Source organism: Oceanobacillus alkalisoli (genome assembly GCF_021556485.1).
In the GTDB taxonomy this organism is placed as follows: domain Bacteria; phylum Bacillota; class Bacilli; order Bacillales; family Amphibacillaceae; genus Oceanobacillus; species Oceanobacillus alkalisoli.
The window spans coordinates 1-56,794 of record NZ_JAKGBW010000020.1 but is presented as its reverse complement, the minus strand read 5'-3'; the positions used below and the strand labels follow the sequence as shown (position 1 = coordinate 56,794).

The window sequence follows — 56,794 nt, the reverse complement described above, 5'->3', positions numbered from 1 at the left end:
TACTTGGACGGCTGTTGGAAAGAATGTTTTCTTATCAAAAAGAATCTGCTGGTATGGCAAGTTCGTGTTATTTTGATAATTCGTCTTCGTTTTAAATGCATAATGGGTTTCCGTCGCCTCAAAACTTGCTTCCTCGTCATTTAATATATCTTGAACGAGGGATTGATAAAGATAAGGCTGACTGCTGTTTTGCGGCCATTCCGACTGGAACTTGAAGCTTCTCTCTAAGGCTGGTGTTAGTACAAACACCCCGTCATCATTTTTCAATATGATTTGGCTGTCTTTATCATCTTCTGCATGACCCAATTTCACACGGTAATAATCGTCTTTCTGATGCCAAATATCAATTGTAAACCGCTGCTCTTCCTGTCCTGTCTTCATCGCCATTTCCGCTTCTGCCTTATAACCATCCATTTCTTCCAATGTTTCGGACAGCTTTTCGACAACATCTTCCTCCGATTTCTCTCCACAAGCTGAAAGGACAACCATACTGATGACGATGAGGAATATTCCAAGATAGCGCTTCTTCATACACATATCTCCCTTGTCTCAATTAACAAAGGGAACCAATCACGTTTATCAGGAAATCATACGATATACTTCACGAATCCAAGCAATAATATCTGTTGCCGTTAAATCATAGACACTACGCTTATGCTCTACAGCCAAATCAGCGCTGGTACCGTGGAGGTAGCAAGCATTACAGATGGCAGGAAATATGACTTGGTCTTGTAAAATCATGGCGAGCATCATCCCTGTGAGCACGTCACTGCTGCCACCTGTTGCAAGACCGGGATTTCCGGTTGCATCGACCACCTGCAAATCGTCCGGGCTCGTAATAATGGTGTACTTTCCTTTTAACACGACATAGGCGCCATATTCTTCTGCAAAATTCTTCGCATGCTGGAAAGGAGCTTTTAACATTTCTTCTACCGGAAGATCAAGAAGCCTGGCCATTTCAACTGCATGAGGAGTTATAACCGTCACGGCATCTCGCGCCTTCAGTACAGTGAGGAGACTGCTTAAATGATATAATCCGTCGGCATCACTAAAACCGGACAAAGTCGCTTCTTCCAGCACATGTTCGATTAATTTCTCGCCCTGTTTATTACGTCCCATCCCGACTCCAACCGCAATCGCATCATACACGGACATCTCCAAGCTATCATCCCATGCCAACTCTCCGTCTTGTTCCTTTAGGGACTTAAACATCGCTTCAGGAATTCGGGTGGCGATGACCGGGATGATTTCTTTCAGTGTTCCCGCGGTTACTAAGCCTACTCCAGCGACGAGCGCTGCCACTGTAGCCATTGTAATCGCTCCAGGCATCAAAGTGTACTCCCCCCGATGATCAGGCCCCTGCCATGGTCTCCTTTATGCGCATGTGTCAGTCTTTGCGGAAGAGTTGCTTGAAAATCATCGAAATGATACAAACGGCAGTTCCCGGCAAACAAGCCGTGATTTTCAAAACTCCGACAACGAACATGTAATCCGCTTTTACAGCCAAAGAAAAAGGTACCGCTTCGTCGGCCGGCAAGCCGGACGGAATAGCGACGGAGACAATCCGAGCGTAGGTGGCGCTCATCAGTTCCACCACACCCCGATATGGTTCACGTAATTCACCCTTTGTCCCAATCCCAAGTAAGGAATCAATAATGACGTCCGAATTTTTTATGATTCCTTTCCAATCGTGTTCCAGAAGATTTAATAGTTCTCCATTGCTGTTTAAATAAATTTCCTTATGCAGCAATGCATCTCCACCGATCTTCTCGTCGGGAACAATCTGAACTACCCGCACATGCTCAAGCAAATATCTCGCAATCACAAACCCATCTCCACCATTATTTCCTGCTCCAACGAATACCGCTATCCGTTCTGACTGCTCTACAAGAGAGATGACATTGCGAAAAATCTCCCTTCCGGCATTTTCCATCAGCAAGTGGCCTGGCAAACCGATTTTCTCCATCGTGTACTTATCGATATCATACATTTCCTTTGCGGTGACAATAAACATGAAGTTCCCTCCTGCCCGCATTAAAATACTATGAGACAACCATCTCGTTTATGCAGATTCTCTTCTATGCTTTCTCACAGATAACGACTTGCGCCACGGCATATTCCTTACTATGGCTAATGGATAATAGATAAATATAATGGTCATAACCTTGCACCGTTAGTTTCGGCGCACCTTTTTCATCATTCGTTACTTCTATATCCCGAAAACTCAATTTCCCTATCCCAGTACCAAGTGCTTTTGCACATGCCTCTTTTGCAGCAAATCTTCCTGCCAAATATTCTATCCGACGTCTCCAATTTGTTAATTCCTCGTATTTTCCCAACTCCGAAGCAGTCAATACCCGAGCTGCAAGGCGGTCACTCTTTCCAAGACTCGCCTCTATCCGGTCGAGTTCAATAATATCTATTCCAATTCCTTTAATCATCGGCTTATGTTTTCTCTCCTTGAATGATAATAGCTAATATTGGTCATAACGCTTATTATTAATTATTATAATAGTACCTGAACATTATAGGAAATTAAACTTATTTAGGAGGCTTCTTCCATTGTTTATCCGAAACGAAAGAAGTTTGAAAGAATTTATACAGCTTTACCCGATCGTTTCAACCCTTATCATTATTCACATTGTCCTTTGGTTTGTGATGGAATTTTTCCAATCCGGGATTGGTTGGATTGTCTATGTATTTGGAGTCGGCAACAATCTATACGTTGCAATGGGAGAATACTGGCGCTTAGTGAGCCCAATCTTTCTTCACCGAGAAATAACCCATATGTTGTTTAATTCCTTTGCTCTTGTCCTCTTCGGACCAGCACTTGAGCTGATGCTTGGGAAATTTAAATTCATCCTTGCTTACTTAGCAGCTGGTATTATCGCAAATATCGCAACGTTTCTGATCGAGCCGCTAAACTATACCCATCTAGGAGCTTCTGGTTCAATCTACGGGTTATTTGGCATTTATATTTTCATGGTCACTTTCCGCAAACATCTAATGGACTACGGAAGTTCACAAATGATTAAAACAATCCTTATTATTGGAATACTCATGTCTTTTGTCGGGGCACGAATTAACATTGTTGCCCACTTGGCCGGGTTTGCTGGCGGCTTTGCTATCGCTCCACTCGTCTTACGAAATGTGCGGGCCTTTTCACCGTGGCGTATGTACGAGCGAAATTATCCCGATAATGACGGGGAAATTAGATTTAATCCAAACCGCTGGAGAAAAAGAAGGGTAATACCTGATAGTATCCGCAAAAATTGGCTTTGGATTGTCATTGGCATCCTTGCAGTCATTGGCTTTTTTAGCCGATATATACAGTGAAGCTTCAATCGGTGAGGTTTTTTCCCCATTCCCCACTGATTGTTAGTTGAACAAACCTTAGGTGTTAGCTCACATTTCTTCCCACCTAAACTTTCCCGAAGACCCTAAAGTTTTGACGGGGGAGTTTTACGGACGGTTACACCGGATAAATTAGCTCCCTTCGCATTTGAAACTTAATCAGTGTTTAATCGTACTACTAGTAATCGTCGTTATGGAAGGATGTTCGAATATGAGACAACCACCGAAACATACAATTGATCCTCGCGCTGTTAATGTTTGGAAAATCAGCGCCTCCATCTATCTTGGTATTCTATGGCTGATTCTTATCACGCTAGCAGTATTTGCGGTTCGCTGGGATTGGTCGTTCACTTATATTATTGGAGCTATGTTGATCACTATTTTGTTAAGCTATCTTTTCATCTTTTTATTTCCTAAGCTCAGATACCGGCGTTGGCGCTATGAAATCTTTGAGCAAGAAATCTACATCCAGCACGGCATCTTCATTCAGACGCGAACACTAATCCCGATGATTCGGGTGCAGCATGTTGATACAGAGCAAGGTCCAATCATGAAAAGATTTCATGTTGCGAGTGTGTCGATTTCCACGGCTGCGACGACTCATATGATTCCCGCATTATCCGAGGAGGATGCTTCCGATTTGCGGGACCGGATTTCGCAACTAGCTAGGGTGGATGAAGATGATGTTTGAATTGAGACGACTGCATCCCGCAGCAATTATATTCAATATATTAAAATCAGTTAAGGACCTGTTTTTCTCATTGCTAATCATTTTAGTCGCCACGGACTTTACAGTATTTATAATTGCACTTGGTGCCTTTACAGTGCTCGCTTCGATTTACGGTTTCCTTTCTTGGTATCATTTCTCTTATTATGTTACCGATGAGGATCTTTGGATTCAGTATGGAATCTTCAAGCGGACGAAGCGCTCCATTGCGAAAAACCGAATCCAATCGATTGATTTAACGGAAAGTGTCATTCACCGAATCTTTAAACTGACCCGGGTCCAAATCGAAACCGCAAGTGGTGGGAAACAAGCAGAGGCCGCGCTTTCAGCTGTTTCCTTTCAAGATGCGTTGGGGCTCCGGAATGCATTAAAAAACAGTGGTGAAAGTGATGTAGAAATTCCCGAAGAAACGTATCTCGCCAAAAAAGAGATTACGTTTTCCCGCTTGTTATTAACAGGGATTACTTCAGGAGGACTTGGAATCATTATCGGCTTCATCGTTGTCGGACTTTCAGAACTTGAAGAACTCATCCCTGAAACGGTCTATGATTATACCTATGAATGGCTCATCACAGCAAGTATTATTTTAATCGTTCTCATCATCATTAGTATTCTTGCTATTATATGGTTACTAAGCATTCTTTGGACCCTGATCCGCTACGGGAAATTCACAATCCAAAGAACGGAAAATGAATTATTTATAACGAGGGGATTACTCGAGAAAAAACAACTGACGATTCCATTGCACCGAATTCAAGCTATTGGAATTGAAGAGAATATTTTACGGCAGCCGCTTGGATATGCATTTATTTTTGCTGAAATTGCGGGAGGGAATACAGATGGGAAATTAGCAGATTCAACTATTTTATTTCCTTTGTTGCATAAACGGGAAATTAATGCCTTTCTTAATGAATTTGTTCCCGACTTCAGTTGGAAGGAAGAAGATGTCGAATGGACAAAGCCACCAACTGCTGCATTACCATTTTATTATGTACGTTCAAGTTTATTATTTTTAGTGGCAAGCATCGCCGTCTTTATCTTCTACCCGACGTTCGCTTGGATTCCGCTTGTATTATTTCTGCTCTCTCTTGGCTTAGGATGGCTCCATTACAAAGATGCGGGCTTTCATCTGACTTCCGACAGGTTACTGCTCCGATACCGGTTTATAAAGCGGATAACCGTTCTCGTTTATCAAAAACGAATACAGGCCTTCGGGAAGAAAAATCATGCGCTGGAAAGAAAACGGGGTCTTGCTTCCATGAGTATATCCATTCTCAGCAATTCCGGCGGTAAGCATTATCATGTGAAAAATTTAGAAGAGAAAAAAATAGATCAACTAAGCGACAAAATAGCTTATCGAACAAAGTTGGAATGAATACGAGGATATAATAAAACGGCTTGAGGCAGTAGTACTGCTTCAAGCCGTTTTATTTTCATTATGGATTAATCTCTTTTACGACGTTTTTGGAAGTTTCCTTTGCGGTTGCGTCCACCGTAGAAACGTTTATTTTTCGAGCGGTGTCCGCCTCCTTTTCCTTTTGAATGGAGTGCCTTTTTCACACTAACTGGCGCAACAGAAGAAATTCGAACTGGCGTATCTCTTCTTTCCTTCGTTAGCAGGCTAATTGCAGCCGCAATAACGGTGACCGAATCATGATCCTCCAATAAGTCCTTCGCAGCGTCTTGATATGTCGTTAAATCTTTCTTATCAATTGTTTTCTGGATTCTTTCGATTGTAAGTTGCTGTTGTCCGCGTCTTGCATCTTGAATGGTTGGTGGAGCGAGACGCTTCATTTTACTCTTCGTTGTCTTTTCAATCAAATGTAGGTGCGCCATTTCTCGAGGTGTAACAAAGGAAATTGCCTCACCTGTCTTACCTGCACGTCCCGTACGGCCGATTCGGTGTACATAGCTTTCCGGGTCTTGCGGGATATCAAAGTTATAAACGTGAGTCACACCGGAAATGTCTAATCCACGAGCAGCTACGTCCGTTGCAACAAGCACATCGACACGACCATTTTTAAACTTGTTCAATACAGACATCCGCTTTCCTTGCGTCAAGTCGCCATGGATTCCTTCTGCACGGTATCCTCTCGCCTGCAAGCCTTCTGTAATTTCATCAACTCGCTTCTTCGTTCTCGCAAACACAATCGCAAGTTCCGGAGAGTGAATATCGACATGGTTGTTCAACGTATCAAACTTGAATTTTTCCGGAATTTCGATGAAGTACTGATCAATGTTTTCAACCGTCATTTCTTTCGCTTTAATCTTTACTTCTTTTGGATTTTTCATCAAGGTTGTTGCGATATTACGGATTTCTTTTGGCATTGTAGCGGAGAATAGCAACGTTTGACGCTCTTCCGGAATGCCTTTTAAAATATCACGAATATCATCGATGAATCCCATGTTTAACATTTCATCTGCTTCATCAAGGACAGCAACTTGCACTTGATCCGTCCGAATGGTTCTTCTTCGCATATGGTCGAGCAATCTTCCTGGTGTTGCTACAACGATTTGCGGACCATCTTTCAGTGCGCGAATTTGCCTGTCCATATGTTGGCCACCATATACTGCTAAAGCACGAATACCAACAAATCTCGCAATCCGGTTAATTTCTTCTGCAACTTGGATAGCTAGCTCACGCGTCGGGGCTACGACTAGCCCTTGTACTTTCCGAAGTTTAGAATCAATCCTTTGAATCATCGGGATACCGAATGCTGCAGTTTTCCCCGTTCCTGTCTGAGCTTGACCAATCACATCGTTACCTTCATTGGCAAGCGGGATGGTTTCTGCTTGTATTGGCGTCGCTTCTTCAAAACCCATTCTTTCTAACGCCTTCATAATTGGGGCTGAGATATTTAATTCATTAAATTTTGCCACTTAATGTCTACTCCTTCTGTAAATAAATATTTAGTTATAAGAGGCCACTAGTCCTTTGCTTTGTATTTATAAATCCTATTTATACATATACCCTTTGTCCTTATCTGTTATGCACGACTAATGTGCAAGGGTTTATCGTTCAACCGGGAATAGATTTATCACGTACCAATTATTGTTTCTTTAAAAAAGAACAATCAGGCTTCCCTTTCCATCTTCGGGGCCTCAAATTACTGCTTGTCTTATAATACCACATCTTTGTCATCATTTTCCACAATGCCCCGTCACAAATACTTTTTTTAAATGACAGAGGAAAAGTACAAGACTATGACTTAAGTTCGGGAGGATTCCGATATCGCAAGTGTCAAACGGTCAATGATAATCGCAATAAAGACAATACTAATTCCTGCCTCAGAGCCTCGCGCCACATCAATTGTGTTCAGTGCGGACAACACTTCCAGCCCAAGTCCTTCTACTCCTACCATCGAAGCGACGACAACCATAGCAAGTGCCATCATCGTCGTCTGGTTCACTCCGGTCATCATCGTTGGCAATGCTTGAGGGATCTGCACCTTTGTGAACAATTGCCATTTTGTCGGCCCGAAAGATCTGCCAGCCTCCACCATTTCTTCTGGTACCTCACGAATCGCTAAATTCGTAAGCCGGATAATTGGCGGAAGCGCGTATATAATCGTAGCTAACACACCTGGTACAAGTCCTAAACCAAAGAAGAAAATTCCCGGGATTAAGTAAACGAAAGACGGCAATGTCTGCATCGCATCAAGAAATGGTTTAATAACTGTCTCAACCCGATTACTTGAAGCCATCCATATCCCAAGCGGGACTCCGATCATAAGCGTAACTACCACGCTGGCAATCACAATGGTTAGTGTATACATTGTCGCTTCCCATAATCCAAAAATGCCGATAAGAAATAAAAATGCACTATAAAGCAGGCCGGAAGCGATTGATTTATACTGCCATGCAAGCAGGAAGATAACTAAAATAAAATACCACCATGGAATCCACAAAAGAAAATCATTCAAATTCACAAATACCCATAATAACCCCGACTTGACGCCATCAAAAATATTGCTCCAATGGATCGTGAGCCAATTGACAAGTAATTCGATGTAATAACCAAGATGGAAAGTCAGTTTTTCCGGAAATTCAAACATACTTCACTTCCCCTTCGCTTTCTGTAAAAAATCATAATGCTTGTTTCACTCTTGCAGCAATGTCCTCTGGAATCCACTCCGTCCAAACTTCTTCATAATTTTCGAGGAACCATAAAGCAGCTTCCTGCGGGGTTGCATCATTTTCTTCCATATAAAGTAGAGCATCACCTGCAATTTCTGTAGAAGTCTCATAATTGCTTAACATCTCGGCAATATCTGGCGCTTTTTCCAAGAAATCAGCATGTACGGTTATGTAAGCCGGATTATCAGGAAATTTCGTGCCAAAGTTTTCGTTAAAGGTTTCCTCATCATATTCCGGTTCTTCAAGTAAAGTCATGTCATACCTGGCCATTGACCATGTCGGTGACCATTGATAACCGACCCATGGTTCATGATTCATATATGCCCGTGCAAGAGAAGCGCCGATTGCCCCCGCCGTACCAGGGGTGAAGTAATTGAATGTCTCATCCAGCCCATATGTTTTCACTTTTTCTTCCAAAATATCGTGAATGACCGTTCCAGTTTGGGTTCCGATAATAACACCTTTTGTCGGGTCTTCCGGATCTTGGAATAATTCCGGGTATTTCTTTAAATCTTCTACCGTTTTAAGATCTGGTGCCATCGGTTCAATTCCTAGTTCAGAATCACCTTCAATCACATATGTCGGTACATGGAAGCCTTGGTCATCTGTTACCATATTTGTGGATAGTTCAATAATTTCGCCAGCATCAATTGCTTCCAGATAAGGTTCTTGCATATTCACATACCAAAGTTCCATATAGACATCGATTTCACCTGTCCGGAGTCCAGTAAAAGTTGCGATTGATGAGCCATTGATGAAATCAACCGGATATCCATAACCTTCTTCGATAATGAAGGCCGCGATATAATTATGTAATTGCATGCTGTCCCAGCCGCCGTCAGCGATTGTAATTGTTTCCTTTCGGGCGTCAGCTGTGTCATGGTCTGAATAATTGCTGTAAATGCCTAGTCCAATTAACAACACGAGCATGAAAGACCAGGCATATTTCCACTTTTTCTCCAAATTATCTCCCCCTCTCCACCATTTATTATAATGATGTCAGATTCTTATTACCAATTTTATACATCAAGAACCCATCTTTCACTCCTTCAAACACTGCTGTCGTTTTCATTCAGCGTAAGTGATTTGCACGTTCTCATGGCTTGCTCTCTAATCGCCGCTCAGCAGGTGCGAGAGGTGTCTGGACTGCGGACCTCCGGAGGTGAGTTTCGGACACTGACGCTGAATGAATGCAATAAAGCAGACTATAGATTGCATGAAATAAATGAAATTTCTCATGAATCATGGTAGTATAAGGTGATAATATATTGAAATTGGAGATGTCCACCGTGCCTGGTTATCTTCTCTGGAAAAGGTGTCTGTTAAAGGAGTTTTTCTATGCGTCTTCCTGCATTTAATCCGAAAGCAGCTCTCTTTATTGGGGTAATTGCTGTATCCACTTCTGCTATTTTCGTTCGACTTGCTGAAGATGCACCTGCAGCTATGACTGCTTTCTATCGTTTATTCTTCGCCGTTATCATCATGGCGCCATTTATCATAATTAACTATCGACATGAGTTTAAACAAATCTCAAAAAGAAACTGGCTCTTATCCATACTCGCCGGTATATTTCTCGCAGCACACTTCATTTTTTGGTTTGAATCATTAAATTACACTTCCGTTGCAAGTTCTGTAGTATTTGTTTCCATCCAACCGTTATTTGCCTTCCTCGGAACATATTTATTGTTTCAGGAACGCTTTTCCTATGGCGCCATCATCAGTATGGTCATTGCCTTGTTTGGAAGTCTGATTATTGGCTGGGGAGATTTGCAGCTTGGCGGAACTGCTTTACTCGGTGATGTCCTCTCCATCCTAGGTGCAGTTGGCATCACGGGTTATTTCCTGATTGGACAATCTGCGCGGAAGAGTTTGTCTTTAATGACATATACATTCATCGTATATAGCGTTAGTTCCATTACGTTATTTATTTATAATCTCGGGTTACAACACTCGTTTACCGGTTATAGTGCAACGAACTGGTATGCATTTCTTGCTCTGGCTATTATACCAACATTTTTCGGCCACTCGATTTTCAACTGGTGCCTACGCTGGTTAAGCACAACAACAGTGTCCATGGCCGGATTGTTAGAACCGGTTGGAGCAGCAATTTTGGCATATATTTTCTTGGATGAAGCTGTTACATGGTCACAATTTTTAGGTGGAACAATCGTCATCTTTGGCTTGTATTTATTCATCCTCAGCACATCGAAAAAAACGAGAGTTACCATTTCTCAAAGGAAAAATTAATTAGTTAGGCGGTAATGAAAATGCGAATTCAGCTTATGACAGATGGTGGAGCAGATATTCCACAGCAGCTAATCGAACAATTGCAAGTAGAAATCGTCCCCCTTTATTTAAATTTTAGTGATGGCGAGTATAAAACAGGGACCACATTAAAACTTGCGGATTTCCATCAGAAAGTAAAAGAATTGAATGAAGTGCCGCGTTCTGCTGCACCAAGCCCGAATGACTTTTACGAAGCATATAAAAAGGTGCCACAGGATAAACCAATCATTATGCTGAGCCTTTCCAAGGAATTGAGCAGTACGTATCAGAATGCTGTTGCTGCGAAAAACATGATACTCGAAGCAGAACCGGAGCGTAGGATTGCTGTTATCAATACGAAAACTGCTTCAGGCGGGATTGCCTTGCTGCTTCATGACTTGTACGGTAAAATCCAAGCTGGAGATACATTTGAACAAGTCGTACAGCATACAAAGGACCGGGTTGGGGATACGGTTACTTTATTTGTTCTGCAAACATTAGATAATCTTGTCCGTGGCGGTCGAATTTCAAAAGTTACCGGTAAAATTGCAAAAACACTTAGTATTAAATTGTTAATGCGTGGCAGTGAGCAAGGGGAGATTGAGGTAACCGAACGTGTACGTGGTGAAAAACGCGCACTCAAGCGGTTTATCCAGCAAATCGGTGAGTATACGAAAAGTGCGGAAAATAAAAGTTTATTCATGACCCACTGCAACAGTGAATCCCGAGCCATTAAGTTACTGAACGATATTAAAGATAAATATTCCTTTAAAGAAACATTCCTGACCGATATCGGCCCAATTATCGCCACTCACGGCGGGGACGGGGCCATCGTGATTGCTTTCTTTCAGGATAGGAATAAATAAGCAAACAAAATGGTTGGACATCAAGTTTTTGTCCAACCATTTTATTTTTTCTTTTATCCCGGTGTAACCGTCCGTAAAACTCCCACTGATTGAAGTTTTACTTTATTAAAAAGTCATGAACCATCAGATTGATTGTATCTTTATCATCGCCTAAACAAAGTAAATGCTTCGATTGGTCTAAAAGCACAAGCTCCTTATGTTCTGAATCAATTTCTTTATCCAAATAATAAGCAGTCTTATACGGTACCATCCCATCAAGCTGCCCGTGTGCAATCAATACTGGCGTATCGACCTCTTTTAAATAACGTCTCGTAAAGTTGACGAGCTTGATGAATTCGAAATTCGCCTTTATTGGCACTTGCCCAAATTTGCGTTTATAGTGATTGTACATTTTATTATTTTCCAACCCGCCTTTTAAACCATCACGGATTACCTCATGAACATCTATCCCGATCTGTTTGAAATCCAAGTACTTCCCGGCGGTCGCAAGTAATACTAACTTTTTCACATTGTACTTTGCTGCAAGATAAGCAGCAATCATCCCACCCATCGAAAAGCCGATCAAATAAATCTCATTATACTTTTTCGTCAATTGCTCCAATGTTTCTTCCGCTGCCAAAATCCAATCTTTATAAGTGATGTTCTCTAAATCCAATTCCATCCCATGTCCCGGCAATGTAGGTATTTCCACATGCCAATCTGTATGTTCCCGCAAATACGACGCTAACGGTCCAAGTTCATAAGGACCACCTGTAAATCCGTGAATCAATAAACATCCAATCATCTGCATCTCCTCATTCCAGAAAGCCTTCTTTTTCTACTATTATCTGCTTATCGTTCACCAATTATCCGACGTAAGCTTATCTAAACATTTTTATCAAGGCACTAACCTGCCTAACAATCGGGGACACTTGATGGTATGTGCTCGCTAGCTGATTAATCGTTGTCATCGTTTTATCGAAGTCCACTTGTCCATTTGCATCGGTAAAAGCACGAAGTAAACCTGCCTGTGTCTGTCCCTGCGGATTCTCATAAGCTTCTTGGTTCGGACTCATCAGATCCAGCGGTTGCGGAGGTTTAGCATAACGTTCATAAGGTGTTAGGTGTAAATTCGGATAGTTTGGTGTTTGGTATGCTTGGGTGTGGGTGAATGATGGCGGCTTTCGATTGGCAAAAAAGTGTGGATTCCTTGCTCTATTGTCCATTTGGAACACCTCTCTATACAAACATTGAGTCATACTATAAATTATGCAACCAAAAAGGTTTTTGTTATTCGAATCGATTTAATGTTCTACTTTAGAGAGCGCATGGCGAATCCGTTCCTTTTGATAACCCAATATGGAATGCTTCTCCCCTTTTACAAACATTGCTGGTGTGCCGTATATTCCAATATCTTGCATTTCTTTCATATAATCTCTATCTTGTGTTACATTTTTTATCTTGTACGTAACATCATATTTTTTTACGAGATCGATGACCTGTGTGCAATAATGGTTATTATCGCTCACATAAATGATTACATCATGGTTGTCCATCTAAAATTCCTCCAAAAGCTCCTTCTATTTTCTTTCCCTTTATCTCTTGGATACCCGATTGATGATAATTAAAACGTTTTTCGACAATATGTAGATTTTTGTCGAAACATAGAATTTTGCAGATTAATACACAATGCCTTACCTGTTTAAATAGAAGGGTGGGTTATATTTACCTGAAGAACTTATTCAAACAATTTTTGAAAAGATAAAAGACTGTCGATGCTTATATATTAATGAATTTCATAATACGTATTTAATGTCTCACCATCACCATATGTAGTTGAGTTGGCAACTACATATGGTGATGGAAAAGCCGACTTTGGTAATTATGAAATTCATTCATATTGTAAATAATTTCAGATAAAATGGTAAACAAAAAAACACGGTACGCAAGTTACTGCACCGTGCTTTTAAATTTAATCGTCTTCCAAATCAATATCCACAACGAGCACCTCTCCCGTATAAGCATCAATTTCAATCTCGGCCTCGCCCCGCGAACTTTCCATTTCTATTTCATAGATTAACCGGCCATCATCTCGATCTAATTCAATGCTATCAATCGTACCAGAAAATTGCTTCTGCGCAATGTCAATCGCTTTATTTTTACTGATTGTTGATTTTCGCTCATTGGATTTATTGTTAGATTCTTTCGTTGCTTGCTCTTGTTTTTCCTCTTGCTTTGTTTCTTCCTGTTTTGGTGCAATTACCGTTTTACGTTCGGAATCATCTTTTTCTTCATTTGCCTTTTCGTTCATTTCTAGATCTGATTCTTTTTTTTCTTTAGTGGCAGTTGAGTCTTCTTTGTCAGCTTTCTCTTTTTGTTTATCCGTTTCCCGCTCATTTTTTTTAGCTGTTTTCGTGGCACGTTTTTCCTCAAGCTTTAATACTTTTCCTGAGTTCCCGTCAATTTGTAACTCATATTCTTTTTCTTCCATAACAACTTCCACTTCATAAACAGGATTTTTCCCTTGATTATCTAACTCGAGTTCGGTGATCTCACCAGGATATTGAGCTTTCACTTTATCCTCCACCTCGGCTTTCGTTAAATCAGGCCCTGCAGAAACGGATAAATTCTGACTGAAGATGAGACCTAACACAGCAGCGATTGCCATGGCACCAATTGCCATCATCATTTTTTTATTCATCATGACCCCCTCTAGCTTCCTAATTAATCATCCCAGCGATCATCGTCTTCTTCGATATCCAACTCGATAATATCGCCTGTCCTTGCATCAAGTTCTATTTCTGCTTCATGTGTTTCATTCTTTAATTCGACTTCATACATTAATCTGCCGTCATCTTCGTCAAGTTCAATTTCCGTTACTTTACCTTCGAATTCTGTTAATGCAATTTGTTTCGCTTCTTCAATGGATAGCACACCATCAAATCGATCCTGTTTTTCCACTGTTTCTTCCTTCGTTTCACTCGCCGCCACAATCGGCTCTGTCGGTGCAGCATTCGACTGATAAGCAGTAAAACCAATAACCGAGCAAATAGCCAATAACCCAATTCCTAAACCTGTTTTCTTATTCATTATTAATTCCTCCTCATTTAATTTCTACCCTTATCATAGCCACTACGAATGATAGGAGAATGTGAGGAAGATTAGAAATTGATGAGAAAGAGATTAATACTGGAAAAGATCATTCGAAACATGTTTATTTTTCATTTTCCCTATCCGCTTTTTTCATAGCCGGAAGTACCAGTGTAAACATAGACCCTTCTCCAGCCGCGCTTTCAACCGTTAATTTTCCGTGATGACTTTCAGCAATTTCCTTGGCAATGGATAAACCAAGCCCGCTGCCGCCAGTCTCTCTGCTTCTTGCTTTATCGACCCGGTAAAACCGCTCAAATATCCGTTCCTGATCTTCTGGAGATATTCCACTTCCATAATCTTTCACAGAATAAATAACATCACCATTATAAGTGAACAAACTTACCGCAATTTTATCTTCACTGTATTTCAATGCATTTTCAATTAAAATATAAATGATTTGCTCAAGCTGTCCAGCATTTCCTAAGACATTCAGTTTTTCGATATTTTTATGAAATTCAATCTCCCTATTATAGGCCTGCTTGAATGTCGTAATGGAATGGTCCACTAATTGGACAAGCTCGATTGGTTCATGAACAACATTTTCTTTATTCTTCGCTAAAGAGAGGAGCTGCTCCACAAGTCTTTTCATCCGGTCGGCCTCTGAATCAATCGCTGCAATCGATTCCTCCAGCAATTCAGGATTATCCTTCCCCCTTCTTTCAAGCAACTGAGCATAACTCTTCACAATTTGTATCGGTGTCTTCAATTCATGGGAGGCGTTCGAGACAAAGTCTTCCTGTCTTTCATAGTTATCCCTTAGCTGGTCAATCATTTCGTTGAAGGTAACTTCCATTTCATAGAGCTCGTCCTTGGAACGATTGGAATGGTCGATCTTCTTCCATTTCCGCTCTTTAATGTTCGTTTTCATCGTTCGTGTCAGTTCTTCAATTGGATTCAAGAGCAAGCGGTTCAAGATATTACTTCCAATAATTGTCGGAATGAGAATAATGAGCGATACAATGATGAGGACGTAAAACAAAATCCGTAATGTATCGGTTAAAGCAACTAAATGGTCAGACATCTGAAGCGTCACTACACTGCCGTCATGCCAAATGATTGGCTTGGTCACAACCGCAACATGAACGCCGCGCTCCGGCCGGATGATTTCCTGGGACTCTGCAGTCTGGAAAGCACCTTCAAGCGTCCTGTAAGCTTCTCCTTTCAGCTTAAACTCAAGCGCCTGCTCATCACTAGAGAAAACCTTCACCATTCCATTTGCCGGAAGAAAAGCATTGATCACTTCACTGGTCTCTTCTGCGGCTGTCGCGCTCGCAAGTTGTTCAATCAGATTATCTGTCTGCAAGGAAAGTTCGACTAGCTGACTATCCGTTGCATTTTTGTAAAAGAGAAAATAAACGAATGTATTGACGAGGATTAGCATACTTAGAATAAGAATACTGGAAAACAGCCGTATTTTCGTTCTTAATTTCATTGCTCAAGATCCTTTATTGTATAACCGATACCGCGTACGGTTTGAATAAAGGCGACATCAAAGCCTTTATCCACCTTTTGCCGCAAATAACGGATATAGACGTCAACTACATTCGTATCTCCGAAATAGTCGAACCCCCATACTTGATTGATCAACTGCTCCCTTGTGAGGACAATATTTTTATTTTGCAATAAACAGACGAGCAGATCAAATTCTCTTGGGGTAAGTTCAATTTGCACTTCGCCCCGTGTTACTTCACGGGCACTTGGATTTACTTTCAGATCTCCAACAGAAAGCTCATCACTATTTTCTCTCTTCGCTTTCGGACGTCTTAATAGAACACGAATCCGTGCTAATAACTCCTCAATCTGGAAAGGCTTCGTAATATAATCATCCGCTCCAAGATCAAGTCCGCTCACCTTATCATGAATTTCATCCCGCGCAGTAAGGAGAACAATCGCTGTCTCCTCATCAAAGCGGCGTACTCGGCGCAATACTTCAAGACCGCTTAATTCGGGTATCATAATATCTAACAGGACAAGATCCCAGTCTTCATCTTCTATCAGCTGAAGTGCATCTTTCCCATTATCCGCTACACCGGTTTCATAATTTTCATATTCAAGCTCGAGTTGGAGCACTCGACTCAATTTCTGTTCATCTTCAATAATTAAAATTCTAGGTTTTTCCATGTTCACACCCGCCAGTTTTAAGATTAATTACTTTCTATTATACGCACAAATGTTTATGATGACGATAAGAAGAAATCTCCATTTTAACAAAGGAGGAAGAGCATGCTAGCAATTGACCATCTTGTAGTCGTGTCGGAGGATCCGGAGAAGGATGCCCAGCAGTTTGTAGAACAACACAATGTAATTGCAATCGAAGGAGGGAGACATGAGAAATGGGGAACGTATAACTTTCTCGCCTATTTCCAGAACGATAGTTACATTGAATGGCTCGGTGTTTTTGATGAAGCACTTGCTAGGAAAAGCAATCTTCCGCTTGTAAAAAAAGCAGTCGAGTTTCTTGACCAGGGAAAGAGAGGACCCCTCACTTTTGCATTACGTACCGAGCATTTGGACAAGTATCTGAACAATTTTGAAGAAAAAAACATCCCATATGGCGGGCCATATCCAGGCATGCGAAAAAGGCTCGATGGTTCTACACTTTCCTGGAGAATGCTTTTTCCAGAGAAGTCAGCTAATCTGCCCTTCCTGATTGAATGGGGCAGTGTAGCAAATAAGCCCGATGATGCGGCAAAAATTAATCCGCGCAACTTAGGTGAAATTACAATTCCTGGCGACTCGGCCATCTACAAAGATGTTTTCCAACTGACCGAAAAAGACTATACCGTCCAGCTGGAAAATGGGAAGTTACGATTTACGAACGACCAGCTCGATTTTAAATTAAGTGAGTGATGAAGTAAAAAAAGAAGCTAGTAATCAACAGGAGAGTTGATCGCTAGCTTCTTGTATGTTCTAATTTAGCCTAACTGTTGCTCTAGAAATTCGGTTACTTCTTCCGGTGTCTTCGTGTAAGCACTATGCTGGTGCGCAAGCTTTTCTCCATTTTGGAAAATGAGTACGCTTGGAATCCCCATTACTTCATACTTCTGGGCAATTCCTTCAATTTCATCAATATTCACTTCATACCAGCTGTAATTGCTGAACGCTTCCATCACCTGACCTGAAAACATATCAAAACGTCTGCAGTCCGGGCACCAGCCAGCAAAAAACTTAATAATAACCGGATCTGCACTCTGAATAATTTCATCGAATCTTGCTTGTGTTTCAATTAACTCCATCTGAATTCTCCTTTATACCCTCTTTAAATTATTTTCCCACGCATGAACGGTCTGTAATACCCCCACTGCTAAACATGAGGGAAGATCAAAATGTATTGGTGGTGGATATACAATCCGTAAATCCCTGATTCTGTTCAACTAGCAATGAAGTTTCACTTTACTATATTGTAACTATTTATACTCTATTCGTCCAAGGATATACGCTGTTAAGAGTCCAGCAAAAAATGTAAGGACACTTACGAAAAACATGCCAACCGTTTGTGGTATTCCCGGAAAAACGACGAAGACGGAGCCGCCAACAAGTCCAATCGCAGCGGCAAATGTAATGGTGAAATGATTTCTTAAAAAATAACCGACGACTCTGCTCATAATAATAAAGCCGATTGCTATACCAAGTCCTGTGACAATAATAATGTCAAAATGCAAGTTACTGACAGCAGCAATGACGGTCGGGTATACACCAAGCACCAGAAGCATGAAGGAACCACTAATACCGGGGAGAATCATCGCTGAGCTCCCAATCATCCCTGATAAAAACAGAAAAGCATACGTCTTAGGAGTAATATTTGTAATAATCACTCCTTCGCCGACACTGAGGAGTCCTAATGTTGCTATAATGATAACGCCAAGCAGCATCATGCCAACGTGTTTTAATCGAAATGAATTCTTTGCACCTGCTTTATAAAGTAAATAGGGTAAGACACCAAGGATCAGTCCAAGGAAGAAAAATAATGTCGGCATCGGATGATGGTTAAACAACCATTCAATCACTTTCGCGAAGGCAAAGACAGCTGCTACCATCCCAATTCCCAGCGGGATGAGAAAACCCAGATGCTTCCTCCAATCCTTGCTGAAGAAACCGTTAATTGCTTCAATCAATCGTTCATAAATTCCAAGTAAAAGGGCAATGGTACCACTACTAATCCCCGGGATTACTTCCGTAGCCCCCATCAAGATGCCCCGATATATATTTTTCCATTCCATGCGATGAATCTCCTTAATGTATGTAAATTTAAGTCTATTTTACATCATACCAAAAAAGGCCTGTTATGCCTATCTTAAAATAGTAAAAAAGTGTGAACTCCTTTAGTGAAATCACACTTATTCTATTCTTCTATGTACCGGAGTTCCGGGAGCCACTGAGACATATGCTCTTTTATTTCCGCATAATGTTGAGCCGCATCTTTCAATTCTTTATTTGTTAATGTATACATCGGTACAACTTGATAATCCTCCCACTCCGGGTGGAAGGTGACATAGGTAGGTAAAAGGGTCGGGGAATGGATTTCAACACTTTCTTTCTCTCCCTCCGTTGTTTTCGTTACAGTAAACGTAAACACCCCACCAATTCGTTGATAAAGTTCCTGCTGGTTCGATAAGAAATTGCCAAGACTGTAGATGACAAGCGTTTCAGAGCCGTCCTCCCCTTCTACCCAAGCGGCCGGCTGCAAAACGTGGGGATGGTGACCGATGACGGCATGCACCCCTTGGTCTGCGGCAAATTGCACGAGATCTTTCTGTTCTTCGTTCGGCATCCGTTCATACTCATTTCCAAAATGGAGATTCAACACAATTAGATCCGCTTTTCGTTTTGCCTCGGCAATATCTTCTTTCATCTGTTTCTTATCGATTAAATTGACCAAATACGGCTTCCCTTCTGGTACTGGGATTCCATTCGTTCCGTACGTATAATTGAGAAAAGCAGCAGAGATTCCTTCATCGGTTTCAACAACACGCACTTTTTCCCGATCTGCTTCATTCTTATAGGAACCAACATACATCATGTCTAAACGATCCCAATGGCTGATCGCTTGTTCAATTGCAGCTTCCCCGCGGTCTAGTGTATGATTATTGGCAAGCATGACAACATCAACACCAGCATCTTTCAATGCATCACCGGCTTCTTTGGGACTATTAAATGCCGGGTACGTTGACAAGCCAAGTTCCGCTCCGCCAATCATCGATTCTTGATTTGCTGTTGTAATCGTTGCTTCGCTTAAAAAAGGCTTCACTTTTTCAAGCATCGGGGAAAAATTAAATTTACTCCCTGTCCAAGCATCCACATATACCGGTTCATGCAATAATACATCTCCAATGGAAGATATCGTAATCTCTTCTATAATCACATCCGGAATTGTTTCTTTTAACGTCACAAGGCGCTCCATACCTGTTAGCTCTTGCCCGGAACTCGTGACTTTCACGGTCATATTGCAAGCGGCGAGCAGACTGAACAGACACATAAAAAGCCCTGCTATCATACAATCTTTTATTCTCAAAACGATCTTCTCCAATCATCTTCTATCCAGCATCTATCTGAACATCTATTATTTTACTGTTTACGGGCGAAATGCTCAATAGTACGCTATAAGGAAATATGAAAAAAACTTTAGATTCATAATGATAAGCTGGATGGAGTTGGTTATAGTATAATAAGAGCAGATAGATGGAATCATGTACGGGCGGATTTTTTAACAATGGGATTAAGTAATGGGGGAATCGTGGTGAAACGTTATTTATCTGGAATTCTAATCGGATTAAGTGGTATCATCATTATTGTTGGCAACATGCTCGACCTATACTGGAGCGGTATTGCAGCATGGGGAGTTTCTATCATCTTACTGATATGCGCCGCTTATTTCACAAAATACATCCCGAATGATAGAAAGAATAAACCGAAAGAACGTTAATGATGCTGGGCATGTCCTCCAAAAGGGATGCCCAGCTTTTTACGTTCATTTTTCCCGTACCATTCCTTCTGCCGGAACAATTGCGATCCCATTATTTTTTCAGAAAATGTCGGACCGGGTACATCCCCTAGTTGAACAAGTCTTTCCGTCAACGGTGCGTACACTTTTTCTTCCATAGCAAGTTTTATTCCTCCTTTTGCGCAATTCGTACAACGAAATAGATTAAACGCCCATGATGTTAAAGATGATACACTACCTAACCTTACCTTCATTCCAGCTAGACGAAACGCACGAAAAAAAAGAGACCATATGAAGAACAACTTCATCCAGTCTCTAGAACGTACCTTTCATAATTCGCTATATTTTAAGAAGATGCAGTGCACCTACTTTATTTTTTCGCCGCTTTTTCTCTTTCTGATTTGTTTAAGATTTTTTTCCGCAGGCGGATGGATTCTGGTGTAACTTCGCAATATTCATCATCGTTCAAGTATTGCAATGCCTCCTCTAAGGACATCTTTCTCGCCTTCCGAATATTTGTTGTCTGATCTTTTACCGATGCACGCATATTCGTCAAATGTTTTTCTTTTGTAATATTTACGGTTAAATCATTATCTCGATTATGCTCGCCGATAATCATACCAGCATACACTTCTTGCCCGGGCTCAGCAAAAATCGTTCCACGATCTTCTAAATGTAAAATACTGTAAGTGGAAACTTTACCGTTTTCCAGTGCAACAAGTACACCTTCACGTCTTCCGCCAACATTGCCTTTAACGACTGGCTCAAAGGCTTCAAATGTATGATTCAAAATTCCATAACCGCTCGTCTGGGACATGAATTCAGTCGTATATCCGAGGAGACCACGGGAAGGCACTTTAAATTCAATACGAACTTGACCGTCTCCATAGTTCACCATATCAAGCATTTCACCTTTACGCTCTCCAAGGGACTCCATCACCGCTCCAGTGTAAGATTCCGGAACATCAATCTGGACACGTTCCATCGGCTCACACTCAACACCATCAATTTCTTTAATGATTACTTCTGGTTTCGATAATTGGAGTTCAAAACCTTCTCTTCGCATGTTTTCAATCAGAATGGACAGATGTAGCTCCCCGCGTCCAGAAACAACCCAAGCGTCCGGAGTATCAGTCGGATCTATCCGTAAACTTACATCTGTTTCCAGTTCCTTCATAAGCCGTTCTTCAATCTTTCTAGCAGTAATATACTTTCCTTCTTTACCAGCAAACGGGCTATTATTCACACGAAACGTCATTTGCAGTGTCGGTTCATCAATCCGTAACCATGGCAGAGCTTCCGGATGATCTTTTGGACAGACCGTTTCACCAATATTAATATCTTCTAATCCAGAAACAGCTACAATTTCACCGGCACTTGCTTCTTCAATTTCAATCCGTTTTAAGCCAAGGAAACCGAACAGCTTCGTAATGCGATATGACTTATTCGTTCCGTCCTGTTTCATCAGAACGACTTGCTGGCCGACATGAATTTTACCTCTTGCTACCCGCCCGACTCCAATTCTTCCGACATAATCATTGTAATCAAGCAATGTCACTTGGAATTGTAGTGGCTCATCGGAGTTATCAACAGGGGCAGGGATATGTTTCATAATCGTTTCGAATATTGGGTCCATCGTTTCTTCTTGTTCTTCCGGTTTAAGACCTGATGTACCATTTAAAGCTGATGCATAGACGACAGGAAATTCAAGCTGGTCATCATCTGCTCCAAGCTCAATGAACAAGTCGAGTACTTCATCGATTACCTCTTCTGGTCTAGCGTTCGGTCTGTCCACTTTGTTTACAACAACCATCGGGCGCAGTTTTTGTTCGAGCGCTTTTTTAAGTACGAAACGTGTCTGAGGCATCGTACCTTCATAGGCATCGACAACAAGTGCAACTCCGTCCACCATCTTCATAATCCGCTCCACTTCACCACCGAAGTCCGCGTGACCTGGTGTGTCGAGAATATTTATCGTTGTATCCTGATATTTAACAGCAGTATTCTTCGCTAAAATCGTAATACCACGTTCTCGTTCAATATCACCTGAGTCCATTGCGCGATCATCGACCTGCTCATTTTCCCGGAATGTTCCAGAGTATTTTAACAGCTGATCAACAAGAGTCGTTTTCCCGTGATCAACGTGGGCAATAATCGCAATATTACGTATATCTTTTCTTTGCATAAACGTCCGCTCCTCTTTTTTAAGGGATGAATCAAGCCCTTATTATAGCATAATATCGGCTGGGCGTATATTTATCGGAATTATGGCGCATTTTGGAGGGAAGTTAGGGCAAGTTCTCTGATCAGTGACCTAGATTTGTCGACGGTTTGACAATAGGGCTTTGATATTGTCTTCAGTGACTTACCAAGAGAGATTCGTAACTACAGGTCACAGATAAGCTTGATCATTGACCTGCATGAATAAATTACTTCGTATGAGGTTTTTGATCATCGGTGTCAATGCCTTTCCGATTCGTAGCCCTTTTGGAGGTTGTAGTGCGTGGATGTTTCTCTCCGATTAAACTTTTCCCGCTTACTTAACGATTCAACAATCAATAGCTTCTTTGGTGGAATAGAAGACATTTTTCCATTTTCCACATCCTTTCTGATATTTGTTCGCACAAGCTTAACACGAGTCACATTACTGTGTCACACATACAAAATGCAAAACCCCGGTCTTTTTACCCGAGGTTTTGTGTATTCCTTAGCCATGTTTCTCTCTTTTACCTTTGACGAAAGGTAGCGTAATTGTAAATTTCGCTCCTCCTAATGCCGCGGAACGGTCGACGGATATTTTCCCGTCTGATTGTTCGATAATTGCCCGGGCGATAGCTAGGCCAAGGCCGCTCTCGCCACTTTTCCCTTTAATGAAACGGTGAAATATATGCGGGATAAGATCTTCCGCGACTCCCTCCCCGTCATCCTCCACCGTGATCACTAACTTTTTATGCGCCGTGTACGCATGAATTTCGATCTGGCTCTCTGCGTGGCGAATCGCATTAACAACAATATTGGATAGAGCTCGCAGCATTTTCTCTTCATCCGCATAAATCAGGATATTTTCTTCTACTTGCTGCTTCACTTCGACATCATTTTCATTCAACATGGGGAGCAGTCGGTCCATTACTCCATTGATTAATGCATTGCCGGATAAGGTGATAGGCTCATACGTCTTCTCTGTATCGAGCTTCGCCAAAAGAATCATCTCGTTAATGATAATTTTTAAGCGATTTACTTCATCAACCATCAGTTCAAGACCCTTATCTCTTTCTTCCCCTTGAAACACGCCATCCTTAATCCCTTCCGCATAACCTTGAATCGTCATAAGCGGTGTCTTCAGTTCATGGCTCGCATTTTGGAAAAACACTTGCTGGGAACTCATATACCGCTGCAGTTCGTTCGCCATTTCGAACACGCTTTGTTCTACTTCTTTAATCTCTCCTGTTGCTTTAATTCGCTCGACATCATCAAACTGGCGCTTCTCAATCTTCTTCAATTGCCGCTGGAGAAGGGTAAGCGGTGTTACCAGTTTATTTGTTAAATAATAACTCAACCAAATTGCCAGCAGTGCACCAATCAGAAAGATGAGAAACAACCGAGTGAAGAAGTTTTGCTGTATTGCATGTAAATCGGTCATCGGCGTGAGTAAAATCAATTCTAACCCGAGTGCATCCGGACTAAAGAGGATGCGGGATGTGACAAAGCGATCATTACCAAGCTGCCACATCGTTTCTTTTGTATTGGCGAAATTATTTTCTTGGAAAAATCCGGCCACGACTGAGTTTGGCATCGTGGAGAATAGTACGGTATCAAGATTCCGGTCATAAAGAAATAATTGAAGCTCTTGTTCATTTAAAAACTGATTAAACTCCTGCATATCCTGCGTCGTTCCGTATTGCTCCGTCAGGAACCCGGCTAGGAGTTCTCCTGTTTCTTCAAGCTGTCTCCGCTCATCTTGGACAAGGATGTCTAATATTAAGGAATAGATCAGGTAACCGGTCACCGTTAAGACGACAATGAGCAGCCCGGTAAATGCTAATGTTAATTGTGATCGTAATCTCATCGCCTATTCCTCATCTTTTCGCAAGCGGTAACCGAATCCCCAAACAGTTTCAAGCGGGATATCCGGTATTTTTTTTCGTATTCGTTTCACAAGATCATCCACCGCCCGGTCACTTCCGAAGTAATCATTGCCCCAAATGTTTAAGAGCAGTTCTTCCCTCGAAAATGCCCGATTCGGATTTTGCGCAAACAAAAGCAACATATCATACTCTTTCGTCGTCACTTCAAATTCGTCACCAGACCAGAATATCCGGCGCTCATCAAGATAAATCAATAGTTCTCCAACCTTCATTCGCTCTAGGTTCTGTTGTTTCGTTTGTCTTCCAAAACTCGTTCGTTTAAATAGCCGCTTCACACGAGCAACGAGCTCCCGTGGACTAAACGGTTTCGTGAGATAATCATCCCCGCCCAGCTCAAGGCCAAGAATCTTATCGATTTCATCATCTTTTGCAGAGATAATGATGATTGGCACTTCACTTTCCATCCGGATTCGTTTACAAAATTCATAACCATCCATTCCTGGAAGCATAATGTCAAGGATCCACATATCAGGCGGATTCGTTCGCCATACTTCCCAGCCCTCTTCTCCAGTTGACATGATGATGACATCATAGCCTTCTTTCTCAAGGTAAGCACGAACAATATTTTGGATATTTTTATCATCTTCTACTACACCAATTGTGTAACTCATTTTTCGTCACCTTTTCATTCGTTTTGCTATCTCCATTTTCACATAGAAAGTATAATTATTATACTAAAAAGCTGCAAAAAAACATCTCCCACAGTTTTTCCACAATTACGCCTAACCTTTCCCTTTTCTAATGGGTATAATAAGAAATGTAAGGAAGTGGTTGACACCATCTACTCCTTAGAACTTCCCCTTTTATTTGATATATTTGGAAGCAAAGCAAAGTCATCCCTATTTGCAGTCTTCCTAACTAGAGCAGCTGCTGACAGTTTACATTTGCAGCAGCTCCTCTATTTTTTCTTTTACTTATAACCATGATAATTGATAGAATACTTAATAGAAAGGGTGATTTTGATGGATTATGAAGACAAAAGATCAAATCATTCACAGGAAAGTGATGAACAGCACTCTAATACTGTACCGGAGAATGAGGACGTGCAAGAAAATAGAGCGCTGAGTGAGAATACTAGTGAAGAAATAAGCGATCTTACTTATCACTCGCCACACGGGAACGTTCAGGAGGAACAACCATCTCAAGAGCAGATGCCCTTAGCAAAAAACAGTGGTAAAACGACTAAAAAATGGAGCGGGTGGAGCGTACTCGTCGGCGGAATTGTTGGTGGTGTGGTCGCCGCAGCTGTTGTAGCTGTGCTTTTTGTCACGAATATCATACCGCTTGATGGAATCACAGAAACAAGCCCAGTCACGCAAAATCAAAGTAGTGAGACACCAGCCATTATCGATACTTTTTCTTCGGAGGACGCAACAAGCTCAACAAGCATCCAAGAAGTCTCTGAAGCAGTAGTTGGAGTCGTCAATTTACAACAACGGAATATCTGGGCAGGTAGTGAGGAAGCCGGCACCGGTTCAGGCATCATTTATAAAAAAGAAGATGGAAAAGCATATGTTGTAACGAACCAGCATGTCGTTGATGGAGCGGAAAATGTAGAAATCGTGCTTAACGACGAAGAGCGTGTGCCAGCAACTGTACTTGGTGAAGATACCTTGATGGACCTCGCTGTACTTGAAGTAGATGGTGAGCTGATTGATACCGTTGCAACTTTCGGAACGTCAGAAAACCTTGCTATTGGTGAGACAGTGCTTGCAATCGGAAACCCGCTCGGGCTTGAATTTGCGAACACGGTAACGAAAGGGATTATTAGCGGCTTAAATCGCTCCGTGCCAGTAGACACAAATAGCGACGGACAACCAGATTGGGTAACAGAAGTATTGCAAACCGATGCAGCTATCAACCCGGGTAATAGTGGCGGTGCTTTAGTCAATACAGATGGTGAAGTAATTGGAATTAATTCAATGAAGATTGCTCAAAGTGCCGTTGAAGGAATTGGTTTCGCCATTCCTACTGATACTGCTTTACCGATAATAGAACAACTGGAAACGGAAGGAGGCGTCACCCGCCCTCTTATTGGAATCAGTACGGCCGCCTTATATCAAGTCCCACCAGAGTACCGCAATCAAATCGAGCTTCCAGACGATATTGAAGGCGGAATGGTCATCGCTAATGTCGAGCCTCGCTCTCCCGCTGACGAAGCAGGCTTAGAACAATACGATGTCATTACGAAGATCAATGATGAGCCAGTGACTTCGATTCTTGAACTTCGGAAATATTTATATTCCGATACCGCTGTAGGAGAAGCAATAAAAATTGAATATATCCGCGATGGTAAAGTAGAAACAACCGAACTTGTGTTAGAGCAGCTTGATGATCATGCAGCTTAACTTCGTGTCAAAGACCACCTCGACTAGAGGCGGTCTTTTTTTAGGCATTATAGGATTGAAATCTCACTCCGACTTCTGATTTCTGTAATGATCCAATGCATGGTCGTCATACTGCCCGTCCTCTGCTGCTGAAACATAGCTTTCAATATCTTCAGGTCCTGATGTATTTTCATCACTATTCGGATACATCTCATTATAACTATCCTGTTCACCATATAAATCAGATGGAGCATCCGAGGAACCATACCTGCTCACTTCCTGCCAGGCGTCCTCTCTATCGTAAGCAGTATTATCAACATCTCTTGCTGTTTCTTCAGAACGTATCGTGCTGGACATCACTTCTTCTTCAACTGGACGTTCCCGGGTAAATGTTTGCTCACCCGCATGCTCCATACATCTGTCGGCGGTAGGAACAGCCTCCAGCCGTTCATACGGTATATCCACTCCACAAACGGCACAAATTCCGTACGTCCCCTCTTCCATCGCATGAAATGCTTTATTAATATCCTCCAGCTCTTTTTCCGCATGTTCATTTAAGGCAAGATCCTTACTGCGCTCAAATAATTCGGTTCCTTGGTCGCCTGGATGATTATCATAATTAGACAATTCCCCGCTTACCTCTTGGGAAAATTCATATTTCAAGCCCAACTGATCTTTCAATTGATGAATTAATTCATGTTCTCGTTCATGTAAGACATCAAACATTCGCGAAAGTTGTTTGTCGGTCAGCATAAGCAAAGCTCCCATCTTTCTCATTTTTTTCGGAAAATTACCATCTATTTAGTGAATTCCACAAAATTACTCGCTTTTTTGCTATAATGAGCTACATATACTTTATGTAAAATGACCAGAATGATTCGGGTCAGCAACTGTCCAAATGATGGAAAGGGGAAAATGTAAATGACTCAGAGACCACTTAAAAATATTGGTTTTATCGGAACTGGCGTTATGGGGAAGAGCATGGCGTCACATGTCTTAAAAGCCGGCTATAATGTATCCGTCTACACACGAACGAAGCATAAAGCAGAAGCGTTACTTACAGAAGGAGCAACTTGGGTTGACACGGTGAAAGAACTTGCAGAAACCGTTGATCTAATCATTACGATGGTCGGTTATCCAAGTGACGTTGAAGAAATTTATTTTGGTGAAAATGGCATCATAGAAAATGCACGTGAACATTCATATGTCGTGGATATGACAACATCAAAGCCGTCGCTTGCAATAAAAATTGATGAAGAAGCAAAGAAACGGAACATCCATGCGCTTGATGCCCCTGTTTCAGGCGGTGATATCGGGGCAAAAAACGCAAAATTAGCAATTATGGTCGGTGGAGACAAAGCGGCGTTCAACAACGTACTGCCAATTTTCCAGATGATGGGTGAGAATATTATTCACCAAGGGGAGGCTGGAGCAGGCCAGCATACGAAGCTTGCCAACCAAATTACAATTGCGACGAATATGATTGGTGTAGCTGAAGCACTCGTTTACTCGAAAAAAGCTGGACTTAATCCTGGGCGTGTCCTTGATAGTATTAGTACCGGGGCAGCAGCAAGCTTCTCCCTGTCCCAACTTGGACCGCGTATGTTAAAGGGTGATTTCGCACCAGGTTTTTATGTGAAACACTTTATTAAAGATATGACGATTGCGCTTGAAGCCGCAGAAGAAATGGGGTTATCCACACCAGGTCTTAAGCTTTCCCTTGAGCTGTACAAAGAACTTGCGGAAAAAGGGGAAGAAGATAGCGGCACCCAGGCCTTGATCAAGTTATTTGAATGAACATGTATCGAGCGGGTGAGTCAGCCGAGTGCTGGATTCACCCGTTTTTTGCGATTGTATCAATCATCCAGCTTTTCCACTTCCTCTTGAACAACAAATGCTAAATCATCATTGCCAAATAGTTGAAGGACTTGAAGAACCGTTGCAGTCGGGATTTCGTCTGCTTCATTTTTTGGAACGGTCTCCTCAATCACTTCATCCAGAATCGTGTTATTCAGCTGATTCGGATACGCCTTTTTATATAATTCCTTCGCATCCAACTTATTATTCACGCACCACTGAGCGAAAATAAGGATCATCATTCGCTCATCATTTTGGTAATTTTCAATAACACGTTTTTCAATTTCTTTTGCTTTTGCATCTTTAGCATCCATTTCATTCACCTGCTTTTCAAGATATGAAACAAAGGCGCGAGCGCCCGTTTAACAACGTACAAACTGTGCATCCCAGGATGGGAGGTAGCTCGATGTTGCCCCAGGAAGGGGCGAACTTAATCGAACCTCCTTTTTACCGGAAGGGAGATAAAAGAAACTCAGGCGACGACAGTGAGTTGATGTTGACTTTCACCACAAGGGTATAAGTGCGACTAAGCCTCACATAGACCGAACGGCCGAGTTTTCTTTATCGATTGGAGGAGGGTGAAGTTTGATAGTTGCTGGGCGCTTGCGCCGGACGTGACCAGTGTTAGTAATTTTAGTTATCCACAACATTTTTAATTTTATAGTTTAATGAATTTTATAATACGTAATTAATGCATCACCATCACCAATGTAGTTGAGTTGGTTCGTTCCCAACTACATATGGTGATGGAATAGCCGACTTTGGTAATGATGAAATTCATTCAGTTTCCTATTAAAAAAGCTTACCTCCAATGGAAGTAAGCTTTTGTATTTGAATTATAAACGAGTTACGTTAGCCGCTTGTGGGCCACGATCGCCTTCAACGATTTCGAACTCAACTTCTTGACCTTCTTCTAGCGTCTTGAAGCCTTCCGCTTGGATAGCTGAGAAGTGTACGAATACATCATCGCCATCTTCACGCTCGATGAAACCGAAACCTTTTTCTGCATTAAACCATTTTACTTTACCAGTCATTTAAATGACCTCCTTTTCGATATCGTGCAAAGTAATTGAATCTGTAATACTTTTACACCACTTGAAAAAGAGATCGTAAAGTATTGCTAATCAATTTCCATTTGCACATTCTACTTTACATGGTAGCACGGAAAAATGCAAGTATTTTTTATTACAATTCCCAAAAGAATCCGTTAACATTTCAGATTTTTTTGTATTTAATTATGGATTTTGTTACCATTGAGCATAAAAAGGAGAACTTCCACCCATCAGGAAGTTCTCCTTTTTATTAAGCATGCTGTTTTTCTTCTTCAAGTGCCTGCAGGCGTTCTGCGACTTCTTCTTCAGACAGGTTCTGCTCTTTCACATAAAGGTTGCGCGGAGTGACGCGGCACTCATGGGAGCAGCCCCGAAGATACTTATGTTCATTCTCTTCTGAAGTGAGCATTTGTCTGTTACATTCCGGATTCGCACAATTGACGTAGCGTTCGCACGGCTCGCCGTCAAAGTAATCTTTTCCGACGATGACATGTTCTCTTTGATTGACTGGAACAGATATTCGTTCATCAAATACATACATTTTCCCGTCCCAAAGGTCACCTTGTACTTCCGGGTCTTTCCCGTATACAGCAATTCCGCCATGAAGCTGAGCGACATCTTCAAAGCCTTCACGAACGAGCCAGCCTGAGAATTTCTCACAACGGATCCCGCCTGTACAATACGTCAAAATTTTCTTTCCTTCAAACATGTCGCGGTTCTCGCGGACCCAGTCCGGGAGTTCACGGAACGTTTCGATGTCTGGACGAATGGCACCACGAAAATGACCGAGATCATATTCATAATCATTACGAGCATCCAAAATGACCACGTCATCACGTTCCATCGCCGCACGGAAATCTTTTGGCTCTAAATATTTCCCAGTAAGCTCAAGCGGATCAATATCATCCTCAAGACGTAATGTCACGAGTTCTTTACGTGGACGCACATGCATTTTCTTAAACGCATGCCCCTCATGCTCATCAATTTTGAATACTATGTCCTTGAAACGCTCGTCTGCATGCATCATATCCATATATTGTTGAGTTTGTTCAATTGTACCGGATACTGTTCCGTTGATTCCTTCTTCAGCAACTAAAATCCGGCCTTTCAATCCTGCTTCTTTACAGAACTTCAAATGTTCTGCTGCGAAGGCTTCAGGGTCTTCAATGTGTACATAGTTATAGTACAGCAAGACCTGATACTTTTCTTTCTCCATTTTGTGTTACCACCTATCATTTATATTTGCAAGATACAAATGTTTGGTGTTTTTGCTATTTATCATCTTGCATAAAGTCTAGTATAACAAAAATAAGAAAAAATAAAAAGCGTGTCAGCACTGCTAATTGATACCAATCAGCAAGCTTACAATACCAGTTGTTCATTCATGTGTTCTGGCGATACCATCTTCAAGAATTCCTTTACCTTTTTGACAGCTGTTATGGTGCTTGCTATACTTCGAACTAAGAAATATTTCGCTTTATCCATATTCAGCACAAGATAAGTTCAAAAAGTTCTGTTAATTGTTGTTGGGTGTTTAAACAACATGAGTGAACTGCTACTCTGAATCCAGCCTTACTGGATTATCCAGATAAAATCGAGGAAGCGTTATTTGAAAGTTTATTAGAAGGGGAGATAACGCCAGGAGAAGAAATAACTGGCGTTCACGTTTTCGATATTAAGAAAAATGAGTATTATGTACTTGCGTTTGGCGGAAGTGGTGCCCAAATTATAACCTATGTACAAATAGCAGATAGCGAAATTGAATCATAAACTGTTTCGACTTATACAGTTACACCGTCAACCTTAGGCATGGTTTTCCTTAAATAAAGGAGAACCGCATTCAGTGGGGTATTACAGACCGTTAATGCGTGATAAAGGAGGCTGATGTTCGTGAGTATTTATAGTTACCATGCAAAAACAATTCATGGCGAGGACAAGTCCCTTAGAGACTTTGAGGGAAAAGTGCTGCTTATCGTAAATACAGCAAGTGAGTGTGGATTCACACCGCAATTCCAAGGGTTACAGAAGCTGTATGATGAGGTTGGCAATGATAATTTCGAAATCTTAGGTTTCCCATGTAACCAATTCGGTGGCCAGGATCCTGGATCAGACGGCGAAATTGCTGCATTCTGCTCCGCCAATTATGGTGTTTCCTTCCCGATGTTCAGTAAGGTTGAGGTAAAAGGGGATAATGCTCATCCTTTGTTCAAGTATTTAACGAGTGAACAGAAAGGGATATTAACCGAGGATATCAAATGGAATTTCACAAAATTTCTCGTTGATAAGAATGGTGACGTAGTAGATCGTTTCGCACCTCAGAAAGAACCAGCGAAATTGAAAAAGGAAATTGAAAATTTAATTGGCGCTTAAGTTTTATACAGCGCTCGTAATAGCTCCTGCAAAAGCGCTCTGTATTGAATTCGAGCGCTTTTGTCAATAGCTTTTTACATATACCGTCTCATTAAATTTCATTCCGAAATGACTATATTCTAAATGAACATTTGCTATTTCCCCAGTATGAATAATACTAATCCCATAAATTTCATCATCTTCTGTAACAGTTCCCTCGTCTAATTTTTCAAAATTAGAAGCAGGTGACGTTCCTGTTTTATCACTACGTCAGCGATATTAGTGAAATGATATTCTTGTGCTTCTTCCCTAGTAAAATCCTCTAATAAGATAAAGCCTTGCAAACTGTCACTAACTTGTACTTTGTTTCTAAAGGGTTCTCCTCATTGTTTACGGTAACTTCTAGAATTTTCACATCTCCAAAACCTCGATTGCCTACACCAACGATAACTGATTTATGATCCTCCGTAAAAGCAATTGTTCCAACATCTAATGGGGGATTGAATTTCAATAACAAGTAGGCACCAACAAGAATGAGATTAAGAATAAGAATTCGAGTACCCTTTCACCCCAGAAAAACCAAATGCTTTAATATTTAGAAGCAATTTCCCTTGCTCATTCAATAAGTTTCCTTTGATATGGAATAAAGTTTTGAATTCTTCTTGTAGGTATTTTCCGATTTCCTTATTGTCTTTGTCAAAAATTGTTAGCCTCACTCGCTTTAACCAACCTTGCTTCCGATAAGTAAACTTTACTTCCTCATTATAAGCAATGAATCCGTAAGTTAACGGAAAAAGCTCGAGCATCGATTCATTCAATAGCCGGAACGGGAACATCCACCACGGAATATGTAATGTAATAAAGTAGCTCCAAGAAAACCATAACCAAACTTTTCTCGTCGCTTATACATCTCTGCAATCAAAAATATTTGCCTCCCTATCCAGTTATCCGTCAGCCTTATCACTTAAGTTTCAAAATCCAGCATCTACAGCAAAAAACACACCCTATTTTAGCTAAGGTGTGTTCTTATCTTCAATCACTTAAATTATTATTCCGCTTCAAACGAACTCTCTAGTCCTGCGTCACGCTCATGGCGCTCTATCGCCAGCTCAATCACCCGGTCGATAAGCTCGCTGTACGGAATACCGGAGAGTTCCCATAATTTAGGGTACATACTGATTTTAGTAAATCCAGGAATCGTATTGATCTCATTAATAATAATTTCATTTGCTTCCGTTAGAAATACATCAACCCGTGCCATTCCTTCACAATTCAATGCTTGGAAAGCCTTAACTGCAACCTCCTGGATTACTTTCATCTGGCTGTCATCTAATTTCGCCGGGATTTCGAGTGTTGCTCCACTCTCATCGATATACTTCGCTTCATAGGAATAGAAGTCATTGGTTGCCACGATTTCACCGGGAATGGATGCTTCCGGATACTCATTTCCTAAGATAGAGCATTCGATTTCTCTTCCTTGGATTGCTTCCTCAATGAGAATCTTGTGATCATATTTAAAAGCTTCAGCAATTGCCTCTTCAAATTCTTCCGCTGACTCGACCTTACTGACACCAACCGAAGACCCCTGATTCGCTGGTTTAATAAATAATGGCAGTCCAAGGTTTCTTTCTATCTCTGCAAAAGAGATATTTCCTTTCGTTGCACGGGTGAACGTGTAAGATCCGGCAACCTTGAGACCTGCATCTTTTAGAAGGCGTTTCGCAACATCCTTATCCATACTGATTGCAGAACCAAGTACGTTGGAACCAACGAAGGGAATATTTGCAACACGCAGCATTCCTTGGATACTGCCATCTTCCCCAAGTGTTCCATGCAGGATTGGAAAAATAACATCGAGCTGATCAAGTGCCGCCGAGTCATTAGCTTTCTTTAACTTTTTATCCGTTTCGCCCGGTACAAAGGCAATCCCTTCATTTGTTTTATTCAAGGCAATCAACTTCGGATCATTGGCATTTAACAGAAACTGTGATGAATCATGCAAATGCCATCTTCCCTCTTTATCAATCCCGATTAATGTCACATCATATTTATCTTTATCCATCGCTTCTAATACATTTTTTGCCGATTGCAACGAAACTTCATGTTCCGCCGATTTCCCGCCAAAAATCAAGCCAACTCTTTTTTTCATGCTCCAATCCTCCAAAATGATTTCATTAGCTATATTTATTCTCTAGCCCAGTTATACGTGCATGCATCTTTTAACACAATTATACTTTTATATTTTATCATTGAGAAGCCTGCGAGACAAAATATAACAAAAATAACCACTCCGTATGAAGCGTGTGGTTATTTGATTACCTTGATTCTGTATGCTTTTCTATCCAATCTGCAATATCCTCAATTTCCGGCTTTTCAACTACTAAATAAACAGTATAATCTTCAGCTTCTTTTTGACTTGCTTTAAACTGGTATCCATTTACCCATAAAAACTGTTTCATGCATGCGAAACTCGTTCGTTTATTACCATTATGGAAAGCATGGTTTTGCGAAATTCTAGCATACAAAGCCGCAGCTTTTAACCATATTGTAGGGTATGCATCTTTACCAAACACTGTTTGTTTCGGTCTTTCTATTGCACTAAATAGCATGTTTGTATCTTTAACACCTATCTGTTCTTCAGGGGTATAACGTTTTATCACGGCAGCATTTATAAAAATAACTTCCCTGTCATTTAGATATCGGACCATTTATCTGTCTGAAAGGTTCCTCAGCGTATCATCATAGTTTTCAAAAAGGTCTTCTAACCCTTCTAAAAACTCCTGGTCTAAAAAGTCCATATTTACAGGTTTTTTTATAGATACACTGCCGTCTTTCTCCAATATAAATTTGACGGCATCACCTTGCTTTACTTTTAAGTGATTCAATACTTCCTGTGGAATTGTTACCCCAACGCTATTACCAATTTTAGTAATTTTCCTTTCCACTTCTTTCACCGCCATTTCTTCTCCTCCCATTCTTCTCGAAAATGGCAAAGTTTAAACGATAAATCGTATTACAGTTAGTACAGTAATAACATCTTGAGTATATTATAATTTAAAAGTGTAAAAAACACAATTTTTTTATTAAAAATAGGCAAATATTTTAAGTGGTAATTTTATTCCGTAAACTCAAATTTCGATTATACTCCTTTAATTCCTCCATATATACTAAAAGCGGGTCAAACAGGTTCAAAACCTGATTGTCCCGCTTTTATATACTCTAATTAATAAGCTTTCGCCCAAATAACCATCTCTTTCGCTGGTTTACCGCAGCACACACAAGTTTCCGCTAACTTCTCTTGTTCAAATGGGATACAACGTGAAGTTGCTGTCGTTTCTTCTTGGATCTTCTCTTCACACGCTTCGTCTCCACACCACATTGCTTTCAAGAAACCGCCTTTTTCTTCGAGCACTTTTGCAAATTCTTCCATCGTTGTAACGGAATTCGTCTTCTCGTTACGGTGAGCAAGTGCCTTATCGTAAAGATTCTGTTGAACTTCATCAAGTAATTCCGGTAGACGCTTCTCCAGATCGCTAAGCGCGACAAATTCCTTCTCACCGGTATCCCTGCGGACAAGAACAACTTGCTCCTTCTCTATATCTTTCGGTCCTAGTTCAATACGAACCGGGATTCCCTTCATCTCATATTCGTTAAATTTCCAGCCCGGCATCTTGTCACTTGCATCAATATCGACACGAACAAGATTTTTAAGCTGGCCACGCAAGTCATACGCTTTATCAAGTACGCCTTCCTTATGTTGTGCAATCGGAATAATCATCGCTTGTGTTGGAGCAATCTTCGGTGGTACAACCAAGCCGCGGTTATCCCCGTGAACCATAATCAGCGCACCCATAATTCTTGTAGAAAGTCCCCAAGATGACTGGTGGACGTATTGGCTGTCCCCATTTTCATCCAGATACGTAATATCAAATGCTTCCGCGAAACCGGAACCGAAATGGTGGCTCGTTCCAGACTGCAATGCTTTCCCGTCGTGCATTAACGCTTCAATCGTTAGCGTATATTTTGCTCCAGCAAACTTTTCACTATCTGTCTTCTGTCCCTTATATAGTGGAATCGCCATATAGTTCTCGACTAAGTCTGCGTAAACATCAAGCATTTTCGCTGTTTCGATTTCTGCATCTTTGTCAGTCGCATGTGCCGTATGACCTTCCTGCCAGTGGAATTCGGAAGAACGCAGGAATGGACGAGTTGTCTTCTCCCAGCGCACCACGTTCGCCCATTGGTTATACAGCTTCGGAAGGTCGCGGTACGAATGAATATGTCTCGAATAATATTCACAGAACAATACTTCAGACGTAGGACGGACTGCAATTCTTTCCTGCAGCTCATCATCCCCACCATGAGTCACCCAAGCTACTTCCGGTGCGAATCCTTCAACGTGATCTGCTTCTTTCTGCAGCCAGCTCTCCGGAATAAATAATGGGAACTGGACATTCGTATGGCCCGTCTCTTTGATCATGCGGTCCAATTCATCTTTAATATTTTCCCAAATCGCATACCCGTAAGGACGGATAATCATTGTCCCTTTAACTAAGCCATAATCAACGAGCTCTGCCTGTTTCACAACGTCGGTATACCACTGGGCAAAGTCATCTTCCATCGCGGTAATCTTTTCCACGAAATTTTTATTCTTTTTAGACAAAAGAAACACCTCTTTATGTTATTTTTACCAATAAAAAAAGACCCCTATCACTATAAAAAGGGACCTTCGTGTGGTGGTGCCACCCTTGTTTGCATGAGAATTCATGCACACTTCCTTCGAATAACGGCTCTACACCGCGCACATCTTACAGACCAAATAAAGTCTCTTGATGGCGAACTCAGACGGCAGGTTCTAACTTCTGTCTTCCGGAAATTCGCACCGACCATTTCCTCTCTGTAAAAGACAGTAAATTATACTATTCCGCTTCAACGTTTCCACATATTTTCTAATCCTTAATATATAGAAAGAAGGGGGTAAAGTCAAGCTATTCCCCCTACTCAACCTTCTCTACTTTAATGTCAAATGCATCACCATATTTCCGCTGGGCAGCATGGTAGGTCGGTCCAACCATTTCGGTGTACGTGAAGCCATGATTGATTGCTGTTGTTACAAATTTCTTCGCGTGTTCGACCGCCGTTTCCACGGTTTCCCCCTTCGCAAGGTATGCTGTAATTGCAGCAGAATATGAGCAACCCGCACCACTCGTATTCACCGTGTCAATGCGCGGCGCTTCAAATAAAGTTAGGGTCTTCCCGTCATATAAAACGTCAACTGCAGGCCCATCCAGCCGGCCACCTTTCACAAGTACATACTCAGAACCAAGCTCGTATAAGTCAATCGCTGCTTGCTTCAATGCTTCCACATCTGTTATCTCACGCTCATCAAGCAGAAACCTGGCTTCTGGAATGTTTGGTGTAATAATGGTAGCAAGCGGGATCAGTCGCTTTCTCAACGCCTCGATTGCATCATCTTTTAATAGCTTCGAATCAAGTTTCCCGACCATGACCGGATCAATGACAACCGATTTAATATCCGACTGTTCAATTAACCCTGCGACCACGTCAATTACTTCTTTCGAGAATAGCATTCCCGTTTTCAGGGCGTCCGTTCCAACCTGACGCATTGCTGTATCAAATTGGGCTTCGATTGCTTCTATTGTTTGGGGATGGACATTTTTCTCCGTTTCCGGGTGCCTCCCAACGATAGCGGTAACGACACTCATCCCATATACATCGAGTTCTTGGAATGTCTTCAAATCTGCTTGGATCCCTGCACTCCCGCCAGCTGCAGAACCCGCGATTGTCATAACTCTTGCAGGATATTCCATAAGGCATAACTCCTTTAACTTCAACTATAAATTATTTTACCACACGCTAAAAAATAATGAGAATGAAAAACCATGCAATCATCACAAATTGTAAAGTAATCTTTGCAAACGTCCCGCCCAGAAATCCGAGCAACGACCCAATAGAAGCCCGAAATGCCTCCTTCATCGTGCGCTTCATCAGCATTTCTACGATGAACACGACAAGAAACGGAACATAAATAATTCCAAAGGGCGGTGTAATAAAAGAACCGATAATAACAGCAACAGCAGCAGCCCATTCTCCTGCTTTACTGCCACCAAAACGTTTCACAAAGTAACTGTTGGCAATGATATCTGAACTGATTAGCAGGATGGTTAACAAAATCATTGCAAGCCAAAATAACGTATTCAGTTCTCTACTGTCAATTCCAAACTGAAAAACAATGAAACCTAACCAGATAAATAGCACCGACGGAATAATCGGAAATACAATCCCGACGAAGCTTCCGATAAATAATAAGACGATGACAATCCATAAGATAATTTCCAAGCCGGGATGCTCCATTCTATTAGTGTGTGTCCAAAAAGGAGGATAAAAAGGACCGAGGTCGGCTAAATAAGCAACGTCCTGTTGCAACGCCGACACTAGCACATCCTGTGCATCGAAATTCGAGGCGGCAAAGCTCCCGGCACCGGAATGTACGTTAGGTAGGTACATGAGGAGCGGAGAAGCGAGCCAACGAGCTTCCACAGGAAGTGGTGAGTTCTACGTTGTCCACAGGACGTGGACGGTCTTAGTAGAACCTCCCATTTACGAAGTGTCATTTTTACCGGACTTTTTGAACAACCTCTATTACTTAATTTATTCTTATTTCAATCTTAATGACTTTTAGCTTTTCTGTCCACATTATTTTTATTCGCTAAAAGGAAATCTTGGGGATAGACGAGTAATTGGGATGATATGGGAGGATGTTTTTGTATATCCAATTGAGGTATGGATTATTCGGAAATTTGAGGGTTAACCGAATTCTATCTCATTTTATCACGTTTGAGTGAAACCTTGTTTATCGATACCATTGTAACAACATAAAAATATAGAGTGCTTTTCTTTCTCAGATATTTTCTTTTTGAAAAAAGAAGGAAAAGAAATTCTTAGGAGGTCAATAGTAACGTGAAACGATTAGGGGTTTTAGTTTTAGGGGGCTTATTACTTTTACTTACGGCATGTGGTTCTGGCGATGGAGATGAAAATGGTTCCGCTGACGGCTCTGAGGGCGGGGCAAGTAAATTAAAAGAGCTGCAAGAAAGTGGCACTGTAACAGTTGGTTTCGCCAACGAAGCACCTTATGCGTATGAAGATGATGGAGAGCTAAAAGGAGCTGCTGTAGATATAGCGAAGGCAGTCTTTGAAGAGCTTGGTGTTGAAAACATGGAATCTCAGTTGGCGGATTTCAGTCAGTTGATTCCAGGTGTGCAAGCTGGACAATTTGATGTCGTAACAGCTGGCATGGCTATTCAGCCTGCGCGCTGTGAGAACGCATTATTCGGTGAACCAGAGATGCAATATGGTGAGGGATTAGTTGTCCCGGCAGGTAATCCAAACGATATCCAAAGTTACGCAGATATTGCGGATAATCCAGACTTAACAGTTGTTGTTATGGAAGGTGCAACAGAAATTGGTTTCTTAATGGACGAAGGTGTAGATGAGAGCCAGATCACAACCGCTTCCGATATTCCATCTACGTTCTCAGCTGTTCAAGCTGGAAGAGCTGATGTTACAACTGGTACGGAAATGACTGTAAGAATGGCACTTGAATCATTTGATTCGGATGAACTTGAGTTTGTGGAATCATTCGAACAACCGGATATTGAGGGAGTACCAAGTTATGGTGCTGCAGCCTTTAGCTTAGATAATGAAGAATTACGCGATGCATACAATGAAGTACTAGCAGAGTTAAAAGAAGATGGAACAGTTGCAGAACTACTTGAAGCAAATGGATTTAATGGTGAAACAAATTTTGTTGCTGATGGTGAAGTGACGACGGAGCAAGTATGTAATGGTGAAGAGTAAACATACTCGTTCCCGTAAACTACGAATAATGCAGTAACTTCATAAGGTCCGGTTCCTGTCCAGGGCTGGACCTTTATTTTTTCGCGCGAAGGCAGAAGCGCACCATGTTCAATTTCAAGATAAATAAGGAGTGGTTGTTATTAATGCAATAATGGAGGTTGTTCCTCAAATTGCAAGAGGTTTGGAAGTGACGATTACGATTTTGCTGGCAGCATCCTTGTTTGCTTATATTATGGCATTCGTTGCTGGGCTCTCCAGATTATCCAGAAATATCATTATTAGAAAAGTAGGCGGTTTTTATGTGGAAGTATTCCGCGGAACCTCGCTTATCGTTCAATTATTCTGGCTCTATTACGCAATTCCGATGCTGCTTAATATCCAAGTTGCATCCAACTGGTGGATCGGGGTCATTGCAATTGGGTTGAATTATGGCGCATACCTTTCCGAAGTTGTCCGCTCATCGATTCTATCAGTCGATCAAGGACAAACAGAAGCTGCGACTGCTTTAAATATGTCGAGCTTTCAGCGGATGCGTTTCATCATCTTCCCCCAGGCTGTCCGGATGATGCTGCCTGAGTTTGGAAATTACACTATTCAAATCCTTAAAGGAACATCTTTAGTATCTTTAATCGGGTTAACCGATGTTCTCTATTATGGAGACATTATTAGAAGTACAAATGCTTCTATTACACCAATTGTATACTTAGTTGTCCTTGTGTTCTATTTCCTCCTTGCTTTGCCATTAATCTGGCTGACGAGAAAAGGGGAAGAAATTGCAAAGAAGGGGGCTGCTAGTCAATGAATTCAACCTACTGGAGCTGGGAAAGGTTCCTTGATGCCCTCCCTTTCGTATTAGACGGTTTATGGATTACAATTGTATTAACCATTTCCTGTTTCTTATTTTCACTACTATTCGGTTTCGTCTGGACATTTCTGAAAAGAATTCCGATAAAAAGCTTCAATTGGATTGTGACATGGGTAATGGAATTCATCCGTTCAACCCCACCACTTGTACAATTGTTTTTCATCTATTATGCTTGGCCGGTCATCCCTGTTGTCGGTGTTACGTTAAGTCCAATGACGAGTGCCATTCTCGGGCTTGGTCTGCATTTCAGTACATACATTGCTGAAATTTACCGTGCAGGTATTGAAAGCGTAGAAAAAGGACAATGGGAAGCAGCTAAAGCACTCAACCTCAGTACGATGGACAAGTGGAGAATGATTATTCTGCCACAGGCAATCCCACCGACAATTCCGATGCTTGGAAACTACTTTATCATTATGTTTAAAGAAGTGCCCCTCGCATCCACAATCAGTGTTGCTGAAATCTTACTCCGAGCGAACACGTATGGTGCAAGAAACTTTGCTTATTTGGAGCCTCTAACCATTGTCGGGATTATTTTCCTCGTGCTGAGCTATCCTTCCGCCGTTCTAATCCGGAAGCTCGAAGTAAAAATGAATACGAGGTTTGATAAGAATGCTGCAGCCAAAAGTTCATAAAGGAGAAGTGATGAGAAAATGACTGCACCTATTGTACAATATCGGGATGTTTGTAAATCCTTTGGTGATGTCGAGGTATTAAAAGGAATTAATTTAGATATAAACCCAGCAGAAAAAGTAGCGGTTATCGGACCAAGTGGTTCCGGTAAAACAACGATCATTCGCTTGTTGATGACACTTGAAGAACCAACTTCAGGAGATATTGTCGTCGACGGCAAAAATTTATGGAAAATGGAAAAGAACGGAGATATGGTTCGCGCAAATGAGAACCATTTACGTAACGTGCGCGGTGATATCGGTATGGTTTTCCAGCATTTTAATTTATTTCCGCATATGACGATTCTGGAAAATTGCATGACTGCACCGGTTCATGTGAAAAAGGAAAACAAAGATGAAGTACGAAAACGGGCAGTTGAAATGCTTGAGCGTGTAGGGCTAGGTGACAAAATTGATAATTATCCAAGCCAGCTCTCAGGTGGTCAAAAACAGCGAGTTGCAATGGCAAGAGCAGTTGTCATGCGCCCGAAGATCATGCTGTTTGATGAAGTTACATCAGCACTTGATCCCGAGCTTGTCGGTGAAGTACTGGAAGTGATCCGCGACCTTGCCCAGCATGAGGATATGGCGATGGTGCTTGTTACACACGAGATGGACTTCGCATTAGATATCGCGGATAAAGTACTCTTCCTTGATGAAGGCGTTATTGCAGAGCAAGGATCTGCAAAAGAAGTGATTGAGCATTCACAAAATGAACGGTTGCAAAGCTTCTTAAGCAGATTCCGCAGCTGATCAGAATAAAAAATTAAACCACCGGATGCCTTATGTTGAGCATCCGGTGGTTTTGGTTTTCATTGGATTAAGCTACTGTTTTTCTTCCCCAATAATTCGGACTTCCCGTTCAAGGGCGACTCCGAATTTGTCTTGTACCGTTTCCTGCACATGTTCAATCAGCTTAATATACTCGGTTGCTGTTGCCCCGTCGACATTCACGATGAAACCGGCATGCTTCTTGGACACTTCGGCGCCGCCAATCCGGACACCTTGAAGATTGCTGTCCTGAATGAGTTTTCCAGCGAAATAACCAGGCGGACGCTTGAAAACACTCCCGCAAGATGGATATTCGAGTGGCTGCTTCGATTCCCGCTTCTCCGTCAAATCATCCATTACAGCCTTTATCTCCTCATAAGCTCCTTCCTTTAAATCAAAGGTTGCTTCAAGAACGATATAGCCGTTATCCGGAATGTTGCTCGTGCGGTAATCCAGATCCAGTTCGTCCGCTTGCAATGTCTTCAGTTCCCCGTCTTTCGTGCAAACGAGGGTACTACGGAGGACATCTTTAATCTCCCCTCCGTAAGCACCCGCATTCATGTAGAGTGCTCCACCAACAGATCCGGGAATACCGCAAGCAAATTCAAGTCCGGAAAGCCTTTCTTGTAAGGCATACCTGGAAGCATCAATAATCCTTGCACCACTTTCCGCAATGACCGCGTCACCTTCTCGTTTAATTGCAGAAAGCTTCTGCAAGTTCATAACAATACCACGGATTCCACCATCCCGGACAATCAGGTTCGAACCGTTGCCAAGCAAGGTGAAATCCACATCAGCTTTATTCGCAAAGCGGACAATCTCCTGCACTTCCCCGTAGTTCTCCGGCGTCACATAATAATCCGTTTTCCCACCAAGTTTTGTATACAGATGTTCCTTTAAGGGCTCATCTTTCAATACATTTTCTTTTGCTGTTATACGAATTAATTTATCATAAATTGGATCTGTCATCGTCAATGCCTATCATCCTTTAATCAGAAATTCCTCGTGTCATTTTCATCAAATTCCACTCGCTTCTATAGTGTAAGATATTGTGATAAATCTTGCCACAATAAACATTATATTATTCGATCAATCGGATGAAATTCTGGCTTTCCTGCCGTATAGGTTGCAATATATTTAAAACCCGCTTCTTGCAAATTAAGAATGGCTGCTGAAAATTCAAAAGCCAACGTATCCGGTACATGAGAGTCCGAGCCTAACGTAATGATTTCCCCGCCGCATTCTTTATACAGCTTTAATATATCAGGGCTCGGCATGCCACCCTCAAGTCCGTACCTCGTACCGGACGTATTAATCTCAATCCCTTTCCCCGCCGGAATGATTTCGGCAAAGATTTCCCGAATAATTTCATGAAAATTTCTCTTACTCTTTTCCGTCGTATAACGTTTCACCAAGTCCAGATGACCGAGAATACTAAATTGCTTATATTCCTTTATACAGTCAAGCAGCTCCTGGTAGTAAATCTCATATGCTTCGTCCACTGTCTTCCCTTCGAAGAACTCCCCCGAATGCAAATCTTTTCTTTCTGTCGCATGCATGGAAACGATGACGAAATCAAATTCTTCCGCTCCCATCAACTCTTCATACTGATGAAGAACATGTGGCTGAAGTCCAATTTCCACCCCTTTTTTAATCCTGATCCTTCCCTCGTATTTTTCCTGAAGCTCCTTAAGCTTCCTATCATATTCTTTTAAGTCAAATTCGAAAATCCAATCTTTATCCGGGTAATCATAATCGAGATGGTCGGTGAAACAAATTTCCTGAAGTTCTAAGTCGATCGCTTTTTCAATTGTTTTCTCCATTGGTGTCTCACAATCTGCGGAGAATGTACTGTGCATGTGGTAATCAAACATGAATCCTCGCTCCTTTAACATTTTCCTTCTGTTAATCTATCATTTTATCACGGATTAACGGTCTGTAATACCCCACCTCTAAACCGGAGGAAATAAACCTCCCACTGAATGAAGTTTCTTTTATAATAATTTTTACGAAAGAATGAATTGACTTTCTTCTTCGTAATTATTATAATACTATATAACTTTAATTAGATGAAGTAATAAAGCGATAAATCGATAAAAAGATGAAGTTCAATAGGGAAGGAGATTTGCATGCAACAGAAAAAAGAGAGATTAAGCAACCAAGCGGTTCGGAGTTATAAAATTAAAAGCCAGCTCATCCGGAAACTAAGAACAAGATTTGCCACGTACGGTTATGAGCAAGTACATACACCCGCTTTTGAGGACTATGATACATATGCTTCCATTCAGAAGACGGTGAATAAGAATGAAATGATCAAGGTGATTGACCGCAGCGGGAAAGTTCTTGTTCTCCGCCCTGACGGTACGATACCAATCACTCGATCGACTGCCTTAGACCGGGAGATCAACGGAAGCGAGCAGCGGTTATTTTATATATTCAATGTATACCGGGAACAGGGTGGTAATGGTTCGAGTAAAGAAAGCACGCAGGCTGGTGTCGAATTGTTCGGTAATAAACAGCCGGAAGCGGATGCAGAAGTCATCGCCCTAGCAGTCCATACATTAAAGGAAATCGGTTTTGACAACTTTAAACTCGAAGTCGGGCATGCAGGATTTTTCAAGGAATTAGTGGAGCAAGCAAACTTAACCGATGATGAGTTACAGCAGCTCGAAGAATTGATCCAGTCGAAAAACATGGTGGAAATGGAGCCATTTTTAAAACAACTCAAAATCTCAGAAGAACTGCAGCAAGCACTCTATGCCATTCCCCTGCTTTATGGGAATCCGCAAGCGGTTTTGGAGGAGACGAAAGCAATCATCCGAAATGAGCACATGCAAGAGGTGCTAAATAATTTAAAAGATGTTACAGAAGTGCTCGCTGATTACGGCATATTGGAACATCTGACCCTCAACCTCGGGTTAATCAATAATATGCATTATTATACAGATATCATTTTCCAAGGATTCGTTGAAAACATCGGAAAACCTGTTTTAATGGGCGGACGCTATGACCAGCTCGGAGAACAGTTCGGTAAAGCAATGCCGGCAATCGGTTTCGCCTACGAAGTTGATGTCGTACTCGAAGCACTTAAGCAACACAAACGAATCGAAGACAATAATAACCCGCCATTACAACTATTATATGTTCCTGAAGCAAGAGGAAATGCATTTTCAGCAGCTAAGCTTCTCCGTGAACAAGGCTATCCCGTCATTACAAAACCATTAGACCGGGACGCGGAACAAGCCGGAATCATTTTTCAAGCAAACGGAAGAGTTGTTGTAAATGGAATGGAGCATCAAGTAAAGACAGATGATGAATTACTTAACATCGTGGAACAGGCAACAGGAGGTGTCTAAGATGGAAAAACTAACGATAGCCCTTGCAAAAGGGAGACCAGCAAAACATACAATCGAAACATTGGAAGCAGCTGACATGCAGTTCATCGACTTCCATGAAAAGAGCCGGAAACTCGTATTCTATAATGCCGATGAATCAATTAAATTAATCTTTGTAAAAGCGGTCGATGTGCCGACCTATGTGGAAAGAGGTGCAGCCGACATCGGAATTGTCGGCAAGGATAATATCTTAGAATCACGGGCAGAAGTGTATGAACTGCTTGATCTCGGAATTGGTAAATGTAAATTCTCTGTAGCCGGCTTCCCCGATTATACGATTGATGCGAACCGGCCCCTAACCGTGGCAACGAAATATCCGAATGTTGCCGAGAAGCATTTCAGCCGGAAGGGGCAAGAAATTGAAACCGTAAAATTAAATGGTTCCGTTGAGCTGGCTCCTCTTATTGGTTTAGCTGACGTGATTGTGGATATCGTCGAAACCGGTAATACATTAAAGGAAAATGGTCTTGCGGTACTGGAAGACATCGATGATATCAGTACCCGCTTAATTGTAAATAAAGCGAGCTTCGCGACAAAAGCGACAGAAGTAAGAAGCTTTATCGATCAACTAAACCATGCATTGGAGAGAACACCATGAAAATAATCACAGCGGAAGCATTTGCAAAAGAATGGAACGATCGAACAGAGATTGAAACAATTGAAGCAGCACTTGACGATACAGTGCTCGAAATCATCCGCACGGTTCAAGAGAAGAAAGATGCTGCTCTATATGAGTATACAGAGCAATTTGACGGCGCCGCACTTGATGGCCTCCTCGTACGTGAAGAAGAATTTTCCGAGGCTGAAAAAATTGCTGCACCTGAACTTGTCACGGCTTTAAAAGAAGCGGCAGAAAATATCCGCAATTACCATTTGGAGCAAAAGGAAAAGTCATGGATGATTTCACAAGAACAAGGAATTCTTCTTGGTCAGAAAGTAACCCCGATTGAACGAGTTGGTGCATACATCCCTGGTGGGAAAGCCGCCTACCCATCGACGGTATTAATGACGATCATTCCAGCGCAAATTGCAGGGGTCGAGGAGATTGCAATTACGACACCAGTGGATAAAGACGGAAAAGTGAATCCATACGTCCTGCTTGCCGCGAAACTCATTGGGGTCGAGAAAATTTATAAAGTTGGCGGTGCTCAAGCTATTGCCGCACTCGCTTACGGGACAGAAACGGTAAAACGAGTCGATAAAATCGTCGGACCTGGAAATGCGTATGTCGCCCGTGCGAAAAAGTGGGTGTATGGCACGGTCGGCATCGACATGATAGCGGGACCGAGTGAAATTTGTGTAATTGCAGATGAGAAGGCGAATCCTCGTTATGTTGCGGCTGATTTATTATCTCAAGCAGAACATGATGAATCTGCAAGTGCCATTTGTGTTACGACAAATAAAGAACAGGCTGCCGCAATTCAAAAAGAAATTGCCGAGCAAACGGAAAAATTAGAAAGAAAAGAAATCATCCAAGCATCAATTGAGGCGAACGGCAGAATCATTATTGCTGGAGATTTGGAGATGGCAGCAGAAATATCCAACCAAATCGCTCCGGAGCACTTGGAATTAATGGTCGAACATCCAATGGAACTCTTGCAAAAGATCAAACATGCTGGTGCAATTTTCTTAGGAAACTATTCACCAGAACCGCTCGGAGATTATTTTGCCGGACCAAACCACACATTACCAACAAGCGGAACAGCTCGCTTCGCCTCTGGGCTTGGTGTCTATGATTTTGTTACACGCTCAACCATCATCAGCTATCCACAAGAGGCGTTCGTTGCTGCAAGTGAACAAATTAAACAGTTAGCAAATGTTGAAGGATTAACGGCTCATGCTAATTCTATCCAAGTGAGAAAGGAAGATTTATAATGCGCACATTTAAAATTTCAAGAGATACATCCGAAACAAAGATCAATCTCGAACTGAATATTGATGGGAAAGGAAAAAGTGAAATCGATAGTGGCATTGGCTTTTTCGATCATATGTTAACCGCCATGACGAAACACGGATTATTCGATTTAAAGGTGAAATGTGATGGGGATTTGGAAGTGGACCAGCACCATACGGTAGAAGATATCGGTATCACACTTGGACAAGCTTTCCGGGAAGCACTCGGAACGAAAGAAGGGATTACAAGATATGCAACTGTCACGTCACCAATGGATGAGGCGCTAGCAACAGTTGCCCTTGATATTAGCAACCGTTCCTTTCTCGTATACAATGTAGAAGGCTTAAAGGACAAAGTCGGTAATTTTGATACGGAGCTTGTAGAAGAATTTTTCCAAGCTTTTGCAAGCAATTCCGGCATCACGCTACATATCAATCTGGCTTACGGCCGGAACAGCCATCATATTATTGAAGCGATTTTTAAAGGATTTGGCCGTGCTCTAGATCAAGCAACATTGAAAAATGCTCGGATTGAAGGAATTCCATCAACTAAAGGTGTCTTATAAAGGAGAGAGTTTATTCATGATTTTATTCCCAGCTATTGATATTCTTGGCGGCAAATGCGTCCGCCTTACGCAAGGTGATTATAATAAAGAAAAAATTTACAGTGAACAGCCAGTCGAGGTAGCAGCAGACTGGGAGAAAAAAGGGGCTGCGTTCATCCATATCGTCGACCTCGACGGTGCGAAAACTGGAAAGTCTGTTAACAAAGAACTGATTGCTGAAATCGCCCGAACCGTTTCCATTCCCGTTCAAGTCGGCGGTGGAGTTCGCTCCATCGAAGTCATTAAAGATTACTTGGAAAATGGTGTCAGCCGTGTCATCATCGGGACAGCCGCCATTCAAAATAAAGAGTTTCTACGTGAGGCAGTCGAACAGTTTGGTGAAAAGATTGCTGTCTCCATCGACGCCCGCAATGGATTTGTTGCAACAGATGGCTGGACGAAGGAAAGCACGGTAAAAGCACTTGACCTTGTAAAAGAACTCGAGGAAACCGGTGTGACAACAATCGTCTATACAGATATTTTAAAAGACGGAATGTTGCAAGGACCGAATTTCGAAGAGCTTGAGGCAATCAATAAGGCAACGTCGATTGATGTCATTGCCTCCGGTGGGGTAACAACAGAAAGCGACGTGCGTAAATTGGAAGAGAAAGAGATGTACGGAGCGATTATCGGTAAAGCGCTATATGACGGCACGCTTAATTTTACCAACTTAGTAGATTCGGTTGGTGAAGAATATGCCGACTAAAAAAATCATTCCTTGTCTCGATGTGAAAAATGGCCGAGTTGTAAAAGGTCAACAATTTAAAAACATACAGGAAGTCGCCGATCCGGTTGAACTCGCTAAGCGCTACAACGAATCTCAAGCAGATGAACTTGTTTTATATGATATTACAGCCTCCGTCGAAAAAAGGAATATTTTTCTTGATATCGTTGAAGGTATTGCAGCTGTCATTGATATTCCGTTTACGGTAGGTGGAGGAATCCGCACCATCCAGGATATTGAAAAAGTTTTAAAGGCTGGTGCGGATAAAGTATCGATCAATAGTGGAGCAATTGGAAATCCTTTATTCATTCAAGAAGCAGCAGAAGCATTCGGCAGCGAGAAAATCGTCTTTGCCCTCGACGCAAAACAAGTCGCTCCAGAAAAATGGAATGTCTTCTCTAGTGGTGGACGGAAGGATACTGGAATTGATGCGATAGAATGGGCGATTCAAGCGGCGAATCACGGAGCTGGTGAGATTGTTGTCAATGCAATTGATGACGATGGTGCAAAAACTGGCTATAATCTAGCACTAACGAAAAAAATAGTGGAAGCCACAGCTATTCCCGTTGTTGCCAGTGGCGGAGCAGGAACGTATGAACATTTTAAAGAAGCTTTAACGGATGGCGGAGCAACTGGAGCGCTTGCAGCTTCAGTCTTCCATTACGGTGAAATTGATATCCCAGAACTTAAAGCATATCTTGAACAAGAGAATATAGAAGTAAGGAGAGGTAACTAAAATGAGCGTGCAACCAGATGATTTAACCTATGACGATAAAGGACTTCTTCCTGCTATTATTCAGGACGCGTCAAATGGCAAAGTACTGACCCTTGCCTATATGAATAAGGAATCCCTTGAGAAAACATTAGAAACAGGAGAAACATGGTTCTATTCCAGATCTCGCGAAACCCTTTGGAATAAAGGAGAAACATCAGGCAATAAACAAATTGTCAAAGAAATCCGTTATGACTGTGATAAAGATGCATTATTAGTTCAAGTCGAACCATTAGGATCAGCTTGCCACACAGGTGAAGACACATGCTTTTATCAAACAATGACGGAGACGGAATTACCGATTTTTGAGATCATCCCGCAAGTTATAGCGAAAATCAAAGACCGTCGCAGCAATCCGGCTCCAGGTGCTTACACGACTTACTTATTTGATAAAGGAATCGATAAAATGCTTAAAAAAGTCGGCGAGGAATCCAGTGAAGTCATTATTGCGGCAAAGAATGAGGATAAACAAGAACTGACAGCAGAGATTTCCGACCTCCTCTACCATCTGCTCGTCGTGATGGAAGAGTCTGGTGTAGCACTCGATGATATTAAAGCAGAACTCATGGAAAGACATTTAGAAAAGGAAGGGCAAAATCGTGAGTAAATTTTGGAGCAGTGCAGTAAAACGCAGTGACCCGTACGTTCCAGGAGAGCAGATCACAAATGCGAATATGATCAAATTGAATACAAATGAAAATCCATATCCCCCTTCTCCCCTCGTGTTTGATGCGATTAAAAACGAGGCAGATCAATCACTGAGACTTTACCCAAGTCCGACTGTTGATACGTTGCGGAAGGAAATTGCCGATCTTTATGAACTCGAAAAGGAACATGTTTTCATTGGAAATGGCTCCGATGAAGTGCTTGCTTTTTCCTTTATGGCCTTCTTTGAACCTGGACAAGCAATTCGTTATCCGGATATTTCATACAGTTTCTATCCGGTTTATGCAAAGTTATTTGATATTCCTGTGGAGGAAATCCCGTTACAGGATGATTTCACGTTAGACCCCAAGGATTATTATCATTCAGAAGGCGGCGTTATTTTCCCGAATCCCAATGCACCAACAAGCTTGTATCTTGATTTGACGGCGATTGAGGATATCTTACGAAACAACAAGGACAAAGTCGTAATTGTTGATGAAGCTTATGTTGATTTTGCCGAGGAATCAGCAGTTGACTTGCTAAAGAAGTACGATAATTTACTGATCATCCAAACGATGTCTAAATCCCGTGCACTTGCTGGTCTTCGCTTAGGATTTGCCCTCGGATCTCCTGAGCTGATTGAAGGGCTTGTTCGGATTAAGGACTCCTTCAACTCGTATACGATTGACCGATTGGCCATTGTCGGTGGGGTTGCAGCAATCAAAGACAAAGCATATTTTACCGAGACAAAAAATAAGGTTATTGCGACACGAAACTGGGTAACGAAAGAATTGGAGAATCTCGGGTTTACCGTACTCCCTTCCCAGACAAACTTTTTATTTGTGACGCATCCGGAGAAAGATGCAGCTCTATTATATGAACGACTAAAGGAAAACCATGTATTGATCCGCTACTTCGACAAATCAAGAATTGAAAATTTCATCCGGATTACAATTGGTACGGACGAAGAAATGAAAAGATTCTTTCAAGTATTAAACAAAATAGGCTAAAAAAGATGCGTCCTCCCTTGGAGTGCGCATCTTTTTTCTTAAATATGTGCTTCAATTTCTGCTGTCTCTTTTAATTCACTAATTCGATTCTCGAGAAGTTCGTTTTGCTTTTGTTGGGCAAGTGATTGTCTTATCATCTCTTCATATTCTTCCAGTTCACCAATTTCTTCTTCACTTTCTTCTTTCAATTGATTATATTGTTCTTCTATTTCTTCATCCGTTACTTCTGCTTCAAATTCCTCTTCAATGTATCGGATTGTAACTAAATCATTCATCATCTGGTTACGGAATTCTTCTTCAGATAGCTCGTACTCTTCCATCATGGTGTCAATTGCCTCTTCACCATTTGTCTCAATGATATTGTCAATTTCCTCTTGAACCTCATCTTCTGTTACTTCAATTCCACTTTCGAGGGCGTCTTGACGAATTAATTCTTGCTCAGTAAGAACGTCAATCGTCTCATCTTTTAACATGTCTTGGTCACTGACATCTTGACCATACATCTGATACATTGTCTTTAGCTGTCTATATATATTATTGTATTGTTCACCGGTGACGTCTTCGCCATTAATGCTTACAACGACAGTATCTGCTTCAACTTTCTCCTCTTCGGTGATTTCAATTTCTTCCTGTTGCTGTTGTTCTGTATTTTCATTTTCAGCTGCTGAGTCATCGGCTTCATCTGCGTCATCGTTCCCGCAAGCTGCTAACATAAGTGTTAGAACGAGTGTGAAGATGAGCAGCATTCTTTTCTTCATAAAATTAATTCCCTCCTAATTGGTCTTTCTCTAGTAAACCACAAATTGATACCTGATTTCAATAAAGATAGTGTGACATCTTCATTTCAAATAAAAACAACCCCTTCGATTGATGAAGAGGTTGTTTTTCTATTTAACCAATAGAATTAAACTTTTTTTACAAGGAATAGGCTTGAATAACTAAGAATACCTTGTATTGTAATGAGTTTAGTTTATTCAATTGTTTCGTCGATTTGTTTAACCATTTCAGATACGGATACAAGTCCGCCGCCTGATAGGTACCAGAATTCTGGATTCAGGTAATGAATCTTGTCATTTTTATATGCGTTTGTATTTTCTACAAGTTCGTTTTCCACAAGTTGTTTCGCACTTTCTGACTCAGCTCCACCAACGACAGCACCACGATCAATAACATAAAGAATATCTGGGTTCTGTTCCATTACGTACTCAAAGGAAACGTTCATACCGTGAGTAGAAGCATCAATGTTCTCATCTACCGGCTTAACTCCGAATACATCATGAATAATACCGAATCGAGAGCTTGTACCATAAGCACTAATTTTATCATCATTAGCTAAGATGATTAATGCTTTTTCGTCACTTGCTTCAGCTCTTTCGTTTAAATCAGCAATAACGTCATCAATTGCTGTCAATTCCTCTTCTACTTCCGCTTCTTTATCAAAGATTTGACCTACAGTTTCCATATTGTTTTTAAATGAATTCATATAATCTGTTGTATCTACACCAAGGTGGATTGTTGGTGCAATTTCCACTAGTTGATCATACAATGAAGCTTGACGTCCAGAAATAATGATTAAATCAGGATTAATCTCAGAGATTTTCTCGAAGTCCGGCTCTTTCAAGCTACCGATATTCTCGTAATCATCTGATTCGTATTTATCCAAGTAGCTTGGGATTGTGCCGCCTTTAGCAACACCGGCAATACTTTCTACACCTAGCTTGTCTAGTGTATCGACAATACCAAAGTCAAACACAACAACCTTTTCTGGGTTTACTGGAACTTCTGTTGTATCCAACTCATGTTCAACTGTGACTGTTCCCGATGCAGCTTCTTCACCCTCTGTTTCGGTTTCTGTCTCTGTTGTCTCTTCCGTATTCGTGTCTGTACTTGCGTTATCGTCAGTATTATTATCCTCATCTGAACCGCAAGCGGCTAAGAATAGAAGGATTAATCCAATAAGTAAGGCATAAGAAAATTTCTTCATAAGTAAGTTGCTCCCTTTTTGTACATTTTATTGGCTTCATGAGCCTATATATTTATTAACTATAGCTATATCCTTCCATGCATGCGGGTATGCAAAGTAAATCATTTATCACGTATTAACAGTTTATAAGTTCGACTCCAATTTTCCGTGTATCTTGTTTGCTAATTACGGTATACCCTTGCCCCCTTTTTGCTAGTAAGTTGATTTCGGAACAGGAGTATTCGTTTATTTTGAGCAGATTCATTTACCTCACCAAAAAAATAAGGTAAGATAAAGATAGTCATGCTCCCTTGACACGAATTTTAGGTTGCCGCCTATCGTGTCAGGGGATTTTTATGTTTTACTTTTATTACCCCGTACTTCATGTCCAGATATAACGATTAGTAATAAAAACAGATTCGTTGATTGTCAATTTCTCGAATATCAATGTCCATATCGTAAATCTCCTTCAGGACACAGCGATCAATGACATCACAAGCGCGACCTTGCTTCACAATTTTTCCGTCTTTTAATGCAACAATCTGATCGGAATAACAGGAAGCGAAGTTGATGTCATGAATGACAATGACAATTGTTTTCCCCATTTCATCGACTAAACGACGAAGGGTCTTCATGATTTGGCTTGCATGACGCATATCCAAGTTATTGAGTGGCTCGTCAAGCAAAATATATTCTGTATCTTGGGCAACCGTCATCGCGATATGTGCACGTTGACGCTGACCCCCAGATAGCTGATCTAAATATTTATCTTGAATTTCTTCAAGCTCTAAGTAAGCAATTGCTTCATCAACCTTTTCCCAGTCCTCTTTCTTCAACTTCCCTTGCGAATATGGGAAACGGCCAAAAGAAACGAGTTCGCGAACGGTCAGCTTCAAGTTGATTGTATTTGATTGTTTTAAAATCGAAATCTTCTTTGCCAGCTCGTTATTCTTCGTTTTAAATACATCTTTCCCATCAATGGTGATGTCTCCATCATCTTTTGCAATCAAGCGGCTAATCATTGAGATAAGCGTACTCTTACCCGCACCATTCGGGCCAATGAAAGAGGTGATGGTACCTTTTTCAATCTTTAGGGACACATCTTCTATAATCTGCTTGGTACCAAACGATTTAAAAACATTCTTCAAATCTACCATGATTTATTCTCCTTTAACAAAAGATAAATGAAGTAAACTCCACCAATAAAGTTAATGATAACACTTACGGTCGTACTGAACGTGAATACTTTTTCCACAAGGAACTGACCGCCCAGTAAAGCAATAATACTAATGAATACAGAACCTAATATAATGTAAAAATGACGATACGTCTTCATTAATTCATAAGCAACGTTAACGACGAGCAGGCCAAGGAATGTAATGGGCCCGATTAATGCCGTTGCGACAGAGATGAGAATCGCTACGACAATGAGCAGCCGTTTTACAACATAATCGAACGGTACACCTAAATTAATCGCATCGTCCTTCCCTAACGCTAGAACATCCAAATACTTGTAAAATCTCATAAAATATAGAAGCACAAGGGCAATGATAAGAATTGAAATATAGACAAGACTCTGATCCACATTATTGATACTCGCAAACATCCGGTCCTGCGCAACTCCGAACTCATTCGGATCAATCAAGACCTGCATAAAGTCTGTGAAGCTTCCAAAGAATGTACCGAGAATCATCCCGATCAACAGAAGGAAGTAAATATTATTTCCTTCGCCTCTAAATAGGAAACGATATAACACAAGCGAAAATAAAATCATTGCACTTATAGATATTAAGTAATTCAGACCACTATTCATCATCACAATGGAATTAGCACCAAAGACAAAGATAATAACGGTTTGAATGAGCATGTAAAGAGAATCTAGTCCAAGCACACTTGGGGTTAAAATCCGATTATTCGTAATCGTCATAAAGACGACAGTGGCAAATGCAATTGCTCCACCGGTTAGAATAATCGCGCCGACTTTCATTATTCGTCTCGGAAGGATGTAATCAATATTTCCAGTCAAATCATAAAATACATAGAGTAGCGCAAGTAATAGTGAGATAACGGCTAGAATGATTGTTTTTGCTTTATAACCCATATTTCTTTCTCCTTAGCAGCAAATAAATGAACATTCCACTGCCGATTACACCAACGGTTAAACTGATTGGAATTTCATATGGATAAATAATCAGTCTGCCAATCACATCACAGAAAAGAACGAATACTGCTCCCAAAAGCGCCGTATGAACTAATGTGTTTTTTAAATGATCTCCTTGGTAAATCGCTACGATATTCGGGATAATCAAACCAAGAAACGGAATGACTCCGACTGAAAGTACAACCGATGCTGTTACAAGTGCACTAATGATTAATCCGGTATTGACGATTTGACGATAATTTAATCCTAGGCTCCTCGAAAAATCTTCCCCCATGCCCGCAATCGTAAATTTATTTGCAAAAAAGTATGCAATTAATAGAAGGGGCACGCTGACAAACATCAGCTCATAATTTCCACTCATAATCATGGAAAAATCACCTTGCATCCAAGATGACATGTTTTGGATCAAATCATTCTGATAAGCAAAGAATGTTGAGATAGAGCTGATAATATTCCCAAGCATTAAACCAATTAATGGTATAAATATCGCATCCTTAAATTTCACCCTGTCTAAAATCTGCATGAAGAGCAAGGTTCCAAGTAAAGCGAAGACAAAGGATACGAGCATCTTTTGCAGTGGCGTTGCCGTCGTGAAGATCATCATCGATACAAGGATTCCAAGTCTTGCTGAATCTAATGTACCTGCAGTAGTCGGGGAAACGAATCTGTTTCTACTTAACTGCTGCATGATCAAACCGACGATACTCATGCTCATCCCTGCAATAATAATACTGATTAAGCGAGGAATTCTGCTGACTAGTAAAACTTGTTTTTGTGTTTCCGTTAAGCTGAACAAGTCGAGTGGGCTCACACTGGAGACACCGACAAATACGGAAAGAAATGAAAAAACAAGCAAAAGTATAAGTAAGTACCGTATTTTCATAGAAATGCCCTTCTCTTCGAAAAACAAGCTCCATCCATTTGATATGTATGGATTATGTTTCTCCTATTCCCTCTTTGTTTTTATGTTTACACAAAACAATTAATAATAATTATCATCTACAAACCACTCTAAATAAGAATGATATTCATTATCAATTAGCTATTAATTACAGTATATCAGATTTGTAAGCCTAGTCAATGATTCGGCAAAAAAGAATTTACCTTAATTGAGAAAGTTATTGAGAATTAGACTTGAAAAAAGAGATAGAAAGCGAAAAAGAGGCTGGGACAAAACCCCAGTAAATAGAAAATCGCTTCGCGCAAAAAGCGTGAAGCGATTTTCTATTTACTCTTATTTTACTCAACAAAAAGGACACCTTTTGATAAAATTAAAGTTACCACAA

General features: G+C 41.2%; 62 protein-coding genes and 1 other annotated feature (1 of these 63 cut by a window edge). Of the genes, 22 read left to right on the top strand and 40 right to left on the bottom strand.

All coding sequences use genetic code 11. The features are described from left to right. The 4 genes from LZD48_RS16125 to acpS form a co-directional block, all read right to left on the bottom strand. On the bottom strand, nt 1–531 hold the 5' portion of the coding sequence (locus LZD48_RS16125; protein ID WP_235763756.1) for a LolA family protein. 483 nt of this gene lie to the left of the window's left edge; 531 of the gene's 1,014 nt are visible here — the first part of the coding sequence; the start codon lies at nt 529–531; the stop codon falls past the left edge of the window. 48 nt (nt 532–579) lie between these two features. Further along, nucleotides 580–1,329, bottom strand: a complete 750-nt coding sequence (locus LZD48_RS16120; RefSeq protein ID WP_235763771.1) for an NAD(P)H-hydrate dehydratase — start codon at nt 1,327–1,329, stop codon at nt 580–582. 58 nt (nt 1,330–1,387) lie between these two features. Further along, complete coding sequence (locus tag LZD48_RS16115) at nt 1,388–2,014, bottom strand: NAD(P)H-hydrate epimerase (RefSeq protein WP_235763755.1); 627 nt, start codon at nt 2,012–2,014, stop codon at nt 1,388–1,390. Nucleotides 2,015–2,078: 64 nt separating this feature from the next. Beyond that, a complete protein-coding gene (gene acpS / locus LZD48_RS16110) occupies nt 2,079–2,441 on the bottom strand; it encodes a holo-ACP synthase (protein ID WP_235763754.1) in 363 nt (120 codons plus the stop codon). Nucleotides 2,442–2,562: 121 nt separating this feature from the next. Here acpS and LZD48_RS16105 point away from each other — a divergent pair, with 121 nt between their 5' ends. From LZD48_RS16105 to LZD48_RS16095, 3 genes are all read left to right on the top strand, one after another. Continuing rightward, on the top strand, nt 2,563–3,336 hold the full coding sequence (locus LZD48_RS16105; RefSeq protein WP_235763753.1) for a rhomboid family intramembrane serine protease: 774 nt from the start codon (nt 2,563–2,565) through the stop codon (nt 3,334–3,336). Nucleotides 3,337–3,565: 229 nt separating this feature from the next. Next, the gene (locus LZD48_RS16100; protein ID WP_235763752.1) at nt 3,566–4,045 is read left to right on the top strand and encodes a PH domain-containing protein; all 480 of its coding nucleotides are present in this window, start codon (nt 3,566–3,568) and stop codon (nt 4,043–4,045) included. Next, a complete protein-coding gene (locus LZD48_RS16095) occupies nt 4,035–5,456 on the top strand; it encodes a PH domain-containing protein (protein ID WP_235763751.1) in 1,422 nt (473 codons plus the stop codon). The genes LZD48_RS16100 and LZD48_RS16095 overlap by 11 nt, the downstream gene beginning before the upstream one ends. A gap of 68 nt (nt 5,457–5,524) precedes the next feature. Here LZD48_RS16095 and cshA read toward each other — a convergent pair whose 3' ends face one another. The 3 genes from cshA to LZD48_RS16080 form a co-directional block, all read right to left on the bottom strand. Then, a complete protein-coding gene (gene cshA / locus LZD48_RS16090; protein WP_235763750.1) occupies nt 5,525–6,961 on the bottom strand; it encodes a degradosome RNA helicase CshA in 1,437 nt (478 codons plus the stop codon). Nucleotides 6,962–7,290: 329 nt separating this feature from the next. Continuing rightward, complete coding sequence (locus LZD48_RS16085) at nt 7,291–8,136, bottom strand: ABC transporter permease (RefSeq protein ID WP_235763749.1); 846 nt, start codon at nt 8,134–8,136, stop codon at nt 7,291–7,293. Between the two features lie 31 nt (nt 8,137–8,167). Next, on the bottom strand, nt 8,168–9,181 hold the full coding sequence (locus LZD48_RS16080) for an ABC transporter substrate-binding protein (protein ID WP_235763748.1): 1,014 nt from the start codon (nt 9,179–9,181) through the stop codon (nt 8,168–8,170). Between the two features lie 375 nt (nt 9,182–9,556). Here LZD48_RS16080 and LZD48_RS16075 point away from each other — a divergent pair, with 375 nt between their 5' ends. Together LZD48_RS16075 and LZD48_RS16070 are read left to right on the top strand one after the other, a co-directional pair. Then, the gene (locus LZD48_RS16075; RefSeq protein WP_235763747.1) at nt 9,557–10,465 is read left to right on the top strand and encodes a DMT family transporter; all 909 of its coding nucleotides are present in this window, start codon (nt 9,557–9,559) and stop codon (nt 10,463–10,465) included. Between the two features lie 20 nt (nt 10,466–10,485). Continuing rightward, nucleotides 10,486–11,349 carry a DegV family protein gene (locus LZD48_RS16070; RefSeq protein ID WP_235763746.1) on the top strand — a complete coding sequence of 288 codons (864 nt, stop codon included), beginning with the start codon at nt 10,486–10,488 and terminating at the stop codon, nt 11,347–11,349. Nucleotides 11,350–11,446: 97 nt separating this feature from the next. On the opposite strand, the gene LZD48_RS16065 is transcribed toward LZD48_RS16070, so the two are convergent. The 7 genes from LZD48_RS16065 to LZD48_RS16035 all read right to left on the bottom strand — a co-directional run bounded on the left by LZD48_RS16065 (nt 11,447) and on the right by LZD48_RS16035 (nt 16,602). Beyond that, nucleotides 11,447–12,133: an alpha/beta hydrolase gene (locus tag LZD48_RS16065; RefSeq protein ID WP_235763745.1), complete on the bottom strand. Its 687-nt coding sequence runs from the start codon at nt 12,131–12,133 to the stop codon at nt 11,447–11,449. A 76-nt stretch (nt 12,134–12,209) separates the two neighbouring features. Then, a complete protein-coding gene (locus LZD48_RS16060; RefSeq protein WP_235763744.1) occupies nt 12,210–12,554 on the bottom strand; it encodes a YppG family protein in 345 nt (114 codons plus the stop codon). A 78-nt stretch (nt 12,555–12,632) separates the two neighbouring features. Beyond that, nucleotides 12,633–12,884, bottom strand: coding sequence for a glutaredoxin family protein (locus tag LZD48_RS16055; protein WP_235763743.1), 252 nt, complete (start codon nt 12,882–12,884; stop codon nt 12,633–12,635). 416 nt (nt 12,885–13,300) lie between these two features. After that, nucleotides 13,301–14,029, bottom strand: coding sequence for a PepSY domain-containing protein (locus LZD48_RS16050; protein ID WP_235763742.1), 729 nt, complete (start codon nt 14,027–14,029; stop codon nt 13,301–13,303). 23 nt (nt 14,030–14,052) lie between these two features. Next, on the bottom strand, nt 14,053–14,418 hold the full coding sequence (locus LZD48_RS16045) for a PepSY domain-containing protein (RefSeq protein WP_235763741.1): 366 nt from the start codon (nt 14,416–14,418) through the stop codon (nt 14,053–14,055). A 124-nt stretch (nt 14,419–14,542) separates the two neighbouring features. After that, nucleotides 14,543–15,913, bottom strand: coding sequence for a sensor histidine kinase (locus LZD48_RS16040; RefSeq protein ID WP_235763740.1), 1,371 nt, complete (start codon nt 15,911–15,913; stop codon nt 14,543–14,545). Further along, nucleotides 15,910–16,602, bottom strand: a complete 693-nt coding sequence (locus LZD48_RS16035; RefSeq protein WP_235763739.1) for a response regulator transcription factor — start codon at nt 16,600–16,602, stop codon at nt 15,910–15,912. The genes LZD48_RS16040 and LZD48_RS16035 overlap by 4 nt, the downstream gene beginning before the upstream one ends. A gap of 102 nt (nt 16,603–16,704) precedes the next feature. On the opposite strand from LZD48_RS16035, the gene LZD48_RS16030 reads away from it, so the two are divergent. Beyond that, nucleotides 16,705–17,331 carry a VOC family protein gene (locus LZD48_RS16030; RefSeq protein ID WP_235763738.1) on the top strand — a complete coding sequence of 209 codons (627 nt, stop codon included), beginning with the start codon at nt 16,705–16,707 and terminating at the stop codon, nt 17,329–17,331. 65 nt (nt 17,332–17,396) lie between these two features. On the opposite strand, the gene LZD48_RS16025 is transcribed toward LZD48_RS16030, so the two are convergent. The 3 genes from LZD48_RS16025 to LZD48_RS16015 form a co-directional block, all read right to left on the bottom strand. Beyond that, entirely contained in the window at nt 17,397–17,717 is a 321-nt protein-coding gene (locus LZD48_RS16025; protein WP_235763737.1) for a thioredoxin family protein, read from the bottom strand. Between the two features lie 171 nt (nt 17,718–17,888). Next, on the bottom strand, nt 17,889–18,701 hold the full coding sequence (locus LZD48_RS16020) for a DUF368 domain-containing protein (RefSeq protein ID WP_235763736.1): 813 nt from the start codon (nt 18,699–18,701) through the stop codon (nt 17,889–17,891). Nucleotides 18,702–18,823: 122 nt separating this feature from the next. Further along, nucleotides 18,824–19,993 (bottom strand): CapA family protein, encoded by a 1,170-nt coding sequence (locus LZD48_RS16015; protein ID WP_235763735.1) that lies wholly within the window; start codon nt 19,991–19,993, stop codon nt 18,824–18,826. Between the two features lie 225 nt (nt 19,994–20,218). On the opposite strand from LZD48_RS16015, the gene LZD48_RS16010 reads away from it, so the two are divergent. Then, nucleotides 20,219–20,404 carry a hypothetical protein gene (locus LZD48_RS16010; RefSeq protein WP_235763734.1) on the top strand — a complete coding sequence of 62 codons (186 nt, stop codon included), beginning with the start codon at nt 20,219–20,221 and terminating at the stop codon, nt 20,402–20,404. Here the strand turns inward: LZD48_RS16010 and LZD48_RS16005 are convergent. From LZD48_RS16005 to LZD48_RS15990, 4 genes are all read right to left on the bottom strand, one after another. Further along, entirely contained in the window at nt 20,401–20,580 is a 180-nt protein-coding gene (locus LZD48_RS16005) for a PTS glucose transporter subunit IIA (RefSeq protein WP_235763733.1), read from the bottom strand. The two genes, LZD48_RS16010 and LZD48_RS16005, sit on opposite strands and share 4 nt — an antisense overlap. 212 nt (nt 20,581–20,792) lie before the next feature. Continuing rightward, nucleotides 20,793–22,607 (bottom strand): translational GTPase TypA, encoded by a 1,815-nt coding sequence (gene typA, locus LZD48_RS16000; RefSeq protein WP_235763732.1) that lies wholly within the window; start codon nt 22,605–22,607, stop codon nt 20,793–20,795. A gap of 522 nt (nt 22,608–23,129) precedes the next feature. Continuing rightward, the gene (locus LZD48_RS15995; protein WP_235763731.1) at nt 23,130–24,488 is read right to left on the bottom strand and encodes a sensor histidine kinase; all 1,359 of its coding nucleotides are present in this window, start codon (nt 24,486–24,488) and stop codon (nt 23,130–23,132) included. 3 nt (nt 24,489–24,491) lie between these two features. Continuing rightward, nucleotides 24,492–25,178 carry a response regulator transcription factor gene (locus LZD48_RS15990; protein ID WP_235763730.1) on the bottom strand — a complete coding sequence of 229 codons (687 nt, stop codon included), beginning with the start codon at nt 25,176–25,178 and terminating at the stop codon, nt 24,492–24,494. A 351-nt stretch (nt 25,179–25,529) separates the two neighbouring features. Between LZD48_RS15990 and LZD48_RS15985 the strand changes: the two genes are divergently transcribed. Beyond that, nucleotides 25,530–26,915: a S1C family serine protease gene (locus tag LZD48_RS15985; RefSeq protein WP_235763729.1), complete on the top strand. Its 1,386-nt coding sequence runs from the start codon at nt 25,530–25,532 to the stop codon at nt 26,913–26,915. 63 nt (nt 26,916–26,978) lie between these two features. On the opposite strand, the gene LZD48_RS15980 is transcribed toward LZD48_RS15985, so the two are convergent. After that, nucleotides 26,979–27,647 carry a TraR/DksA C4-type zinc finger protein gene (locus tag LZD48_RS15980; RefSeq protein WP_235763728.1) on the bottom strand — a complete coding sequence of 223 codons (669 nt, stop codon included), beginning with the start codon at nt 27,645–27,647 and terminating at the stop codon, nt 26,979–26,981. Between the two features lie 168 nt (nt 27,648–27,815). Here LZD48_RS15980 and LZD48_RS15975 point away from each other — a divergent pair, with 168 nt between their 5' ends. Next, nucleotides 27,816–28,691 (top strand): NAD(P)-dependent oxidoreductase, encoded by an 876-nt coding sequence (locus LZD48_RS15975; RefSeq protein WP_235763727.1) that lies wholly within the window; start codon nt 27,816–27,818, stop codon nt 28,689–28,691. Between the two features lie 59 nt (nt 28,692–28,750). Here the strand turns inward: LZD48_RS15975 and yxiS are convergent, their stop codons facing one another. The 3 genes from yxiS to trhO all read right to left on the bottom strand — a co-directional run bounded on the left by yxiS (nt 28,751) and on the right by trhO (nt 31,019). Beyond that, nucleotides 28,751–29,065, bottom strand: coding sequence for a protein YxiS (gene yxiS / locus LZD48_RS15970; protein ID WP_235763726.1), 315 nt, complete (start codon nt 29,063–29,065; stop codon nt 28,751–28,753). A 522-nt stretch (nt 29,066–29,587) separates the two neighbouring features. Beyond that, a complete protein-coding gene (locus tag LZD48_RS15965) occupies nt 29,588–29,785 on the bottom strand; it encodes a cold shock domain-containing protein (RefSeq protein WP_235763725.1) in 198 nt (65 codons plus the stop codon). Nucleotides 29,786–30,053: 268 nt separating this feature from the next. Continuing rightward, nucleotides 30,054–31,019 carry an oxygen-dependent tRNA uridine(34) hydroxylase TrhO gene (gene trhO, locus LZD48_RS15960; protein WP_235763724.1) on the bottom strand — a complete coding sequence of 322 codons (966 nt, stop codon included), beginning with the start codon at nt 31,017–31,019 and terminating at the stop codon, nt 30,054–30,056. A 674-nt stretch (nt 31,020–31,693) separates the two neighbouring features. Between trhO and LZD48_RS15955 the strand changes: the two genes are divergently transcribed. Next, the gene (locus LZD48_RS15955; protein WP_235763723.1) at nt 31,694–32,173 is read left to right on the top strand and encodes a glutathione peroxidase; all 480 of its coding nucleotides are present in this window, start codon (nt 31,694–31,696) and stop codon (nt 32,171–32,173) included. 301 nt (nt 32,174–32,474) lie between these two features. On the opposite strand, the gene LZD48_RS15950 is transcribed toward LZD48_RS15955, so the two are convergent. From LZD48_RS15950 to LZD48_RS15915, 8 genes are all read right to left on the bottom strand, one after another. Then, a complete protein-coding gene (locus LZD48_RS15950; RefSeq protein ID WP_235763722.1) occupies nt 32,475–32,663 on the bottom strand; it encodes a hypothetical protein in 189 nt (62 codons plus the stop codon). Between the two features lie 28 nt (nt 32,664–32,691). Next, the gene (locus tag LZD48_RS15945) at nt 32,692–32,988 is read right to left on the bottom strand and encodes a hypothetical protein (protein ID WP_235763721.1); all 297 of its coding nucleotides are present in this window, start codon (nt 32,986–32,988) and stop codon (nt 32,692–32,694) included. 212 nt (nt 32,989–33,200) lie between these two features. Then, complete coding sequence (gene ddlA, locus LZD48_RS15940) at nt 33,201–34,301, bottom strand: D-alanine--D-alanine ligase (protein WP_235763720.1); 1,101 nt, start codon at nt 34,299–34,301, stop codon at nt 33,201–33,203. Nucleotides 34,302–34,467: 166 nt separating this feature from the next. After that, nucleotides 34,468–34,860 (bottom strand): type II toxin-antitoxin system death-on-curing family toxin, encoded by a 393-nt coding sequence (locus LZD48_RS15935; RefSeq protein WP_235763719.1) that lies wholly within the window; start codon nt 34,858–34,860, stop codon nt 34,468–34,470. Next, complete coding sequence (locus tag LZD48_RS15930) at nt 34,861–35,112, bottom strand: AbrB/MazE/SpoVT family DNA-binding domain-containing protein (protein WP_235763718.1); 252 nt, start codon at nt 35,110–35,112, stop codon at nt 34,861–34,863. Between the two features lie 263 nt (nt 35,113–35,375). Next, entirely contained in the window at nt 35,376–36,815 is a 1,440-nt protein-coding gene (gene proS / locus LZD48_RS15925) for a proline--tRNA ligase (protein WP_235763717.1), read from the bottom strand. A gap of 55 nt (nt 36,816–36,870) precedes the next feature. After that, nucleotides 36,871–37,094 (bottom strand) — a binding site (T-box leader). Nucleotides 37,095–37,149: 55 nt separating this feature from the next. Next, a complete protein-coding gene (gene thiD / locus LZD48_RS15920; protein WP_235763716.1) occupies nt 37,150–37,983 on the bottom strand; it encodes a bifunctional hydroxymethylpyrimidine kinase/phosphomethylpyrimidine kinase in 834 nt (277 codons plus the stop codon). Between the two features lie 46 nt (nt 37,984–38,029). Next, a complete protein-coding gene (locus LZD48_RS15915) occupies nt 38,030–38,527 on the bottom strand; it encodes a DUF456 domain-containing protein (protein ID WP_235763770.1) in 498 nt (165 codons plus the stop codon). A 606-nt stretch (nt 38,528–39,133) separates the two neighbouring features. On the opposite strand from LZD48_RS15915, the gene ehuB reads away from it, so the two are divergent. The 4 genes from ehuB (at nt 39,134) to ehuA (ending at nt 42,322) form a co-directional block, all read left to right on the top strand. Next, nucleotides 39,134–40,033, top strand: a complete 900-nt coding sequence (gene ehuB, locus LZD48_RS15910) for an ectoine/hydroxyectoine ABC transporter substrate-binding protein EhuB (RefSeq protein WP_235763715.1) — start codon at nt 39,134–39,136, stop codon at nt 40,031–40,033. Nucleotides 40,034–40,184: 151 nt separating this feature from the next. Further along, nucleotides 40,185–40,835, top strand: a complete 651-nt coding sequence (locus LZD48_RS15905) for an amino acid ABC transporter permease (protein ID WP_235763769.1) — start codon at nt 40,185–40,187, stop codon at nt 40,833–40,835. After that, entirely contained in the window at nt 40,832–41,533 is a 702-nt protein-coding gene (ehuD, locus tag LZD48_RS15900) for an ectoine/hydroxyectoine ABC transporter permease subunit EhuD (RefSeq protein WP_235763714.1), read from the top strand. The genes LZD48_RS15905 and ehuD overlap by 4 nt, the downstream gene beginning before the upstream one ends. Before the next feature lie 18 nt (nt 41,534–41,551). Beyond that, a complete protein-coding gene (gene ehuA / locus LZD48_RS15895; RefSeq protein WP_255771115.1) occupies nt 41,552–42,322 on the top strand; it encodes an ectoine/hydroxyectoine ABC transporter ATP-binding protein EhuA in 771 nt (256 codons plus the stop codon). A 72-nt stretch (nt 42,323–42,394) separates the two neighbouring features. Here the strand turns inward: ehuA and murB are convergent, their stop codons facing one another. Further along, on the bottom strand, nt 42,395–43,309 hold the full coding sequence (gene murB / locus LZD48_RS15890) for a UDP-N-acetylmuramate dehydrogenase (protein ID WP_438822773.1): 915 nt from the start codon (nt 43,307–43,309) through the stop codon (nt 42,395–42,397). A gap of 107 nt (nt 43,310–43,416) precedes the next feature. Then, a complete protein-coding gene (locus LZD48_RS15885; protein ID WP_235763712.1) occupies nt 43,417–44,214 on the bottom strand; it encodes a histidinol-phosphatase HisJ family protein in 798 nt (265 codons plus the stop codon). 255 nt (nt 44,215–44,469) lie between these two features. On the opposite strand from LZD48_RS15885, the gene hisZ reads away from it, so the two are divergent. From hisZ to hisC, 8 genes are read left to right on the top strand one after another with little or no spacing between them, the layout of a single operon-like run. Further along, nucleotides 44,470–45,696, top strand: a complete 1,227-nt coding sequence (gene hisZ, locus LZD48_RS15880; RefSeq protein ID WP_235763711.1) for an ATP phosphoribosyltransferase regulatory subunit — start codon at nt 44,470–44,472, stop codon at nt 45,694–45,696. Between the two features lies 1 nt (nt 45,697). After that, nucleotides 45,698–46,333: an ATP phosphoribosyltransferase gene (gene hisG / locus LZD48_RS15875; RefSeq protein WP_235763710.1), complete on the top strand. Its 636-nt coding sequence runs from the start codon at nt 45,698–45,700 to the stop codon at nt 46,331–46,333. Next, nucleotides 46,330–47,610, top strand: a complete 1,281-nt coding sequence (gene hisD, locus LZD48_RS15870; RefSeq protein ID WP_235763709.1) for a histidinol dehydrogenase — start codon at nt 46,330–46,332, stop codon at nt 47,608–47,610. The genes hisG and hisD overlap by 4 nt, the downstream gene beginning before the upstream one ends. Continuing rightward, nucleotides 47,610–48,194, top strand: coding sequence for an imidazoleglycerol-phosphate dehydratase HisB (gene hisB / locus LZD48_RS15865; RefSeq protein WP_235763708.1), 585 nt, complete (start codon nt 47,610–47,612; stop codon nt 48,192–48,194). Before hisD ends, hisB begins: the two co-directional genes overlap by 1 nt. A gap of 16 nt (nt 48,195–48,210) precedes the next feature. After that, nucleotides 48,211–48,939: a 1-(5-phosphoribosyl)-5-[(5-phosphoribosylamino)methylideneamino]imidazole-4-carboxamide isomerase gene (gene hisA, locus LZD48_RS15860; protein ID WP_235763707.1), complete on the top strand. Its 729-nt coding sequence runs from the start codon at nt 48,211–48,213 to the stop codon at nt 48,937–48,939. Continuing rightward, complete coding sequence (gene hisF / locus LZD48_RS15855) at nt 48,929–49,693, top strand: imidazole glycerol phosphate synthase subunit HisF (protein ID WP_235763706.1); 765 nt, start codon at nt 48,929–48,931, stop codon at nt 49,691–49,693. The genes hisA and hisF overlap by 11 nt, the downstream gene beginning before the upstream one ends. 1 nt (nt 49,694) lies before the next feature. Further along, a complete protein-coding gene (gene hisIE / locus LZD48_RS15850; RefSeq protein WP_235763705.1) occupies nt 49,695–50,336 on the top strand; it encodes a bifunctional phosphoribosyl-AMP cyclohydrolase/phosphoribosyl-ATP diphosphatase HisIE in 642 nt (213 codons plus the stop codon). After that, nucleotides 50,329–51,384 (top strand): histidinol-phosphate transaminase, encoded by a 1,056-nt coding sequence (hisC, locus tag LZD48_RS15845; RefSeq protein WP_235763704.1) that lies wholly within the window; start codon nt 50,329–50,331, stop codon nt 51,382–51,384. Before hisIE ends, hisC begins: the two co-directional genes overlap by 8 nt. A 38-nt stretch (nt 51,385–51,422) precedes the next feature. Here the strand turns inward: hisC and LZD48_RS15840 are convergent, their stop codons facing one another. The 5 genes from LZD48_RS15840 to LZD48_RS15820 form a co-directional block, all read right to left on the bottom strand. After that, nucleotides 51,423–52,142, bottom strand: a complete 720-nt coding sequence (locus tag LZD48_RS15840) for a SurA N-terminal domain-containing protein (RefSeq protein WP_235763703.1) — start codon at nt 52,140–52,142, stop codon at nt 51,423–51,425. Nucleotides 52,143–52,354: 212 nt separating this feature from the next. Continuing rightward, entirely contained in the window at nt 52,355–53,368 is a 1,014-nt protein-coding gene (locus LZD48_RS15835; RefSeq protein WP_235763702.1) for a siderophore ABC transporter substrate-binding protein, read from the bottom strand. Nucleotides 53,369–53,748: 380 nt separating this feature from the next. Then, nucleotides 53,749–54,504 carry an iron ABC transporter ATP-binding protein gene (locus LZD48_RS15830; RefSeq protein ID WP_235763701.1) on the bottom strand — a complete coding sequence of 252 codons (756 nt, stop codon included), beginning with the start codon at nt 54,502–54,504 and terminating at the stop codon, nt 53,749–53,751. Next, a complete protein-coding gene (locus LZD48_RS15825) occupies nt 54,498–55,448 on the bottom strand; it encodes an iron chelate uptake ABC transporter family permease subunit (RefSeq protein ID WP_235763700.1) in 951 nt (316 codons plus the stop codon). The genes LZD48_RS15830 and LZD48_RS15825 overlap by 7 nt, the downstream gene beginning before the upstream one ends. Further along, nucleotides 55,438–56,391 (bottom strand): ABC transporter permease, encoded by a 954-nt coding sequence (locus LZD48_RS15820; RefSeq protein WP_235763699.1) that lies wholly within the window; start codon nt 56,389–56,391, stop codon nt 55,438–55,440. The genes LZD48_RS15825 and LZD48_RS15820 overlap by 11 nt, the downstream gene beginning before the upstream one ends. Between the last annotated feature and the right edge of the window lie 403 nt (nt 56,392–56,794).

What these genes read in the sequence shown, in the direction of transcription:
- LZD48_RS16120 (WP_235763771.1), bottom strand. Translation starts at nt 1,329, where the DNA reads ATGCCTGGAGCGATTACAATGGCTACAGTGGCAGCGCTCGTCGCTGGA.
- LZD48_RS16115 (WP_235763755.1), bottom strand. Translation starts at nt 2,014, where the DNA reads ATGTTTATTGTCACCGCAAAGGAAATGTATGATATCGATAAGTACACG.
- acpS (WP_235763754.1), bottom strand. Translation starts at nt 2,441, where the DNA reads ATGATTAAAGGAATTGGAATAGATATTATTGAACTCGACCGGATAGAG.
- LZD48_RS16100 (WP_235763752.1), top strand. Translation starts at nt 3,566, where the DNA reads ATGAGACAACCACCGAAACATACAATTGATCCTCGCGCTGTTAATGTT.
- LZD48_RS16095 (WP_235763751.1), top strand. Translation starts at nt 4,035, where the DNA reads ATGATGTTTGAATTGAGACGACTGCATCCCGCAGCAATTATATTCAAT.
- LZD48_RS16085 (WP_235763749.1), bottom strand. Translation starts at nt 8,136, where the DNA reads ATGTTTGAATTTCCGGAAAAACTGACTTTCCATCTTGGTTATTACATC.
- LZD48_RS16075 (WP_235763747.1), top strand. Translation starts at nt 9,557, where the DNA reads ATGCGTCTTCCTGCATTTAATCCGAAAGCAGCTCTCTTTATTGGGGTA.
- LZD48_RS16070 (WP_235763746.1), top strand. Translation starts at nt 10,486, where the DNA reads ATGCGAATTCAGCTTATGACAGATGGTGGAGCAGATATTCCACAGCAG.
- LZD48_RS16065 (WP_235763745.1), bottom strand. Translation starts at nt 12,133, where the DNA reads ATGATTGGATGTTTATTGATTCACGGATTTACAGGTGGTCCTTATGAA.
- LZD48_RS16060 (WP_235763744.1), bottom strand. Translation starts at nt 12,554, where the DNA reads ATGGACAATAGAGCAAGGAATCCACACTTTTTTGCCAATCGAAAGCCG.
- LZD48_RS16055 (WP_235763743.1), bottom strand. Translation starts at nt 12,884, where the DNA reads ATGGACAACCATGATGTAATCATTTATGTGAGCGATAATAACCATTAT.
- LZD48_RS16050 (WP_235763742.1), bottom strand. Translation starts at nt 14,029, where the DNA reads ATGAATAAAAAAATGATGATGGCAATTGGTGCCATGGCAATCGCTGCT.
- LZD48_RS16045 (WP_235763741.1), bottom strand. Translation starts at nt 14,418, where the DNA reads ATGAATAAGAAAACAGGTTTAGGAATTGGGTTATTGGCTATTTGCTCG.
- LZD48_RS16040 (WP_235763740.1), bottom strand. Translation starts at nt 15,913, where the DNA reads ATGAAATTAAGAACGAAAATACGGCTGTTTTCCAGTATTCTTATTCTA.
- LZD48_RS16035 (WP_235763739.1), bottom strand. Translation starts at nt 16,602, where the DNA reads ATGGAAAAACCTAGAATTTTAATTATTGAAGATGAACAGAAATTGAGT.
- LZD48_RS16030 (WP_235763738.1), top strand. Translation starts at nt 16,705, where the DNA reads ATGCTAGCAATTGACCATCTTGTAGTCGTGTCGGAGGATCCGGAGAAG.
- LZD48_RS16025 (WP_235763737.1), bottom strand. Translation starts at nt 17,717, where the DNA reads ATGGAGTTAATTGAAACACAAGCAAGATTCGATGAAATTATTCAGAGT.
- LZD48_RS16020 (WP_235763736.1), bottom strand. Translation starts at nt 18,701, where the DNA reads ATGGAATGGAAAAATATATATCGGGGCATCTTGATGGGGGCTACGGAA.
- LZD48_RS16005 (WP_235763733.1), bottom strand. Translation starts at nt 20,580, where the DNA reads ATGGAAGAAAAAGTGTACGCACCGTTGACGGAAAGACTTGTTCAACTA.
- typA (WP_235763732.1), bottom strand. Translation starts at nt 22,607, where the DNA reads ATGCAAAGAAAAGATATACGTAATATTGCGATTATTGCCCACGTTGAT.
- LZD48_RS15995 (WP_235763731.1), bottom strand. Translation starts at nt 24,488, where the DNA reads ATGAGATTACGATCACAATTAACATTAGCATTTACCGGGCTGCTCATT.
- LZD48_RS15990 (WP_235763730.1), bottom strand. Translation starts at nt 25,178, where the DNA reads ATGAGTTACACAATTGGTGTAGTAGAAGATGATAAAAATATCCAAAAT.
- LZD48_RS15985 (WP_235763729.1), top strand. Translation starts at nt 25,530, where the DNA reads ATGGATTATGAAGACAAAAGATCAAATCATTCACAGGAAAGTGATGAA.
- LZD48_RS15980 (WP_235763728.1), bottom strand. Translation starts at nt 27,647, where the DNA reads ATGCTGACCGACAAACAACTTTCGCGAATGTTTGATGTCTTACATGAA.
- LZD48_RS15975 (WP_235763727.1), top strand. Translation starts at nt 27,816, where the DNA reads ATGACTCAGAGACCACTTAAAAATATTGGTTTTATCGGAACTGGCGTT.
- yxiS (WP_235763726.1), bottom strand. Translation starts at nt 29,065, where the DNA reads ATGGATGCTAAAGATGCAAAAGCAAAAGAAATTGAAAAACGTGTTATT.
- LZD48_RS15965 (WP_235763725.1), bottom strand. Translation starts at nt 29,785, where the DNA reads ATGACTGGTAAAGTAAAATGGTTTAATGCAGAAAAAGGTTTCGGTTTC.
- trhO (WP_235763724.1), bottom strand. Translation starts at nt 31,019, where the DNA reads ATGGAGAAAGAAAAGTATCAGGTCTTGCTGTACTATAACTATGTACAC.
- LZD48_RS15945 (WP_235763721.1), bottom strand. Translation starts at nt 32,988, where the DNA reads ATGTTCCCGTTCCGGCTATTGAATGAATCGATGCTCGAGCTTTTTCCG.
- ddlA (WP_235763720.1), bottom strand. Translation starts at nt 34,301, where the DNA reads ATGAAAAAAAGAGTTGGCTTGATTTTTGGCGGGAAATCGGCGGAACAT.
- LZD48_RS15935 (WP_235763719.1), bottom strand. Translation starts at nt 34,860, where the DNA reads ATGGTCCGATATCTAAATGACAGGGAAGTTATTTTTATAAATGCTGCC.
- LZD48_RS15930 (WP_235763718.1), bottom strand. Translation starts at nt 35,112, where the DNA reads ATGGCGGTGAAAGAAGTGGAAAGGAAAATTACTAAAATTGGTAATAGC.
- thiD (WP_235763716.1), bottom strand. Translation starts at nt 37,983, where the DNA reads ATGGAATATCCTGCAAGAGTTATGACAATCGCGGGTTCTGCAGCTGGC.
- LZD48_RS15915 (WP_235763770.1), bottom strand. Translation starts at nt 38,527, where the DNA reads ATGGAGCATCCCGGCTTGGAAATTATCTTATGGATTGTCATCGTCTTA.
- LZD48_RS15905 (WP_235763769.1), top strand. Translation starts at nt 40,185, where the DNA reads ATGGAGGTTGTTCCTCAAATTGCAAGAGGTTTGGAAGTGACGATTACG.
- ehuD (WP_235763714.1), top strand. Translation starts at nt 40,832, where the DNA reads ATGAATTCAACCTACTGGAGCTGGGAAAGGTTCCTTGATGCCCTCCCT.
- ehuA (WP_255771115.1), top strand. Translation starts at nt 41,552, where the DNA reads ATGACTGCACCTATTGTACAATATCGGGATGTTTGTAAATCCTTTGGT.
- murB (WP_438822773.1), bottom strand. Translation starts at nt 43,309, where the DNA reads ATGACAGATCCAATTTATGATAAATTAATTCGTATAACAGCAAAAGAA.
- LZD48_RS15885 (WP_235763712.1), bottom strand. Translation starts at nt 44,214, where the DNA reads ATGTTTGATTACCACATGCACAGTACATTCTCCGCAGATTGTGAGACA.
- hisZ (WP_235763711.1), top strand. Translation starts at nt 44,470, where the DNA reads ATGCAACAGAAAAAAGAGAGATTAAGCAACCAAGCGGTTCGGAGTTAT.
- hisG (WP_235763710.1), top strand. Translation starts at nt 45,698, where the DNA reads ATGGAAAAACTAACGATAGCCCTTGCAAAAGGGAGACCAGCAAAACAT.
- hisD (WP_235763709.1), top strand. Translation starts at nt 46,330, where the DNA reads ATGAAAATAATCACAGCGGAAGCATTTGCAAAAGAATGGAACGATCGA.
- hisB (WP_235763708.1), top strand. Translation starts at nt 47,610, where the DNA reads ATGCGCACATTTAAAATTTCAAGAGATACATCCGAAACAAAGATCAAT.
- hisA (WP_235763707.1), top strand. Translation starts at nt 48,211, where the DNA reads ATGATTTTATTCCCAGCTATTGATATTCTTGGCGGCAAATGCGTCCGC.
- hisF (WP_235763706.1), top strand. Translation starts at nt 48,929, where the DNA reads ATGCCGACTAAAAAAATCATTCCTTGTCTCGATGTGAAAAATGGCCGA.
- hisIE (WP_235763705.1), top strand. Translation starts at nt 49,695, where the DNA reads ATGAGCGTGCAACCAGATGATTTAACCTATGACGATAAAGGACTTCTT.
- LZD48_RS15840 (WP_235763703.1), bottom strand. Translation starts at nt 52,142, where the DNA reads ATGAAGAAAAGAATGCTGCTCATCTTCACACTCGTTCTAACACTTATG.
- LZD48_RS15835 (WP_235763702.1), bottom strand. Translation starts at nt 53,368, where the DNA reads ATGAAGAAATTTTCTTATGCCTTACTTATTGGATTAATCCTTCTATTC.
- LZD48_RS15830 (WP_235763701.1), bottom strand. Translation starts at nt 54,504, where the DNA reads ATGGTAGATTTGAAGAATGTTTTTAAATCGTTTGGTACCAAGCAGATT.
- LZD48_RS15825 (WP_235763700.1), bottom strand. Translation starts at nt 55,448, where the DNA reads ATGGGTTATAAAGCAAAAACAATCATTCTAGCCGTTATCTCACTATTA.
- LZD48_RS15820 (WP_235763699.1), bottom strand. Translation starts at nt 56,391, where the DNA reads ATGAAAATACGGTACTTACTTATACTTTTGCTTGTTTTTTCATTTCTT.